The sequence below is a fragment of the Glycomyces sp. NPDC046736 genome (assembly GCF_040645615.1).
In the GTDB taxonomy this organism is placed as follows: domain Bacteria; phylum Actinomycetota; class Actinomycetes; order Mycobacteriales; family Micromonosporaceae; genus Glycomyces.
Genome location: NZ_JBEYYO010000016.1, coordinates 74712 through 130760 on the forward strand (window position 1 = coordinate 74712; position 56049 = coordinate 130760).

General features: G+C 70.1%; 53 protein-coding genes and 1 pseudogene (1 of these 54 cut by a window edge). 22 read left to right on the forward strand and 32 right to left on the reverse strand.

All coding sequences use genetic code 11. The features are described 5' to 3' along the window. Nucleotides 1-1091 precede the first annotated feature (1091 nt). A complete protein-coding gene (locus AB0B28_RS16470) occupies nt 1092-1412 on the forward strand; it encodes a hypothetical protein (RefSeq protein ID WP_360121614.1) in 321 nt (106 codons plus the stop codon). 164 nt (nt 1413-1576) lie between these two features. Here the strand turns inward: AB0B28_RS16470 and AB0B28_RS16475 are convergent, their stop codons facing one another. Further along, the gene (locus tag AB0B28_RS16475) at nt 1577-4642 is read right to left on the reverse strand and encodes a glycoside hydrolase family 3 C-terminal domain-containing protein (RefSeq protein WP_360121616.1); all 3066 of its coding nucleotides are present in this window, start codon (nt 4640-4642) and stop codon (nt 1577-1579) included. A gap of 136 nt (nt 4643-4778) precedes the next feature. Here AB0B28_RS16475 and AB0B28_RS16480 point away from each other — a divergent pair, with 136 nt between their 5' ends. Continuing rightward, nucleotides 4779-7235, forward strand: a complete 2457-nt coding sequence (locus tag AB0B28_RS16480) for an Hsp70 family protein (RefSeq protein WP_360121618.1) — start codon at nt 4779-4781, stop codon at nt 7233-7235. Next, a complete protein-coding gene (locus AB0B28_RS16485) occupies nt 7232-7738 on the forward strand; it encodes an SRPBCC domain-containing protein (protein ID WP_360121620.1) in 507 nt (168 codons plus the stop codon). The genes AB0B28_RS16480 and AB0B28_RS16485 overlap by 4 nt, the downstream gene beginning before the upstream one ends. Before the next feature lie 70 nt (nt 7739-7808). On the opposite strand, the gene AB0B28_RS16490 is transcribed toward AB0B28_RS16485, so the two are convergent. The 3 genes from AB0B28_RS16490 to AB0B28_RS16500 form a co-directional block, all read right to left on the reverse strand. Further along, nucleotides 7809-8768 carry a chaplin family protein gene (locus AB0B28_RS16490; protein WP_360121622.1) on the reverse strand — a complete coding sequence of 320 codons (960 nt, stop codon included), beginning with the start codon at nt 8766-8768 and terminating at the stop codon, nt 7809-7811. A gap of 272 nt (nt 8769-9040) precedes the next feature. Then, nucleotides 9041-9469, reverse strand: a complete 429-nt coding sequence (locus AB0B28_RS16495) for a hypothetical protein (RefSeq protein ID WP_360121624.1) — start codon at nt 9467-9469, stop codon at nt 9041-9043. Nucleotides 9470-9925: 456 nt separating this feature from the next. After that, nucleotides 9926-10675, reverse strand: a complete 750-nt coding sequence (locus tag AB0B28_RS16500) for a DedA family protein (protein WP_360121626.1) — start codon at nt 10673-10675, stop codon at nt 9926-9928. 216 nt (nt 10676-10891) lie between these two features. Between AB0B28_RS16500 and AB0B28_RS16505 the strand changes: the two genes are divergently transcribed. Continuing rightward, nucleotides 10892-12058: a hypothetical protein gene (locus tag AB0B28_RS16505; protein WP_360121628.1), complete on the forward strand. Its 1167-nt coding sequence runs from the start codon at nt 10892-10894 to the stop codon at nt 12056-12058. Here the strand turns inward: AB0B28_RS16505 and AB0B28_RS16510 are convergent. The 4 genes from AB0B28_RS16510 to AB0B28_RS16525 all read right to left on the reverse strand — a co-directional run bounded on the left by AB0B28_RS16510 (nt 12055) and on the right by AB0B28_RS16525 (nt 15838). Then, nucleotides 12055-12888, reverse strand: a complete 834-nt coding sequence (locus AB0B28_RS16510) for a hypothetical protein (RefSeq protein WP_360121630.1) — start codon at nt 12886-12888, stop codon at nt 12055-12057. The genes AB0B28_RS16505 and AB0B28_RS16510 overlap by 4 nt on opposite strands. A 148-nt stretch (nt 12889-13036) precedes the next feature. Further along, on the reverse strand, nt 13037-13396 hold the full coding sequence (locus tag AB0B28_RS16515; protein ID WP_360121632.1) for a metalloregulator ArsR/SmtB family transcription factor: 360 nt from the start codon (nt 13394-13396) through the stop codon (nt 13037-13039). Nucleotides 13397-13917: 521 nt separating this feature from the next. Beyond that, a complete protein-coding gene (locus AB0B28_RS16520; protein WP_360121634.1) occupies nt 13918-14937 on the reverse strand; it encodes a LacI family DNA-binding transcriptional regulator in 1020 nt (339 codons plus the stop codon). 34 nt (nt 14938-14971) lie between these two features. Further along, a complete protein-coding gene (locus tag AB0B28_RS16525; protein ID WP_360121636.1) occupies nt 14972-15838 on the reverse strand; it encodes an HAD-IB family hydrolase in 867 nt (288 codons plus the stop codon). 291 nt (nt 15839-16129) lie between these two features. On the opposite strand from AB0B28_RS16525, the gene radA reads away from it, so the two are divergent. The 3 genes from radA to AB0B28_RS16540 are packed head-to-tail and all read left to right on the forward strand — an operon-like array spanning nt 16130 to nt 18386. Continuing rightward, nucleotides 16130-17533 (forward strand): DNA repair protein RadA, encoded by a 1404-nt coding sequence (gene radA / locus AB0B28_RS16530; protein ID WP_360121638.1) that lies wholly within the window; start codon nt 16130-16132, stop codon nt 17531-17533. A gap of 47 nt (nt 17534-17580) precedes the next feature. Further along, nucleotides 17581-18096 carry a GNAT family protein gene (locus AB0B28_RS16535; RefSeq protein ID WP_360121640.1) on the forward strand — a complete coding sequence of 172 codons (516 nt, stop codon included), beginning with the start codon at nt 17581-17583 and terminating at the stop codon, nt 18094-18096. Between the two features lie 35 nt (nt 18097-18131). Further along, on the forward strand, nt 18132-18386 hold the full coding sequence (locus AB0B28_RS16540) for a hypothetical protein (protein WP_360121642.1): 255 nt from the start codon (nt 18132-18134) through the stop codon (nt 18384-18386). 6 nt (nt 18387-18392) lie between these two features. Here the strand turns inward: AB0B28_RS16540 and AB0B28_RS16545 are convergent, their stop codons facing one another. Next, nucleotides 18393-18746: a MerR family transcriptional regulator gene (locus tag AB0B28_RS16545; RefSeq protein ID WP_360121716.1), complete on the reverse strand. Its 354-nt coding sequence runs from the start codon at nt 18744-18746 to the stop codon at nt 18393-18395. 60 nt (nt 18747-18806) lie between these two features. On the opposite strand from AB0B28_RS16545, the gene AB0B28_RS16550 reads away from it, so the two are divergent. Further along, nucleotides 18807-19559, forward strand: coding sequence for an alpha/beta hydrolase (locus AB0B28_RS16550; RefSeq protein ID WP_360121644.1), 753 nt, complete (start codon nt 18807-18809; stop codon nt 19557-19559). Here the strand turns inward: AB0B28_RS16550 and AB0B28_RS16555 are convergent. Then, nucleotides 19556-22300, reverse strand: coding sequence for an AAA family ATPase (locus AB0B28_RS16555; protein ID WP_360121646.1), 2745 nt, complete (start codon nt 22298-22300; stop codon nt 19556-19558). The genes AB0B28_RS16550 and AB0B28_RS16555 overlap by 4 nt on opposite strands. A 92-nt stretch (nt 22301-22392) precedes the next feature. Continuing rightward, nucleotides 22393-22995, reverse strand: a complete 603-nt coding sequence (locus AB0B28_RS16560; RefSeq protein ID WP_360121648.1) for an NAD(P)H-dependent oxidoreductase — start codon at nt 22993-22995, stop codon at nt 22393-22395. A 178-nt stretch (nt 22996-23173) separates the two neighbouring features. On the opposite strand from AB0B28_RS16560, the gene AB0B28_RS16565 reads away from it, so the two are divergent. After that, the gene (locus tag AB0B28_RS16565) at nt 23174-24547 is read left to right on the forward strand and encodes an MFS transporter (protein ID WP_360121650.1); all 1374 of its coding nucleotides are present in this window, start codon (nt 23174-23176) and stop codon (nt 24545-24547) included. Nucleotides 24548-25077: 530 nt separating this feature from the next. Here AB0B28_RS16565 and AB0B28_RS16570 read toward each other — a convergent pair. Beyond that, nucleotides 25078-27903, reverse strand: coding sequence for an AAA family ATPase (locus AB0B28_RS16570; RefSeq protein ID WP_360121652.1), 2826 nt, complete (start codon nt 27901-27903; stop codon nt 25078-25080). A gap of 410 nt (nt 27904-28313) precedes the next feature. On the opposite strand from AB0B28_RS16570, the gene AB0B28_RS16575 reads away from it, so the two are divergent. Further along, the gene (locus tag AB0B28_RS16575; RefSeq protein WP_360121654.1) at nt 28314-29066 is read left to right on the forward strand and encodes a hypothetical protein; all 753 of its coding nucleotides are present in this window, start codon (nt 28314-28316) and stop codon (nt 29064-29066) included. Nucleotides 29067-29227: 161 nt separating this feature from the next. On the opposite strand, the gene AB0B28_RS16580 is transcribed toward AB0B28_RS16575, so the two are convergent. Further along, nucleotides 29228-30136 carry a hydroxymethylglutaryl-CoA lyase gene (locus AB0B28_RS16580; protein WP_360121656.1) on the reverse strand — a complete coding sequence of 303 codons (909 nt, stop codon included), beginning with the start codon at nt 30134-30136 and terminating at the stop codon, nt 29228-29230. Between the two features lie 152 nt (nt 30137-30288). On the opposite strand from AB0B28_RS16580, the gene AB0B28_RS16585 reads away from it, so the two are divergent. Beyond that, entirely contained in the window at nt 30289-30687 is a 399-nt protein-coding gene (locus tag AB0B28_RS16585; RefSeq protein ID WP_360121658.1) for a hypothetical protein, read from the forward strand. Here the strand turns inward: AB0B28_RS16585 and AB0B28_RS16590 are convergent. After that, entirely contained in the window at nt 30684-31631 is a 948-nt protein-coding gene (locus AB0B28_RS16590) for a WYL domain-containing protein (protein ID WP_360121660.1), read from the reverse strand. The genes AB0B28_RS16585 and AB0B28_RS16590 overlap by 4 nt on opposite strands. Nucleotides 31632-31732: 101 nt before the next feature. Here AB0B28_RS16590 and AB0B28_RS16595 point away from each other — a divergent pair, with 101 nt between their 5' ends. Then, on the forward strand, nt 31733-32128 hold the full coding sequence (locus AB0B28_RS16595; protein ID WP_360121662.1) for a RidA family protein: 396 nt from the start codon (nt 31733-31735) through the stop codon (nt 32126-32128). Here AB0B28_RS16595 and AB0B28_RS16600 read toward each other — a convergent pair. From AB0B28_RS16600 to AB0B28_RS16615, 4 genes are all read right to left on the reverse strand, one after another. Next, nucleotides 32125-32715, reverse strand: a complete 591-nt coding sequence (locus tag AB0B28_RS16600; RefSeq protein ID WP_360121718.1) for a TetR/AcrR family transcriptional regulator — start codon at nt 32713-32715, stop codon at nt 32125-32127. The genes AB0B28_RS16595 and AB0B28_RS16600 overlap by 4 nt on opposite strands. Before the next feature lie 214 nt (nt 32716-32929). Beyond that, the gene (locus tag AB0B28_RS16605; RefSeq protein WP_360121664.1) at nt 32930-33748 is read right to left on the reverse strand and encodes a hypothetical protein; all 819 of its coding nucleotides are present in this window, start codon (nt 33746-33748) and stop codon (nt 32930-32932) included. A 110-nt stretch (nt 33749-33858) separates the two neighbouring features. Further along, nucleotides 33859-34434: a dCTP deaminase gene (gene dcd / locus AB0B28_RS16610; RefSeq protein WP_360121666.1), complete on the reverse strand. Its 576-nt coding sequence runs from the start codon at nt 34432-34434 to the stop codon at nt 33859-33861. Nucleotides 34435-34460: 26 nt separating this feature from the next. Beyond that, nucleotides 34461-36575, reverse strand: coding sequence for a hypothetical protein (locus tag AB0B28_RS16615; protein ID WP_360121668.1), 2115 nt, complete (start codon nt 36573-36575; stop codon nt 34461-34463). A 90-nt stretch (nt 36576-36665) separates the two neighbouring features. On the opposite strand from AB0B28_RS16615, the pseudogene AB0B28_RS16620 reads away from it, so the two are divergent. Beyond that, a pseudogene (locus tag AB0B28_RS16620) lies at nt 36666-37352 on the forward strand (glycosyltransferase family 2 protein); the annotation flags it as partial. A 3-nt stretch (nt 37353-37355) separates the two neighbouring features. Here the strand turns inward: AB0B28_RS16620 and AB0B28_RS16625 are convergent. The 4 genes from AB0B28_RS16625 to AB0B28_RS16640 are packed head-to-tail and all read right to left on the reverse strand — an operon-like array spanning nt 37356 to nt 40820. Continuing rightward, nucleotides 37356-37949: an LUD domain-containing protein gene (locus tag AB0B28_RS16625; protein ID WP_360121669.1), complete on the reverse strand. Its 594-nt coding sequence runs from the start codon at nt 37947-37949 to the stop codon at nt 37356-37358. After that, entirely contained in the window at nt 37946-39364 is a 1419-nt protein-coding gene (locus AB0B28_RS16630; RefSeq protein ID WP_360121670.1) for a lactate utilization protein B, read from the reverse strand. Before AB0B28_RS16630 ends, AB0B28_RS16625 begins: the two co-directional genes overlap by 4 nt. Next, nucleotides 39361-40056: a (Fe-S)-binding protein gene (locus AB0B28_RS16635; protein ID WP_360121720.1), complete on the reverse strand. Its 696-nt coding sequence runs from the start codon at nt 40054-40056 to the stop codon at nt 39361-39363. The genes AB0B28_RS16630 and AB0B28_RS16635 overlap by 4 nt, the downstream gene beginning before the upstream one ends. A 29-nt stretch (nt 40057-40085) precedes the next feature. Then, complete coding sequence (locus AB0B28_RS16640; protein WP_360121672.1) at nt 40086-40820, reverse strand: GntR family transcriptional regulator; 735 nt, start codon at nt 40818-40820, stop codon at nt 40086-40088. A gap of 92 nt (nt 40821-40912) precedes the next feature. Between AB0B28_RS16640 and AB0B28_RS16645 the strand changes: the two genes are divergently transcribed. The 8 genes from AB0B28_RS16645 (at nt 40913) to AB0B28_RS16680 (ending at nt 48408) form a co-directional block, all read left to right on the forward strand. Next, nucleotides 40913-41899, forward strand: coding sequence for an aldo/keto reductase (locus AB0B28_RS16645; RefSeq protein WP_360121674.1), 987 nt, complete (start codon nt 40913-40915; stop codon nt 41897-41899). Then, nucleotides 41896-42747, forward strand: coding sequence for an amidohydrolase family protein (locus AB0B28_RS16650; protein ID WP_360121676.1), 852 nt, complete (start codon nt 41896-41898; stop codon nt 42745-42747). Before AB0B28_RS16645 ends, AB0B28_RS16650 begins: the two co-directional genes overlap by 4 nt. After that, entirely contained in the window at nt 42744-43571 is an 828-nt protein-coding gene (locus tag AB0B28_RS16655) for a fumarylacetoacetate hydrolase family protein (protein ID WP_360121678.1), read from the forward strand. The genes AB0B28_RS16650 and AB0B28_RS16655 overlap by 4 nt, the downstream gene beginning before the upstream one ends. Continuing rightward, nucleotides 43568-44857: an enolase C-terminal domain-like protein gene (locus AB0B28_RS16660; protein ID WP_360121680.1), complete on the forward strand. Its 1290-nt coding sequence runs from the start codon at nt 43568-43570 to the stop codon at nt 44855-44857. Before AB0B28_RS16655 ends, AB0B28_RS16660 begins: the two co-directional genes overlap by 4 nt. Then, entirely contained in the window at nt 44857-45594 is a 738-nt protein-coding gene (locus tag AB0B28_RS16665) for an SDR family oxidoreductase (RefSeq protein WP_360121682.1), read from the forward strand. The genes AB0B28_RS16660 and AB0B28_RS16665 overlap by 1 nt, the downstream gene beginning before the upstream one ends. A gap of 82 nt (nt 45595-45676) precedes the next feature. Next, nucleotides 45677-46396 carry a maleylpyruvate isomerase family mycothiol-dependent enzyme gene (locus AB0B28_RS16670; protein WP_360121684.1) on the forward strand — a complete coding sequence of 240 codons (720 nt, stop codon included), beginning with the start codon at nt 45677-45679 and terminating at the stop codon, nt 46394-46396. Nucleotides 46397-46443: 47 nt separating this feature from the next. Then, entirely contained in the window at nt 46444-47370 is a 927-nt protein-coding gene (locus tag AB0B28_RS16675; RefSeq protein WP_360121686.1) for a hypothetical protein, read from the forward strand. Between the two features lie 87 nt (nt 47371-47457). Continuing rightward, entirely contained in the window at nt 47458-48408 is a 951-nt protein-coding gene (locus AB0B28_RS16680) for an NAD(P)-dependent alcohol dehydrogenase (protein WP_360121688.1), read from the forward strand. 27 nt (nt 48409-48435) lie between these two features. Here the strand turns inward: AB0B28_RS16680 and AB0B28_RS16685 are convergent, their stop codons facing one another. Next, the gene (locus AB0B28_RS16685) at nt 48436-49671 is read right to left on the reverse strand and encodes an MFS transporter (RefSeq protein WP_360121690.1); all 1236 of its coding nucleotides are present in this window, start codon (nt 49669-49671) and stop codon (nt 48436-48438) included. Nucleotides 49672-49750: 79 nt separating this feature from the next. On the opposite strand from AB0B28_RS16685, the gene AB0B28_RS16690 reads away from it, so the two are divergent. Continuing rightward, nucleotides 49751-50146 (forward strand): Rid family hydrolase, encoded by a 396-nt coding sequence (locus AB0B28_RS16690; RefSeq protein ID WP_360121692.1) that lies wholly within the window; start codon nt 49751-49753, stop codon nt 50144-50146. A 61-nt stretch (nt 50147-50207) separates the two neighbouring features. On the opposite strand, the gene AB0B28_RS16695 is transcribed toward AB0B28_RS16690, so the two are convergent. From AB0B28_RS16695 to purM, 9 genes are all read right to left on the reverse strand, one after another. Beyond that, nucleotides 50208-50810: a dihydrofolate reductase family protein gene (locus tag AB0B28_RS16695; RefSeq protein WP_360121694.1), complete on the reverse strand. Its 603-nt coding sequence runs from the start codon at nt 50808-50810 to the stop codon at nt 50208-50210. Next, nucleotides 50807-51637: a metalloregulator ArsR/SmtB family transcription factor gene (locus AB0B28_RS16700; protein ID WP_360121696.1), complete on the reverse strand. Its 831-nt coding sequence runs from the start codon at nt 51635-51637 to the stop codon at nt 50807-50809. Before AB0B28_RS16700 ends, AB0B28_RS16695 begins: the two co-directional genes overlap by 4 nt. A 596-nt stretch (nt 51638-52233) precedes the next feature. After that, entirely contained in the window at nt 52234-52566 is a 333-nt protein-coding gene (locus tag AB0B28_RS16705; protein ID WP_360121698.1) for a hypothetical protein, read from the reverse strand. Between the two features lie 2 nt (nt 52567-52568). Continuing rightward, nucleotides 52569-53012, reverse strand: a complete 444-nt coding sequence (locus AB0B28_RS16710) for a hypothetical protein (RefSeq protein WP_360121700.1) — start codon at nt 53010-53012, stop codon at nt 52569-52571. A gap of 194 nt (nt 53013-53206) precedes the next feature. Then, nucleotides 53207-53530 carry a YbaB/EbfC family nucleoid-associated protein gene (locus AB0B28_RS16715; RefSeq protein ID WP_360121702.1) on the reverse strand — a complete coding sequence of 108 codons (324 nt, stop codon included), beginning with the start codon at nt 53528-53530 and terminating at the stop codon, nt 53207-53209. Continuing rightward, entirely contained in the window at nt 53520-53813 is a 294-nt protein-coding gene (locus AB0B28_RS16720; protein ID WP_360121704.1) for a hypothetical protein, read from the reverse strand. The genes AB0B28_RS16715 and AB0B28_RS16720 overlap by 11 nt, the downstream gene beginning before the upstream one ends. A 9-nt stretch (nt 53814-53822) precedes the next feature. Next, nucleotides 53823-54767, reverse strand: coding sequence for a hypothetical protein (locus AB0B28_RS16725; RefSeq protein ID WP_360121706.1), 945 nt, complete (start codon nt 54765-54767; stop codon nt 53823-53825). Beyond that, entirely contained in the window at nt 54760-55098 is a 339-nt protein-coding gene (locus AB0B28_RS16730) for a hypothetical protein (protein WP_360121708.1), read from the reverse strand. The genes AB0B28_RS16725 and AB0B28_RS16730 overlap by 8 nt, the downstream gene beginning before the upstream one ends. 192 nt (nt 55099-55290) lie before the next feature. Further along, a protein-coding gene (gene purM / locus AB0B28_RS16735) for a phosphoribosylformylglycinamidine cyclo-ligase (protein WP_360121710.1) crosses the window boundary here: on the reverse strand, nt 55291-56049 show its 3' portion. 327 nt of this gene lie beyond the right edge of the window; 759 of the gene's 1086 nt are visible here — the last part of the coding sequence; its start codon lies off the right edge, out of view; its stop codon occupies nt 55291-55293.

Genomic DNA, 56049 nt, shown 5'->3' on the forward strand with positions numbered 1-56049 from the left:
AAGGCGGCAGCGACAGCGGGATGGGCGGCCGGTCGGGGCCGGTTGGTGGCTGCTGGGTGTGTGGTGGGTGAAGGTCAAAGGCGGCAGCGACAGCGGGATGGGCGGCCGGTCGGGGCCGGTTGGTGGCTGCTGGGTGTGTGGTGGGTGAAGGTCAAAGGCGGCAGCGACAGCGGGGTGAGTGGCTGGCCGGGGTCGGTTGGTGGCGGCGGGGTCCGGATGTGCTTGCGGTGCTTGGGGTTCGGGTCGGAATGTGATGGTTGTGTACCCCTGTGGGTGATGACAATGCCCGTGGTGGGTGGGATGATTGGTGTACGTACAGGGACATGGTTTTCGTACGGGTGGCGTGTTGGGTGCAAGCAGACTAAGCCAAGCCTCTGGCCCGCTCGTCACTTCGGCGAAGATCGAGCCGACCGTTCCGCGCTCCCGGTTTGTTTTCGGGGGTGGGTCGTGTTCAATCCTTCGTATGATCGGGTCTAGGTCGCTTCCGGCAGCTTGTCTCAGAGCGGGACATGGGATCAGGAAGGATCTAGAGATCACCTGGCCCGGATCACCCTGGCCAGGAGGCAGTGTCGGTAGAACGAGGCACACCGTATCGAGGCGGTCAGGACTGGCAAGGGAGCACGACACTCCCTCACCGGGTACCACCCCCGGGCCAGACCACTCGAGACGACCACGACGATGCCACGGGCAGTTGCTACGGCCTTGCCACGGAGACAAGGACACCGCACCACCCCACGCACGCCGTGCACCGGCCCACACCGAAAGGCGAGGGCCACCGAAGGCATGGGCACGAAACCGACAGGTCAGGGCCTGAGGAAGTGTGGGCGCGACGCCGGAAGGCCGAAGGTCCGACTCGGCATGGCTTGACACCGCGAAGGTGGAGAGCCGAAGCGGCATGGGCGCAACGCCAAGCAGGCGGAGGGCCGAAGCTATATGGGTCAGGGCCGGGAGGCACCGGGCCTGAGGAAGTGTGGGCGCGACGCCGAAAGGCCGAGGGCCGAGGCAGCATGGCCTCGAAAAGCCAAGGCCACCAGCGAAACCACCACCGGCCGAGGGGCCCAAAGGCAGGACACCGAAGGAGGTGAACACCGATGCAGCACACCACGACCATCAGCATGCCCGGCACGGGAACCGCGACCGGCACTTCCACCATGCCCACCGCCACCCCGACCGCAACGGCAACCGGCACGGTCGTCATGCCCGCCACCGCCACCGCCACCCTGACCGCCGCCGCCGGGCGAACCCACGCCCCCACCGGCCAGGCCACGGCAACCCACCTCGGGCCCTCTCCCACCGGCTCCCGTCGCCGCCGCCCGAACCCCAAACCGATCGGGCCCGGCAACGAAAACGGCCCGCACCAACCCCTCACCCCTTCGTCGCTGCCGCCTGAACCCCGCCCCAACCGGACCTAGCCCCGACAAACAGCCCGCAGCGCCCCCTCACCCCGTTGTCGCCGCCGCCTGAACCCCGAACCAGGTCAACCCGGCCCCGACCACGAGCCAGGCCACCCACTCACCCATTCATCGCCGCCGCCCGAACCCCGACCCACTCCGGCCGGGGCTCAACCGACTTGCTGTCAGTGGGTAAGACGGATGGTGTCGATGTAGATGCCCGCTCCCCGGAACACCAAGTACAGGTCCCGGACGCCTTCCACAGGCGCGAGCGAGGCCTCGACCGTGGTGAAGGATTGGAGCCCAGCGGTTTCCGGGATCTCGACTTCCGCGAGGAGCAGACCGTCGGGGGCGTCGGCTCGGACTTCGATCACCGGGTCGGACAGGTCGGCCCAGTCCGCTGTCGTGGTGGCCGTGCGCAGCTCCACTCCCGCAACACCATCTAGCTTGACCTTCGTGAAGCCCACATGGTCACCCGGGCGGCGCGATGCGGTCGAGTGGTAGCCGCCTTCACGCTCAAGCGTCCGCAAGCGCGAAACCTCCCAATAGGTGACGCCCTTGGCGATCGTGGCCTTCTCCCACACGTTCGCGCCCGCACTCAAATCGAGCGGAGCGATCACCTCCCCTTCGATGTGGGCGATCGCCTCAGGACCACCGTCCCCGACCGTGAGCCGGTAGCGCCCGGTCTCGGTGACCCTCTTGCCGCTCACCACGTCCCACACGAACAGCGCCGCCGGATCGACCGCGACCGAAACCCTGCGAGCCTCCCCGGGCGCGACGTCCCCCACCCGCGTGAACCCCACGAGCTGGCGGCTCGGCACCCGGTCCCCATAGACCGAGTCGAGCGAGGTCGCGTAGACCAAGGCCACTTCATCGCTGGTCACCGAACCGGTGTTGGTGAGCGTGAACCCCACCTCGAACGGCCCCGAGACCTCGGCCGGAACCGTGAAGTCCCCGTACGCGAACGAGGTGTAGCTCAACCCGTGCCCGAACCCGTAGACCGGTTCGGCCTTGGAGTACCGGTAGGTCAGGCCAGCGGCGATCACGTCGTATTCGAGCATGTCGACCTCGCTCACCCGCCAAGCCTCGCTCCGGGGCCCAGGCTTAGGAAGTGACGCGAGGTCGGCGAGCCAAGTCGAGGTCAACCGCCCCGCGGGCGAGAAGTCCCCGGCGATCGCCTCAGCGAGCGCGGTACCGGCGGCCTGGCCAGCGTGGGAGGTGTAGATGATCGCGGCGACGTTGGGGTCAGCGGCGATGTCGCCGATCGCGAGCGGATACGACGACACCACGACCACAGTGGTCCGCCCAGGATTCGCCGCGGCCACGGCCCGCACCAGCTCGGCCTGACGCGGCGCGAGGTCGAGGCCGGGGCGGTCGAAGCATTCGCGGGCGTTGATGAGCGGGTGGTTGCCCACGAACACGACGGCGTGATCGGCCTCGGCGGCCAGCGCGGCGGCCGCGGCGGGTCCGTCCTCGATCACGGTCTCGGTCAGGACGGTCTCGCCCGGGCCCTTGGTGAGCGGAAGCGTCCCGTCCGCGGCGAGTCCGACCCGGTAGGGCTCTGAGACCTCGGCGGGCACATGGTTCATCCCGAACAGCTCGACCGCACCGCCCGTACCGGCGGGGTGGTAGTGGAAGTTCTGGAACGTGAACCAGGCGTTGGCGTCCTCCATGAGCTCGTCGACGGCGGCGAGTGCGGGCCCGGTGCCGTCGGAACGCCCGTTCTGGTTCTCGAAGGTCTTGTCGTCGGCGGCGAATTCGAGGTAGTCGGCCTTGACAAAGCGTCCGGAGTCGGTGTGGCGGAACATGTACTGGTCATGGGCCCAGTCCCAGACCTCGAAGTGCGTGGCGCTGGTGAGCGTCTCGGCCGCGGCGGTGAGGGTGCCGTCCTCGGTCCGGTGCACGTACCGGCCCCCGGCGGTCCACGCGACAGTGTCGTTCCCGTTGTGGTGCAGCACCTCGAAGCGTTCACGCAAGGCCTGAAGCGGAGTGACGCGGCCTTCGGCGGGTACGAGCGGGCTGTAGTAGTCGCGCAGGTTGAGGTCGGCGAGCGGCCCGAGCACGGCGATGCGGGCGCCGGGCGCGAGCGGCAGCGCGGCCTCGTTCTTGAGGAGCACGAGTTGCTCGCGAGCGGCCTGGAGCGCGAGCGCCCGCGACTGCGGTTTGTCTTCGGGCGCAGAGGAAGCGGGTATCAGGTTGTAGGGGCAGGCGTCGCCGTCGAGCTTCCCCGATCGCACCAGGAACGTGAGCCAGTCGCGTACGACCTGGTCGACGTGGCTCATGTCGAGCCCGAACAACCCGCGCCGCACCGCCTCGGCGGCGGCCTCGCCGAGCGGGAGCTCCGAGCCGTCCCGGAAGTTGGTCTGCCCGGCTTTGAGCATGAGCGCGGCGGCCACGACGAGGGTCTCGTCCCGGTCCAGCTCCCCCAGGCCTGCGTCGGCGGCGAGCGCGGCTGGGTAGGACACGTCCCCTTCGGGCGCCTCCCAGGTGTCCCAGGGAGCGCCCTTGGTGGTGTGCAGGTTGACCGCGTCCCAGCCGTCGGGCAGGAACTGGAACGGCCCCCGCGCCCATTCGTCCCGAAGGAGGTCCATGAGCGGGCTCGCGACCGAGGGCACCCCGTTGACGAGGTTGTACGAGGTCATCGCGCCGAGCACGGCCCCGGCCTCGACGGGCTCGCGGTAAGGCACGGCCTGGTACTCATGAAGCGCCCGAACACCCATCGAGGACGAGCCGCGGTGGCGGTGCCATTCGTGGTTGTAGCCGAGGTAGTGCTTCATCTCGGGAAGGATGCGCACCCAGGAGGGATGGCGGCCGCGAAGGCCCCAGGCGAGGGCGGTGACCATGGCGGCGACGTGGTGCGGGTCCTCCCCGAAGCCTTCTTCGAAGCGCCCGGCGAGCGGGTTGGAGCGGATGTCGGCGACCGGCCCGAACCCGGCGAGCGCGTCCTGGTCCCTCTCGCGCATCTCGGTGGAGACGACCTCGCCGATGCGTTCGAGCAGCTCGGGATTCCAGGTGGCTCCGAGGCCGATGGCCTGGGGAAACATGGTGGCGTGCGCGAAGTGCCCGGAGCCGTGGAGTACCTCGGCGAAGCGGTTCTCGAGCTGAGGGAGGGTGTACCCGTCGGCGAGGACGAGGCCTTCGGGGATGCCGCCGAAGCAGGTGAGCTTCTGCTCCTCGCTCATGAGGGCGAGGAGGGCCTCGACGCGTTGGGCGACGGGTCGGTCGGGGTCGAGGTAGGCGGGTGCGCTCATGCCGGTCCGTTCGGTCGGGGTCGGGACCCTTCGACATTACGTCGCATGACCATACTAATTCAAGTGATTTGCGGACCGGGCCCGTCGGGCCGTCGCAGGCCGATGCCTCCCTATGCGGTTCGTTACGATTCCTCTCATGAGCCCCCGCACCTCCCTCGGCGTCGACTTCGGCACCTCCCACACGATCGCGGTCGTCCGCCGCGCCGACGGGAGCGTGCGGCCGCTGCTGTTCGACGGCGCGCCGCTCATGCCCTCGGCGGTGTGCGCCGACGCCGAAGGCGGGCTGCTGGTGGGCCGCGACGCGGTCCACGCCGGGCGCAGGCACCCCGAGCGCTTCGAGCCCAATCCGAAACGACTCATCGACCGCCCCTCCACATTGCTCGGTGAGCGCGAGTTCGCGGTCCCCGAGCTCATCGCGGCGGTCCTGGACGCGGTGTCAGCCGAAGCCCGGCGCGTGATCGGTGCGCCCGAGCAGGTCACGCTCACCGTCCCGGCCGAATGGGGCCCGGCCAGAAGGAAAGTGGTGGAGGACGCGGCGACGCGTTCAGGCCTCGGCCCGAAGGTCCGCCTCGTGCCCGAGCCGGTAGCGGCCGCGACGTACTACGCCGAGGCGCTCAAGCACCGCATGGCGATAGGTTCCTCCATTGTGGTCTACGACCTCGGAGCGGGCACGTTCGACGCGAGCGTGGTGCGCCGCGACGGGAACGGCTTCACCACCGTGGCCCTGGACGGCCGGGGCGACCTGGGCGGGCTCGACATCGACGCCGCGCTCATCGACCACCTCGGCACCACCTACGGGTCGCGCGAAGGCTGGAAGAACCTGGTGAACCCCACCACGATCGAGGAGCGGCGCCACTTCCGCGAGTTCCAAGAAGAGGTCCGCAGCGCCAAGGAGCGCCTGTCGCGCCACCAGCAGTCCGACATCGCGATCCCGCTGCTCAACCTCGAAGCGCACCTGACCCGCTCCGAACTCGAACGCCTCGCCGAACCGCACCTGGAGCAGACGATCCGCGTCACCCAGGCCGTGATCGCCGCGGCCGGGCTCGACCTCGCGCAGAGCGCGGGCGTGTTCCTCGTCGGCGGCGCGAGCCGGATGCCGTTGGTGGCGACCATGCTCCACCGCGCGCTCGGCATCGCCCCCACGGTGCTCGACCAGCCCGAGGTCGTGGTCGCCGAGGGCAGCGTGCTGTGGACGCAGGCCGACACGACCACCCTGCCGCTCCCGCCGCACACCCCCGCCGCGCCGCCCGCGCCCGTCCAGGCCGCGCCCACACCGCAGCTGCCACCCGCGTCGCCGCCGTACACCAGCCCGGCCCGCACCGCCCCGCACCCGGTCTACCAAGCGCCCCATACCGAACCGGTCCACCGCGACCTGCCGCCCCAGCGCGCCGAGACATTGCCCCTCTCGCCCCCGCAGTCCCCGCCCCGGCCCCAGACCGAGGCCGAACGCCAGAGGGCCAAGCGCTTCGGCCGCCGGTTCCTCGTCGCGTTCATCATGGTGGACGTGCTCATCATCGCCGGCCTCGTCTGGTACTTCGGCAGGCCCGACGAGGACCAGCAGCCACCGCAGAACACCAGCGGCGAGTTCGAACTCGACCTCCCGGACGCCGAACTCGGCGAACTCGTCCAGTCGTTCCCCGCACATGACGGCGCCGTGGTCTCCTTGACCAGCATCGAGACCGACGCGGGGCCGGAGCTGTTCTCGGCCGGCAGCGACCGCAAGGTCTACCGCTGGAGCGCCGACAGCGAGGATCCGGTCGACGACTACGACTTCGAGGACGGAATCCGTTCACTGTGGTCGGTAGACTGGGGCGGCGCCGAGACGGTCGTAGTCGTCGACAGCACCTACCGCCCGCACCTGCTCGACCCCGAAAGTCAGGAGTTCCTCGCACCAGGCGAACCGGTGATGCCCGCCGATGTCGAACCCCAGCGCGTCGCGGTCGGATCCTGGGACGGGGAACCGGTACTCGGCCTCATCTCCGAATCCGAGTGGGAGTTCTTCCAGATCACCACGGGCCTGTCCACGGGCGTCGTGGACCTCCCCTCAGGGCTCGGCTGGGCCAACTTCTTCTTCGCCGACGGGGGCGTGGGCCTTTCCGGCATCGACAACGAGAACCAGATGACCGTCCTGTGGCCGGTGTTCATGTTGACCGAGGGGGGCACCGGGGGCGGCGTCAGCTTCACCTCGGACGCGACCGCGCCCGATGCCGTCCCCGAAGGGGACTCGCCCAACGCTGTCAGCATCGTCTACGACGACGGCGCTCCTTACGCGATGGTCCGCACCACATACGGCGAACTGCGGGTCTGGGACTTGAACACGCTCGACTTCCAGGACGCGGGCCTGGCCGGTCTCATGCCCTCCGACCACGTCTGCGCCGAGATCGTGACGACCGACCGAGGAGAGGCGCTCTTGTACATCGGCGAGGGCGGCACCGGATACGTTTACATCGTCGAGGTCGACGAGCGCATCGAGCTCGGCGACGACACCACCGGCCCGATGACCAAGCAGGCACGAGTGGTCGCAGGCGGCCGCGACTTCGCGGTCACCGGCGACGCGAACGGCAATATTCAGATCTGGAGCCTGGGACAGTGATCACCCTGATCGTGGCGGCGGTCATCGTCGCCGCCGCAACCGCCTACGTCCTCTGGGCCATGAGCCAGGAGCGGCGCATCGAGACCACCGCACACCTCGACGCCCGCCCCAACGAGGTCTGGGCCGTCCTGTCGGACTTCCCCGCCTATGGCGAGTGGAACCCGTTCATCACCGAGATCTCGGGGCTCCTGGCCGAGGACGAGCGCCTCGACGTGGCCTTCACCCAGTCGAACGGGAAGGTCAGCCGCTTCCGCCCCAGAGTGATCCGCGTCTCCCCGGCCCGGCAGATCCGCTGGCTCGGCAAGCTCGGCCCCGGCGGCCTGTTCGACGGCGAGCACTACTTCGTGCTCGAACCCCAAAGCGACGGCACCACCGTCCTCACCCACGGCGAACGCTTCACCGGGATCCTGGTCCCGCTCATGAAAGGCCTCCTGGCCGACACCGAGCACTCCTTCGCCAAGATGAACGAGGCGCTCACCGAACGCGTGGCGTCCAGGGCATGAAAACGCGCCGCGGCCGAAGCCGCGGCGCGAGTGTGGTGACCTACCAGGGCCCGAAGGCCCTCGTCAATCGTTAGAGCACACCGGAACCGGCGAGCTCGGTGACACCGGAGACCGTGTCCGCAACACCTTCGGAGGCGGTGTTGCCGACCAGGCCGCCGACGACCGGGACGTTGCTCGCCACGCCGGTCACCGCGTCGAGAGGCAGCGGAAGCTGCTCCTCGGCGAGGTTCGTGTTCACCGACTCGGTGGTGGCGAGCTCCTTGTGGGACTTGTGCTTGTCGTGGCCGCCGGGGATCTCGGCGTCCGCGCCGCCGTCGCACGAGGCGGTGGCGATGCCGAGGATCGCGATGGCGTTGCCGCACACGTTGACCGGCACCTGGATCGGCGCGTACACCTGGTTGCCGTTGCCCAGGCCCACGTTGTCCTGCGTGGTCAGGTCGCCGCCGCCGGCGAAGTCGGCGCTGGCGCCGCCGTCGCAGCCGGCGCCGGAGACGCCGAGGATCGAGACCGCGTTGCCGCAGGCGTTGATCGGCGCCTGGACGGGGGCCAGGAGCTGGTTGCCCGAGAGCGCCCCGTAGTTGCGCTGGGTGGTGGTGTCGGATTCGGTGACGTGGCCGGACTCGGTGATGACGGCGTCCGAGCCGCCGTCGGACCAGGCGCCGGAGGTGCCGCCGACGGCCGCGGCGATGCCGCTGACGTCGACCGGGACCTGCACCGGCGCGTAGACCTGGTTGCCGTTGGCGAGGCCGACGTTGTCCTGGGTGGTCAGGTCGCCCGCGCCGGCGAAGTCGGCGCTGGAGCCGCCTTCGCAGCCCGCGTCGGCGGTCCCGAGGACCGCGGCAGCCACACCGCAGATGTTGATGGGCGCCTGGATCGGCGCGACCACCTGGTTGCCCGAGAGGGCCCCGACCTGGTCCTGCGTGGTGACGTCAGGGCCCCAGGCGTGGGCGGTTCCGGCGCCGGCGACGAGGACGGCCCCCGCAGCGACGAAGCCGGTCTGCGCGGTCTTGCGTGCCCATGAGTAGCTCAAGAGAAGTCTCACCTTTCAGGGAATTCGTTGTCGTTCTTCCATCACGTGTCCCCCGTGAAGCTCCTTGACTCCGATAGCTTGTGCGCGTTCGATACCGCGAGCTGGGTCTCGCTCGAACAGGGTGCATCGGGGTCGGGGAGAGTTGTCGGTCGGCGGGCCACCGGGGCGGCATCGGAGGGCTGCGGTGCACCGCTGCGCTCCTCGGGCCGTAGGGTCCGGGGCCCGTCGACCGTCCGACCACAGCGCGAACGCCGAGGCCGTCGATATTTGCCCTAGAAGGGCAGCGGGACCGGAAGGCCGCCGCCGAGATCGGAGAGCAGGTCGGTCAGCGGGTTGCCGACGTCGGCCGGCTTCTCCTGACCGGTCTGGCCCTTGACCTGGTCGGCGACCTGGCCGACGGGCGCTTCGGGCTTGGCCTCGGCGCTGGGTCCGGCGGGGACCACCGCGTCGAGTCCGGGGATCGCGTCGACCGGGATCGCGTTGAGCCCCGGCACTTTGCTCGTGACGCCGCCGGCGATGCCGGTGACCGCGTCAGGGGAGACCGGGAGCCCCCCGAGGGCTTCCGGAGTCGCCTGTACGAGGTCGGTGGCCGATTCCTCGGCACCGGTGTCGGCGGCCTGGGCCGCCCCTCCCGCGAGCAGCAGAGCCCCCGTGGCGAGGCCTCCGACGAGGCCCGCCGTACGCGCAGTGCGCATCTTCATCTGCTTTATCGCCTTTCTCCGCATCGCCCGGCTCTGGTCGGCGGCTGGGGAAGCAGCACGGATCGACCGCCGAGCGGTGCAAGATTGCTGAATTGTCAGTGCTTGACCAGCGGGCCCGGGCAGCGCGCGCCTTGACCGGCGCTCGATCTGCCGACTGCGGTTCTCAGCCGCGAACGAGGCGGCTGGATCGCCGCCGGTTCGAGAACCGCCCTCGCTGTCCTGGGGGCCGGTGACACTCCGGCCCGGCCGCTCCTTGCGCGACCACCCTGACTAACTGGAGAGACTGGGGAGCGGTTACGCCCAGACGCGAAGAAATTCGAAAAAATCGCGAAGTTGCGGGCCTGAAATATGCGGATGACTCATATGTCCGCGAGGAAACACGAAACGGCCCTCCACTCCCGCGAACGAATGAACGTCGCCGGAAATGAAGGGCCGCAACCCGAAAGAGTGAGCCGTCTAGCGGATCCGAGGCAGGATCACGGTGTCGTCGCGACGCTCGGAGCCGTCGCCCTCGCCGCCGTCGCGGCGCTTGCGGATCAACTTGATGGTGCGCGAGACCACGAACCACACGAACAGGCCGCCGATGACCACGAGCACGAGGTTGCTCAACAGATCCGAGTACTGCGAGATGATCGGCTGGATCGTCGGGCCGAACGCGAAACCGAGCCCGACCCAGATCGCGTTCCACACCACCGAACCGATCAGGGTGTAACCGGTGAACTTCCAGAACGGCATCTTCTCGATCCCGGCCGGGACCGAGATCGCACTGCGCACCAACGGGACGCAACGCCCCACCAGCACCGCGACCCCGCCCCATCTGGCGAACACCCGCTCGGAGCGCTCGAAGTCCTTGAGCTCCAGCAGCGGCAGCTTCTCGAACAGCCACCGGGTGCGCTCGCGCCCGAACGCGTACCCGACGTAATAGAGGACATAGGCCCCGATCATCGAACCGATCGCCGCGCACAGCATGACCAGCCAGAAGTTCAGCTTGCCGTCATAGGCGAGGTATCCGGCCACCGGCAGGATGAGTTCGGAGGGGATCGGAGGGAAGATCGACTCGATCGCGAGGGCGAGGCCCACGCCGACCTCGCCGAGCGTCGTCATGAGACTGAGCACCCACTCGACCAGGTTCCCCTGATCCTCATGCGGGGGAAGCTCGCCTGCGGCAGCGCTGACTGCGAGGGCCTGACTGAGGATGTTGGTCACGCGGCCAGCGTAACCGGGCCCGTTCATCCCCCGCCTCGGTCGTCGGACCGAACTTCGCACCCGAGGCCTCAATCGTTATACCGAGCAGGCACCGCCTGGTGTCGCACGCGTGCGGGCACACGCCATACTTAGTGGTAATTTCGCGCTTCCCAACGGCTCGCACGACCGGTGACGTCCCGTTCAGCGCTCACCGGATCGCAGTTCGAGGGGGCTTCGATGAGCCGCACGGTCGGGCCGTACAAAGACGTGGCCACCGCCCGCGTGGAGGGCGCCTACGAACTGTGCGAAGGCCTGGACTCCAGCGGCCGGCCCGTGCAGATCCTCACCCTCGGCTCCAGCTCCTCCAAGGACCCCGCCCGCCGCGGCCTCCTCTCCGACACCGTGGCCTGGGCCTACGCCACCGCCGGGCCCGAAGACGCGCCGATCCTCGTCGCCGACCTCGAAGCCGAGCAGCCCTACGTCGTCGTCCTCCACGACGCGCGCCTGCGCGGCGCCGACCGCATCATGGACCGCCTGCTCTCCCTCGGCCCGGCCACCGGCCCGCTCCCCGTCGGCCCCGCCGCCGCGGCCCAGAGAGCCGCCCACCAGCTCGCCGCCGCCCAGCGCTCCGCGGCCCCGGCCTCCCCCGCCGGGCCCTCCTCACCGCCCCCCGCGGGCCCGGGCCCGCTCCTGTCCCCGCCGGTCGTCATGATCGCCGCCCCCAAGAAGCGCTCGCAGCTCAAACCGATCCTCATCGGCATCGCCGCCGTCGTGGTCATCCTCGCGCTCGCCGTGGGCCTGTGGGCGCTGTGGACCGGCGGCGAGGACGACCCCGACGCGCCCGCCTCCGAGAACGGCGACACCGCCGCGGGCGAGACCACCGAACTGCCCACCGACGGCGGCGACGACGCCGGGCAGAGCGACCAAGTCCCGCAATGGGACGCCGAAGCGCCGCAAGAACGCGTCGCCGGAGAGCTCTTCGGCGAAGGCGACCAGACCCAGACCGTCGCGTACGAGAACTGGCCCTTCGCGTTCAAAGTCCCCGCCGACTACACCTGCGAGCAGCAGAACCAGGCCGTGGTCTGCACCGAAGACGACGGCGACTCGCAGATCACCGTCGGCTGGGAGGCCTGCCCCGCGAACTGCTCCGACGACGCCCGCAAGGCCCTGCGCGACGAACTGCCCTACAAGCCGCTCCAGGAACTCGGCAGCGGCGACATCGCCATCGCCGAACGCACCCAGGTCTACGGGCGCTGGCGCGGCTCCCTCAGCGTGTTCGTCACCACCGCCGAGACGACCTTCCACTCCTGGTCCCACGTCGATCTGGCCTCCGAGCGCGGCGGGGAGGGCTGGCAGGTCTTCAACGACGTGCTCAACCAGTCCACGGCCAAAGCTGAAAGCTAGCGCTCGTCCCAGGCCGCCAGCGCCGCGGCGATCACGTCCTCCGACGACGGGGCCGGCTGCGGATTCGCCGGGCCGAGCCCGTGCTGGCCGAGCAGCTCGGTGTAGTTCGCGCTCGCGTAGGAGCGCAACAGGTTCTGGGCGGCCTCGCGCTCATCGTCGCCCAGGCCCGCGCTGACCAGCATCGGGTACTCGAACTGCGCCACCTGGGCCGCGCCGATCGGGGGCTGGATCCCCTCGTCGCCGAGCGCGGCCACCTCGGGCCCGGACATGACCGGCAGGCCGTCCCCGCCCTCGGACGTGTGCTCGTCGACCCCGAACAGGATGATCCACATCAGACTCGCGGCGTGGGTGCGGGGATCCTGGAGCGCCACGTCGACGTCGTCGGGGTAGACCTGGTCGGCCCCCTCGCCCGCGGGGAGCGCCAGGCCGACCGGGGCGCTGGCGGTGGACTCCTGGAACACGTCCCAGTCCTCGGCCAGGTCGGAGCCGGGCATGTTGCGCCACAGGGCGGTCTCGGGGATCCACACGTCGGCGTCGGCGATGGCGGGGTCGCCGGGCAGGACGGCTTCGACGGTGATGTCGGCGCACACGTCGGAGCCGCGGGAGGGGGCGCCGCCGCCGGCGGCCACGAACGCTTCGAGCACGGCGGCCATCTCGGGGGCGGCCGCGACGTCGAGGGTGACCTCGGTGCCGCAGGACTGGACGTGCGCGATGGCGGCGTTGAGGGTGTAGGCGGTGACCGGCGCGAAGACGGCCAGCAGCGCGACGCCGCCGAGGAGGCGGCGGCCCTCTTTCGAGAGGCGCCCTCGTCTGCGGTGTATGCCGGCCATGTGACGAGTGTATGACCTGGGGCAAGCGCAGTCGAGCTCGCGTTTTTCAGTTATCGCCCAGGGACCGTGCGCTACCGTCGCCGCCCGCTGCGGCGTCCGCGCACCCGGGGAGTGCCCGGTGGGACGTCGAGCGGGCGGTGGCGGGCGCTCACCGGCGCCGCGAGCGGCGCTTGGGCGGGGTCAGAAGGTCGGCCACGATCCGCATCGTCTCGGGGACGAGGCGGAAGTAGGCCCACACGCCGCGCTTGTCGCGTTCGACGACCCCGGCCTCGGCCAGGATGCGCAGGTGGTGGCTGACGGTGGGCTGGGACAGGCCCAGCGGCTCGGTGAGTTCGGCGACGCAGGCCTCCTGCTCGGGCGCAGCCTGGATGAGGCTGATGAGCTGGAGGCGGTTCGGATCGGCGAGGGCCTTGAGGACACCCGCGATGCGCTCGGCGTCGGATTTGGAGAGCGTTTCGCCGCTCACCGGCGAGACTGGAGTCTCGGCTTCGACGGTGACTCGCACCATGATCGTGTTCCTTCCGGATTGGTTCCAGTCGGCTCTGGACTAGGCCGCACTGCCATTAATCCAGTTCCAACCCTGAATATGCCCTCGCGTTGTGGCCGGGCGGTAACGACGACGCTTCCGGCTCGCAAAGGGTTTCGGTTCCCGCGGATCGCGGTCGGGATGCACCAAGTCCCGCATCGGATCCACCGCCGAGATTACGCCCGCTGTGCCAGCGGGGCCACCGCTGTCACGGAATCGGTTTGCAGGCCACACGGCGAAGTTATTCGGTTATGGCCGCACTACCAGGAGTTATATCTAAATCTCCCTATGTTCAAGCGCTTGCCGATTCCCAAGTGAGAGTCGCATCACGCTCGGTCATCGAATCGAAGTCCCAAAATATAGAACAGCTCTGATAAGGAGATTAGCGCGCGGGCGCCCGCGGCGGGGCCGCCGAAGGTTTCGACGCGGTTACATCAGTTTGAGAATTCCCACAGAAAGCACGCCGGAGGACGGAACCGGAGGCTCCGTCGCGGGCGTATGGATCAGTGCTGGGGGCTCGCGGTGGAGGCGCGCTCGATCAGCTCGGCCTCGACGAGGAGCTCGTCGGGGTAGGCGGGGTCCTCGACGAGGGCCGCTTCGAGGGCCTTGACGCCCATGTCGTGCAGCGGCAGGGCCACGGTGGTGAGGGAGGGGGTGAGGTCGCGCACGATCGGGATGTCGTCGAATCCGGCCACCGAGACCTGCTCGGGGATGCTCACGCCCGCCTCCCGCAGCGCGGTGCACAGGCCGGTGGCCTGCACGTCCGAGGTCACGAACACGGCCGTGGGAAGGGAGGGAGCGTCGAGGAGCGTGCGCCCGGCCTGGTAGCCGCCGTCGCGGCTGAACGCGGCCGCCACGTGCGTGACCTGCGCGTCCTCGGGCAGCGCGGCGAGGAACCCTTCGCGGCGTTCGCGGACCACTTGCAACTGCTCGGGCCCGGCGACCACGGCGAAGCGGCGGTGGCCCAGCTCGGCGAGGTGTTTCGCCAGGGTCCCGGCGCCTTCGCGGTTGGCGGGCTTGACCACGCGTCCGGGCAGGCCCGGCTGGCCCACGCTGACGACGGTCGCGCCCAGTTCCAAGAGGTCGGCGAGGTGCTCGGCGAGCCGCTGCTCGGCGGCCTTGTCGGTGGTGCGCGAACCGGCCACGATCACCGCGCGCGGCCGGTAGCCGCGCAGCGAGTCCAGGTGCTGGATCTCGGAGTCGGGGTCGATGCCGGTGTCGGCGATGAGGACGCGCACGTTCCGCCGGGCCGCTTCGGCGAGCACGCCGCCGGCGATCTGCCCGAAGTAGGGGTCGGTCACGTCGTGCAGGAGCAGGGCCACGGTCTGGGAGGTCGCGCGGGCGAGGACCTGCGCTCCGACGTTGGGGGCGTAGCGCAACCGGCGGGCCGCTTCCCGGACGCGTTCGCTCAACTGGTCGCTCACCCGGTGCGGGGAGCCGTTGAGCACGCGTGAGGCGGTAGCGACCGAGACGCCTGCGGCTCGGGCGACATCGGCCAGTCGGGCCGGTTGTTTGCGTTCCATCCCGCTGAGGCTACCCACTTGAGGAAAGCGCTGCTCAAGCGGTCCTCAGGCGCCGGTCCCTCCACACTCGCCACACCACATACGCAACAGCGGCAACGCCGATGCCGGCGGCGGCGACCTTGAGCGGATTGGGTCCGGACAGCGGTTGGCGCAGGGCCACAGGGCGCCTGAACGTCAGCTGCGGCCAGCCTTCCTCTTGGGCGAGGCGGCGCAGGCCGCGGTCGGGGTTGACCGCCCTCGGGTAGCCGACGGTGCGCAGCATCGGCTCGTCGGTGATCGAGTCGGAGTAGGCGAAGGAGGTCTCCAGGTCCACGCCGCGCGCTTCGGCGAACTCGCGGATCGCGACGGCCTTGGCCGGACCGGCGGCGTAGAAGTCGACTTCGCCGGTGTAGCGGCCGTCCTCGCCGATGACCATGCGCGAGGCGATCACGTCGGTGGCACCGAGCATGCGTCCGATGGGCGCGACCATCTCCTCGCCGGAGGCGCTGACCAGGACCACGGCGCGCCCGGCGGAGCGGTGGGCCTCGATGAGGGCCGCGGCCTCGGCGTACACGGCGGGCGCGATGAGCTCGTCGAGGGTCTCCTCGACGATCGCGCGCACCTCGTCGGCGGGCCAGCCGCGCGAGAGTTCGGCGATGGAGTCGCGCGTGCGCGCCATCTGGACCTCGTCGGCCGAGCCGCCGAGGCGGAAGAGCAGGTGCGAGTAGGCGACCTTGAGCACGTCGCGGCGCGCGAGGAGGCCGCCTTGGTAGAGCGGCCGGGAGAAGGCGAGGCTGCTGGCCTTCGCGATGATGGTCTTGTCGAGGTCGAAGAAGACCGCGCCGGGCCGCGCCCTCGGGGGCGCCTGCGCGGTTCCGAGCGAGAGTGCCGGTGAGCCGGTGACGGGCTCCGCTGCGTTCATGCCGCCAGTCTAGACAGCACGGCAACCCCGTTTCGACCACTTGTCGCACGCCGCACTCGATGTCGCCGATTCGCCGGGGCAGGCCCCGGCGCGGGGCCCCGGACGGACCGGGTGCCCCGGGATACCCGCCCATTCCCACCTTCTCCACTACCAGTGAAATAGGAACACCCTCCCACCCGCCTACGACAATTCCGGGCCTGTCGCGGATTTGTTGTGACGGGGGTCATGGGCAGGGATTCGGTCGGGCGCGCTCGGGCCGTTCGTGTCGGGGGCTGGCCGTAGGCTGGCGCCATGTCGAAGAGCCAGCGAATCGCCTATGCCTGCGCGGCCTGCGGCGTGCGCGTCCCCAAGTGGGTCGGCCAGTGTCCGGACTGCGGCGAGTGGGGCTCGATGGAGGAGACCGCCGCTCCCCCGCGCCAGAGCGCCGGGCCCGCCGCGAAGAGCACCGGGGTGCGCCGCCCCGCCGCGCCCGCGCTGAAGATCGGCACCGTCTCCGCCGAGCAGGCCGCGAGCCTGCCCACCGGGATCGGCGAGTTCGACCGCGTCATGGGCGGCGGCCTGGTCCCCGGCGGCGTCACCCTCATCTCCGGAGAGCCCGGCGTCGGCAAGTCCACATTGCTGCTCGAAGTGGCCCATAGATTCGGCGAAGCGGGGTACGGCAAGGCGCTGGTCGCCACCGGCGAGGAGTCGGCCTCGCAGGTCCGCCGCCGCGCCGACCGCACCGGCTGCCTCTCCGAGGAGCTCTACCTCGCCGCCGAGACCGACCTGGGCGCGGTGCTCGGCCACGTCGAGGACGTGAAGCCCTCGCTGCTCGTCCTCGACTCGGTCCAGACGGTCCTGGCCCCCGACACCGACGGCGTCCCCGGCGGGGTCACCCAGGTCAAGGCCGTCGCCAGCGCGATCACCCAGGAGGCCAAGTCCCGCAACATGGCCGTGATCCTGGTCGGCCACGTCACCAAGGACGGCGGCATCGCGGGGCCGCGCGCGCTGGAGCACCTGGTCGACACGGTCGTGCACTTCGAGGGCGACCGGCATTCGATGCTGCGGCTGCTGCGCGGGGTCAAGAACCGGTTCGGGCCCTCCGACGAGGTCGGCTGCTTCGAGATGACCGAAGACGGCATCGTCTCGCTGGCCGACCCGTCGGGGCTGTTCCTCGACGACGCGCCGTCGGAGCCCACGCCGGGCACGTGCGTCACGGTCACGATGGAGGGCCGCCGCGCGGTGCCGGTGGAGGTCCAGGCGCTGGTGGGGAAGTCGGTGAAGGACGGCGCGATCCCGCGCCACACGGTCTCGGGGCTCGACCAGGCCCGGTTGAACATGGTGCTGGCGGTGCTCACCCGGCGCGGCGGCATGCGGCTGCTCGACCGCGAGGTGTACGCGACCACGATCGGCGGCATCCGGGTCCGCGAGCCCGCCTCGGATCTGGCGTTGGCGTTGGCGCTGGTGAGCGCGGAGCAGGAGATCGCGGTGAGCGCCGACCTGGTGGCGATCGGCGAGGTCAGCCTCACCGGTCAGGTGCGCCGCACGGTCAACGCCGACCGCAGGATCAGCGAGGCGGCCCGCCTGGGCTTCAAGACGGCGATCGTCCCCAAGGGATCGGTGTCGGAACGCCACCGCGGCATCGAGGTCATCGAGGTGGAGACCATCAACGACGCGAAGCAGGCGGCGGCGAGAACCTGGGCCCGCCGGGGCTGACGCAATCGAGGTTGCCTCGATCGTCCAACGCCGCTTAGGTTGGCGCGATGGTGTCGATTTCTGGTGACGGTGCGGCCGTTGAGGACTTGCGGACCGAGCGGTTGACGTTGCGGGTGTGGACGGCCGCTGAGGCCGCCGCGGTGGTCGAGGGCGGGCGCCGGGCCGATTGGGCCGAGGATTTTCCCGCCGAGGGCGATGCGACGATCGCGCCGCTGCTCGCGGCGAATCCGGGGTGGTCGGGACCGTTCGGGCACCGCTTGGTCGCCGAGCGGGAGAGTGGTCTCGTGGTGGGGTCGCTGGGGTTGTTCTGGCCGCCCGCGGCGGGCGTGGTCGAGCTGGGGTACGGGATCGTGGCGCCTCGGCGCGGGCGGGGGTATGCCCCCGAGGCGGTCGGTGCGCTTGTGGCGCAGGCGTTCACCTCGCCTGAGGTGAAGCAGGTGTTCGCGACGGTGAAGCCGGCGAATCCGGCTTCGGTTCGGGTGCTTGAGAAGTCGGGGTTCCGCCGGATCGGTCTGGACGCCTCCAGCGGCCTGATCCGTTACGAGGCAGCGCCTCTCGGCTGATCGCCTGGGTGGGCGGGTCTTCCTACGCTCAGGGCATGACCGAACCGTGGTTGTTCTCGCTCGTCGTGCTCGCCGGCGTGGTGGCGCTCGTCGCGTTGGTGCGCAAGTCGCGGTCCCGACGACCCGGCCGCTCCCGGCGGCGCGGCGGGGACTCCGGCGACGCCGGGTCGTATTACGGCGGCGATTCGCATTCGCGCGATGACGACCGCGGAGGCGGCTGGAGCTTCTGGGGCGGTGGCGATTCCGGCGGTGGTGACTCCGGGGGCGGCGACGGCGGCGGGGGCGATTGACCGCGATCAGACGCGGCGCGGGCCTTCCAGGCTCGCCTCGTGCAGCAGACGCTTGCGGCGGCGGGCGAGCGCGGCCATCTCCGCGTCGATCCTGTCGAGTCCTTCGCGCAGCAGCGACCGTGAACGCTCGCATGGTCCTTCACCGTCTTCGGCCACGCACGGCAGCAACTCCCGGATGACCTTAGTGGACAATCCGGCTTCGAGCAGGTCCCTGATCCGCTCCACCCGCGCCGGGGCGCTCTCGCTGTACCGGCGGTATCCGGCCCGGTCCCGTGCGGGTTCGAGCAGCTGCTGCTCCTCGTAGTAGCGCAGCAGGCGCGGGCTCACTCCGGTGCGGCGCGACAGCTCTCCGATCAGCAACATGACCTCCGGCACAATCGTTTGGGCTTCACATCGGTGTGAAGCCATAACGTCGCGGTCATGACCGATATTGCACTCGCGACCCAGATCACCGGCTCCGGCCCCGGCATCGTCCTCGCCCACGGCGCGGGCGGCGGTATCGAAGCGAACTTCGGGTCCCTCATCCCGCTGCTCGCCGAGGGCCACACGGTGACCGGTTCGGACTACCCCGCCGACGACACCCCGCTCGACCTCGACGCCCTCGCCGACGCACTGGTCGCCGAGGCCGCCACCGGGCATTTCACGATCATCGGCTACTCGCTGGGCGCCGCGGTCGCGGTGCGAGCCGCGGTCCGCCACCCCGACCGGGCCCGCGGCCTCGTGCTCGCGGCCGGGTTCGCGAAGGCCGACAACCGGCTGCGTCTGGCCCTCGAACTCTGGCGGCTGCTGCTGGCGGCCGGGGAGCGGAAGGCGTTCGCGCGGTTCGTACTCGGCTCGGCGTTCAGCCCCGAGTTCACCAACGACCTGTCGCCGCTCGCGCTCACCGGGTCGCTCGCCCAGATCGGGTCCGCGATCCCCGGGGGCACCGCCGCCCAGGCCGCGTTGGGCGCCTCGGTGGACACCACCGCGGACCTGGCGAAGATCGACGTGCCCACCCTGGTCGTCAGCGCCACCCGCGACCTGCTCGTGGACCCGGCGAACCACCGCTTCCTCGCCGAGCACATCAAGCACGCCGAATACGCCGAGCTCGACGCGGGCCACGTGTTCATGGCCGAGCGACCCGACGCCTGGCACGCCCTGGTCCTCGACTTCCTGGGTCGCCGAGGGCTTTAGAGCCCCAGTTTGGACAGTTCGGTCCGAGAGGCCACGCCGAGTTTCGGGTAGGCCTTGTAGAGGTGGTAGCCGGCGGTGCGCGGGCTCAGGTAGAGCTGTTCGCCGATCTCGCGGTTGCTCAGGCCCGCGGCGGCGAGTCTGACGACTTGCAGCTCTTGCGGAGTGAGCTTCTCGGCGAGGTCGGGGGCGGCCTCCACCGGGCCCGCGTCCCCGGCGGCCCGCAGTTCACGGCGCACCCGCTCGGCCCACGGTTCGGCGCCCAGGCGCTCGAACACCGCTGCGGCCGAACGCAACCGCTGCTTCGCCTCGTTGACCCGCCGGGCCCGGCGCAGCCATTCGCCGTACAGCAGGTCGGTGCGCGCGGCCTCGAACGGGACCCCGTCGCCGTCACCGCCCAACGCGGCCTGGTGGTGGAGCTCGACGGCCCGCTCGTAGTGGGCGCCGGCCTCGGCGTCGGCGGCCAGCAGGCCCCGGCAGCGCTCGGTGACCGCCTGAAGATGCGGCTGCTCGTCGGCGGCGGCCCATTCGGCGTACCACTCGAACGCGGCCGCGACCGGGGCCACGTCCCCGGTGCGCACGGCGGCCTCGACGGCCACCGGCACCAGCGTGAGCATCTCCCCCGGCGCGTTCGAGTTGAACTGGGTCATGAGCCGGTGCAGCGCTTCCTCGTTGCGGCCCAACGAGAAGTCGAGCAGCGCATAGGCGGTGTCGGCCACCACCACGGTGTCGGCGGGCGAGTCGGCCCGGGCCGCGTCCACGAGTTCCCGCACCCGCTCCTCCTGGCCGCGCCACGCGGCGATCGGCGCGAGCAGGTGGGCGCGGGCCTTGACGGGGCCGATGCGCTGGCCCAGTTCGACCGAGAGCTCGATCGCGTTGTCGGCCAGCGCTTCGGCGTCCTTCCAGCGGCCGCGCTGGAACTCGGTGAGTCCGTTGAGGATCAGGAGCCGGGGCAGGGGTCCGATCGCGCCACTTTGGCGGGCCTCGCGCATCGCGCCGGAGGCGAGCTGCTCGGCGGCGGCCACGTCGCCGACGAGGGTCTGCCACCACGCGACCATCGCGCGGTCTTCGATGGGCACCGATTCGCCGAAGCCGACGTGGATGGCGATGAGCCTGCGCAGCGCCTCGACGGCTTCGGTGATCGTGACGGTGCAGGAGCGGTTGAATCCGCCGGTGCCGATGGCCAGGTCGCGGACCCACGGGGAGTGGTCGATCCCGAGGCGTTCGGCGTGCTCGGCCGCGACTTCGGCGCGGGAGAAGTCCCCTGCCTGCCAGGCGAGTTCGACGGCGCGGAACAGCGGGTAGCCCGCGGACTCGGGTTCGGCGGCGATGAAGTGGTCGGCCGCTTCCATGTAGAGACGGTAGGCCTCGCGCACGTCGTTGTTCCACGCCGCGACCGTCCCGGCGATGATCGTGGCCCGGGCGTGGATCTTCCGGTCGCTCGTGGACCGTCCTATTTGGGCGCACAACTCCCATGCCTTGGGGCCGTTGCCTGCCGCGGCGGCCGCTTCGGCCGCCCTCAGGAGACGGCGGCCTCGTTCGGGCCCTTCGGGAGTGAAGGAGGCGGCGCGTTCGAACACGGCGAACTCGACGTTGTGCCCGCCGCACGTGGAGGCGCACACGGCGGTGGCCTCCAATGCCGCGGCCACGTCCTCGTCAGGGCCGGTCGCGGCGGCGGCCAGGTGGTGGGGCCTGCGGTAGTCCTCGGGGTCGAGCACGTCGGCGATGATCCGGTGGACTTCGATGCGGCGGAACATCGGCGCGCCCTGGTAGGCGGCGGTGCGGATGAGCGGGTGGCCGAACGCGAAGCGGCCCCCTTCGAAGCGCACCAGGTCGTCGGCTTCGGCGGGCGCGAGGTCGGTGAGCTGCGCGCCGAGTTTCGCGGCGGCGTCGAGGATGAGCGCGGTGTCGGCCGCGTCCTCGGCGGCGATCACCAACAGGAGCGTGCGGGTCAGCTCGGGGAGGCGTTCGATGCGGTCGCCGAAAACCTGCTTGAGGCGGCCGGTGGTGGTGCGCGGGCCGTGCCATTCGACGGCCAGGCGCGTGTCGGACTCTACTGTGGGCAGTTCCAGGAGTGCCAGCGGGTTCCCTTCGGCGGCACGCAGCAGGCGCGTTCGTGACGCGTACGAGACCCCGCTGAGGCGCTCGCCGAGCACCGCTGCGGCGGCCTCGTCGTCCAAGGGGCCCAAGCGGATCTCGTCGAGCCCGGGGGTCGGGAAGTGGGGAGCGTAGCCTTCGCGCACCGCGATGAGCACCGCCGCCGACTCGGCGGCGAGGCGCTTGGCGATGAACAGCAGGACGGCCGCCGAATCGGGGTCGAGCCAATGCGCGTCGTCCACGACGCACAGCACCGGCCGCTGCCCGGCGGCCTCGGTGAGCAGGCTCAACGCGGCCAGGCCCACGGTGAACCGCAGGTCGCCGGGCGGAGCGCCCTTGTCGGGGGCCGCCGCCAGGCCCAGGATCCGCGAGAGCACGCACGCGTGGTGCTCCGGTATCGCCTCCAGGTGGCCCGCGAGCGGCAGGAGCAGCGCCTGAAGGCCCGCGAACGACCACGTGGCCTCGGATTCGACGCCGGTGCAGCGCAGCACCGTGAAGTCCTCCGCGGTGGCGGCCGCGGCCGTCACCAGGCTCGACTTGCCGATGCCCGCCTCGCCGCGCAGCACCACCGCGCCGCCCCTTCCGCTTCGGGCGTCGGCGATCAGGCGGGCGAGGGCGGCGGTCTCGGTGTCGCGTCCGTACAGCACGCGTCCAACGGTACCGCCGCCGGGCCGATCCGCCAGGTCCCCGGACCCGGTCCCAGGACCAAAGGACCAGGCCACCTCGGGCCTCGTCACCGTTAGAACGGGGCGGGCATCGGGGTCGCCTCCCTGGCCTCGGACAGCGCGCGGCCCCACCATCCGAGCTCGTCAAGCATATTCTTGGCCGCGGGCTCCTCGTCGGCGAACTTGGTGAACTCGCCGTTCTCGTTGAAGTGCTGGTAGAACCGCGGGAACGCGATCGAGTTGCGGATGGTGAGGGTGCGCAGCTCGGGGAAGACCTGACGCAGGTGCTGCGCGGCGTGCTGCCCGCCGGTGATCTTCCCGCCGTAGGTGACCAGCGCCACGGGCTTGGCGGCCCATTCGTTCATGTAGTAGTCGATGGCGTGCTTGAGCGCCGCGGGGATCGACATGTTGTACTCGCCGGTGACCACCACGAACGCGTCGGCGCGGTGCAGCCGCTCCGAAAGCGCCGCGACCTGCGCGGACGGGTCGCCCTCGGTCGCCCACATGTCCTGCTCGGTGAGGTGCTGCGGCAGGTCGGCGTCGAGCAGGTCGATCAGGTCGACCTCGAACTCGCCGTGCTGCGCGGCGATCTCGGCGATCCACTTGGCGGGCACCGGACCCCAGCGGCCCTCGCGGGTGGTCCCGATGATGACGGCCAGCTTCAGTTTGTCGCTCATGATGTTCCGTTCCTTCGGACTCGTGCGGTTCGAACTCGAAGCTACGGACGAGGCGACGGGCGGGGCATCTGTCGCTCGACTGGACCCCGACTGGGACCGTCGACCTGCCCGGGCCGGTCGGCGCATTCGGTCGGTCGACGGATGCGGGCACGGTCGACTCCTTCTTAGCGTTGCGCCCATGACCACCACAGCAGCGGCCCCCGAAGCGGCCGCCACCACCAGATGGCCGGCGATCATCGCCGTCGGCTTCGCCCAACTCGTCGTCGCCGGAGGCATGTCCAGCCTCGCGGTCGCCCTGCCCGCGATCCGCACCGAATTCGGCGTCACCGAGGCCGCCACGGCCTGGGTGCTCCTGTCCTACGCGCTCCCGATGGGCGCCGTCGCGATCGGCGCGGGCCGCCTCGCCGACCGCGCCGACCTGCGCGCCGTGGCCGTCTTCGCCATGACGGCCCTCGCGGCCGGTTCGATCGCGGCCGCTCTCGCCCCCTCGTTCGCGCTGCTCATCGCCGCGCGTGCGCTCAGCGGCCTGCTCGGCGGGCTCCTGTTCGGGATGACCGGCCGCATCATCGTCACCTCGGCCACCGCCTCGCAGCGCGGCCGGGCCATGTCGGTGATCGCGCTGCTCATGACGATCGGCGGCATGGGCATGGTCGGCGCGGGCGGCTTCATCGTGGCCGCGTTCGACTGGCGCGGCCTGTTCTGGGTCTTCGCGATCCTCTCGGCCGCCGCCCTGGCCGCGCTCGCGGTCGCGGTGCCCAGCAACGGCACCGGCCTGCCCCGGCCCGACCGGACCCTGCTCGTGGAGGTCGCGACGTCGGGCGGCGCGATCACGGCGTTCCTGCTGGCGTTCGAGTACGTCGACTCCGACCCTTGGATCGCGTTGGGGGCCTTGGTTTCGAGCGTCGCGCTGGCGACGGTGTGGGTGCGAAGGCCCGCGTCGGCACCGACGGTCGCGCTGCTGCGCTCGCCGGTCATGGCCGGGGCGCTGCTGAGCCTGACGTTGCTGTCGTCGGTGACGGGCCTGCTGAACTTCAGCCTGCCGTTCCTGCTCACCGACGTACAGGGCGTGCGCCCCGAGCTGGTGTCGACGGTGATGCTCACCTTCATCGGCGGCGTCGCGGCGATGACGCCGCTCGCGGGCTGGCTGGCCGACAAGCTCGGCCCGGGCCGCGTCTCGCTGGCCGGAGCGGCACTCGTGGTCGCGGCGATCGTGCCGCTGCTGTTCGTGAACGCCGAGACCGGCCTGGTCGACCTCGGAGTGCGAATCGGCCTGGTGGGCTTGGCCTTCGGGATCTTCAACACCCCGATGAACACGCACCTGCTGGTCTCGGCCCCGCCCGAGCAACCGGGCACGGCCGGAGCATTCCTGGCCACGACACGCACCATCGGGACCTCACTGGGCCCGGTCGTCGCGGCGCTGGCCTGGGGCCTGGGCACGACGGCGGTCGACGGCTACCGCCTCTCGGCCTGGACGATAGCCCTGATCCTCGTGGCGGGAGCGGCCCTCCAGGCAACGACGAAGCCCTGGCGAACTCCGACCCCCGCGAATTGAGAGCAGCGCGGAGCGGGCATTTCGGCCGCACGACCCAACTGATTCTTGGGCCCCCGGTTCAAATACCGTGCCACAGGGGTACGACAAGAAAATAACGACCGCGCAGGTCCCACGCCACAAGGCGTGGGACCCGCGCGGCACTCACGTTTTGCGAGGCAAGGGAAGTGTCGGTGCCTCGCGCGATCATTGATTCGGGGGCGCTTGTGGCGCGACACGCCCGAGCGCGGGGGTTGGTCCCTGCGGTCGGGCGTGTCGGAACTCGATTGCCCCCGACTGCAATGATCGCGCGAAGGTACGACATCGCCCCGAAGCGAGCGACACTCGCACGCGAAAGCGAGGACCGGGGCGGTCGGCGGCGAGTGTCGGTGCCTCGCGCGATCATTGATTCGGGGGCGCCTGCGTGGCGACACGCCCGACCGCGTGTGCAGCACCCGTCATGCCGATGTCGTACCCATGCGGGATCGTTGTAACCGGGGGCTTTCGGATTCCGACACGCCCGAGCGCGGGGGTGGGCGTGTCGCCTGCTGCGCTTACAGGTCGAGCTTGGCGAGTTCCGTTCGCGAGGAGACGCCGAGCTTCGGGTAGGCGTTGTAGAGGTGGTAGCCGACCGTCCTCGGGCTGACGAACAGCTGCTCTCCGATTTGGCGGTTGGTGAGGCCGTCGGCGGCGAGGCGGACCACTTGGAGTTCTTGCGGGGTCAGCGATTCGGCGAGGTCGGGTTTGGCCTCGATCGCCGTCGAGTCGCCCGCGGCTCGCAGTTCGCCTTGGGCCCGTTGGGTCCACGGGACCGCACCGAGGCGTTCGAAGACCTCGGTGGCCTCCCGCAGGTGCGCCCGCGCCTCGTTGATGCGGCGGGCGCGGCGCAGCCATTCGCCGTAGACCAGCTCGGTGCGCGCCCGCTCGAACGGGTCGATGTCGTCGGCCCGGTGCAGCTCCACCGCCCGCGCGTAATGCGTGCCCGCCTCGGCCTCGATCGCCATCAGGCCGCGGCAGCGCTCGACGAGCGCCTCCCAGTACGACCGGCCCGTGGCGTCCGCCCAGTCGGCGAACCAGTCGAAGGCCTCCTTGACCTCCGCGATCCTCCCCGACCGGAACGCGGCCTCCACCAGCGTGGGCACCTGCGTGAGCACCTCCATCGGCGAAGTGCCCTCCGCGATGCGCTGCAACCGGTCGAACGCCGCCTCATGGCGGCCCAGGCCCAGCTCCAGCAGCCCCAGCGCGGTGTCGGCGGGGATCACCGAGTCCTCGGGCGCGTCCTCGATGGCGGCCGCGACCAGTTCGCGGCAGCGCCGCTCCTCGCCGCGGATCGCCGCGATCGGCAGCAGGACCCAGATGCGGCCCTGCATGAGGACGCGGCGGTCGTGCTGCTCGTGCGCGAGCTCGATCGCGCTGGTGGCCGAGGCTTGAGCGTCAGCGTAACGTCCATAGTGGAGTTGCGTCTGCGCGCGCACCAGCAGCGCGCACACCAAGGGCCCCATGGCACCTCGCACCCGGCAGTCGCGCACCTGCTCGGTGGCCGCCTGGTGCGCCGCGGGCACGTCTCCGGCCAGGAGTCGCCAGCGCGCGGCCAGGACCTGGTCGAAGGCTTTGAAGTCCTCGTGGAGCGGCTGGTAGTAGTCGTAGAGCGAGCGCAGCGCGTCGACCGCTTCCCCGGCGGTGTCGTCGGGCTGGCGGTTGAGGCCGGCGGCGGCGCGGGCGAGGCGGCGGACCCAGGCGTTGTTGGAGCCGCCGTACTTGGAGGCCAGGCCCGACGCGTACTTGACCTTCGCGAAATCGCCTGTCTCCCAGGCGTTCCAGACGCCGCGCAGGAGCGGGTAGCCGGTGTTCTCGTGGCCGGTGGCGGCGTAGTACTCGGCCGATTCCATCCACACGTCGAAGCCCTTGGAGTCCCCGGCCCAGGACAGGATCGTGGCCCGGATGAGGGCGGTGCGGGCCAGGAGCACGTGGTCGTCGGTGAGGCGCTCGGCCGCTTCGGCCAGTTCCACGGCTTTGCCGGTCATGCCTGCCGCGTAAGCGGTCTGGGCGGCGGCGACGAGGCGGCGGGCGCGGTGGTAGGGGTCGGGGGTGAAGCTGGCGGCGCGTTCGAGGGCTGCCATCTCGGCGACGCAGCCGCCGCGTTCGGCCTCATAGGACGCGATGGATTCGAGTGCGGCGGCGGCGTTCTCGTCGAGGCCGGTGGTGGCGGCGGCGAGGTGGCGGGCGGCGCGGATGTCGTCGTCGCCGAAGGCCTCGGACAGGGCCCGGTGGGCTTCGATGCGGCGGGCGCGCGGCGCGGAGTGGTATGCGGTGGAACGGATCAGCGGGTGCACGAACTCGATGCGGCCGCGGTGGTAGCGCACCAGATCGTCCACTTCGGCCGGTTCGAGGTCGCGGAGGCTGCAATTGAGCCGCACCGCGGCTTCGGCGATCACGGCGGTCTCGCCGGTCTCCTCGGCGGCGGCGAGCAGGATGATCGTGCGGGTGCAGTCGGGGAGGGCGATGATGCGTTCGGTGAACGCCTGTTTGATGCGCGAGGTGGTGGAGTAGCGGCTGTTGGAGGTGTCGGCCCGCAGCAGCGACTCCTCGTTGTCGGCGGCCGGGAGCTCCAGCAGCGCCAGCGGGTTGCCCTCGGCCATGCGCAGGATCCAGTCGCGGCTGGTGAACGGCAGGTCGTCGGTGCGGGTGTCGAGGATCGCCTGGGAGGCGGCGAGGTCGAGCGGGCCGAGGGTGAGTTCGGGGATGCCCGGCGCGGGGAAGTCGGGCGCGAACCCGTCGCGCACGACCAGGACCATGCCCAGCGATTCGGTGCCGAGGCGCCTGGCGGCGAACAGGAGTGCGTTGGTGGAGTCGCGGTCGAGCCAGTGGGCGTCGTCGATGACGACGTAGACCGGCTGCTTCGCCGAGGCGTCGACCAGGAGGTTCAGCAGCGCGAGCCCGACCTGGAGCGAGTGGGCGCGGCCGGTGCCGTCGCCCATGCCCAGGGCGGTGCGCAGGGCTTCGGCCTGGGCCGCGGGGAGGCGGTCGATGCGGTCGAGCAGCGGGTGGAGCAGCATTTGCAGCCCGGCGTACGACCAGGTGTGCTCGGCTTCGACGCCGAGGGTGCGCAGCACGGTGAAGCCTTCGGCGCGGCCGATGACGGCGTCGACGATCGCGGATTTGCCGATGCCGGGTTCGCCGCGCACGACCAGAGCGCCGCCGTGGCCGACGCGGGCGCCGTCGAGGAGCGCCTGGATCGCGTCCAGCTCCGAGTCGCGTCCATAGAGGACGGTTCGGTGCGAGGCGTCGCGGTCGACCGGATCGGCCTCGGCCAAAGCACCGCGGGACGGGTCACCGCTCGCGCGCGCGAAAGCGGGGGCGGGATTCGGCTTCGACCGCACGGCGACTCCATCCTCACGACGACCGGGGACCTTCCCAGCGTATCGGCGGTGCCCGCCGATCGCATCTGTCATTCGACTGGGGTGTACCGGGGCCGGTTTGACCTGGGCGAACGCGGTCGCCTACCGGGTTCGCGCACCAGTCGCCGACCCCGGTCGTTCGACTGGGGCGCACGGGCGCGGACGCTCGTAGCGTTCAGGCCATGACCGCTCCAGCAGACACCCACGGACGGCCGTCCACCAGGGCGACGCCGGACCCAGCGAAACCCGCCGCGAGGCGGAGCCGCACCACGCCGCCGACCGACACGCGTCGCGCCGTGAAGCGACGGCAGACGACGCTTCCGACCGCGCCTGTGCGCACCACCGATGCGGCGGAGGAGGCACGGACGACGAAGTCGCTCGCCTCGGAAGCCGTGTCTGCGCAAACGCACCCGCGCGCCGCCGATGCGGTGGCGGACGAGGGAGCGGGGACGACAGCACCAAGGCCTGCCGCAGCGATCGCCGAAGGGCCGCAGCCGAAGGCGTCGACCGGCAGTGCGGGAACCGCGGACGGGCGGTCCCGCGAAACCGAGCGCGCCGCCAGGTCGAAGACCCCGTCGCACCGGCGCGCTGTGGCGTTCACCGCCGCCGCCGCGCAGGCCGTCGCTTTCACCTCGGCCGCACTGCTCTTGTTCCTGTGCACGGACATCGCCGCGGAGTTCACCGCCTCGTCCGCGAGCCGGTGGTGGCCGCTGGGGGCGTTCGCGCTGGCGATGACCTTGGCCGCCAACGCGACCCGCCGCACCGGGGACCTCGGCCGGGCCAGGTACACCGGCGCGCTCGCCTTGGGCGGCTTGACGCTCGGCTCGCTCGCCCTGGCGCTCGCGCCGACGTTCTGGTTCGCCGTGGTCGCGGCCGGAGCGACCGGCGCGGCCGCGGGACTGGTCGTGGCGATCGCGGGCCGTGTGCTCGCGGCCGTCGAGTACGGCGACGGCTCGGCCTCGGTCGCGCTCTCGGCGGCGGCCCTGCTCACGGGCATCATCGCGGGAACCGGAGCGCTGTTCCTGCTGCCGCTGTACGGCTGGCGGGGCGTGTTCGGCCTCGTCGTGGTCGCCGGCGTCCTGGCGGGGTGGAAATTCGCCGAGCTTGTCCCGATACGTGCGCAGCGTAAGCGAACAGACACGTGAGCTTCAACTGAAACCCGTGTGGCGGACGGGACTTCAGTGGCACCATGGGCCGTCCGGGTATTCGGAGGTTTTACCCGGGACGCGGGCACCGGCAATCCTGTGGCGGTGTCCGGGCGAGGGCTCTGGGGAGGTTCGAGACCCCAGGGCCCTCGTCTTGTACTTCAGGCCGGCTTCGGCGCGAGCCTGGTGCGCGGCCCGGCCCGCAGCACCCCCGATTCGAGCGGCCGGTCCACGATCTCCTGCGCCAGCGCGGCCACCCCGAGCAGCGCGTCCAAGTCGACGCCGGTCTCGACGCCCATGTCGTGCAGCATGTGCACGACCTCCTCGGTGGCCACGTTCCCCGAGGCGCCGGGCGCGAACGGGCACCCGCCCAGGCCCCCCACGCTCGCGTCGAACTCGGTGATCCCCCGGTCGAGCGCGGTGAGCAGGTTGGCGAGCGCGGTGCCGCGGGTGTCGTGGAAGTGCATGAGCATCGGCAGGTCGGTGGCGACGGCGTCGAGCAGGTCGGTGACGCGCCGCGGCGTGCCCATCCCGGTGGTGTCCCCGAAGGCCACGCGCCCGGCCCCGGCGGCGTCGGCGGCCTCGACGATGCGGGCCACCTGGGCGGGGTCGATGTCGCCTTCGAAGGGGCAGCCGAAGCTGGTGGCGATGATGACCTCGACCGACGCGAGGCGCTCGCGGGCCAGGTCGCAGATGTCGGGCAGCTCGGCGAGGGACTCGGCGACGCTGCGGCCGATGTTGGCCCGGTTGTGGGTCTCCGAGGCGGAGACGACGACTTCGAGCGCGGTGACCCCGGCGTCGAGCGCGATCTGCACGCCGCGCCGGTTCGGCGCGAGCGCGGAATAGCGGATGCCCGGGTGCTGCTCCATCGCGGCCCACACCTCGGCCGCGTCGGCCATCTGCGGGACCGCTTTGGGGCTGACGAAGCTGACGGCCTCGATGCGCGAGAGCCCGGTGCGCGCGAGCGCGTCGATGAGGCGGATCTTGTCCCCGGTGGGCACGGGCGGCTCGTTCTGGAGGCCGTCGCGGGGGGCGACCTCGCGAAGGACGACCCGTTCGGGCTGGTGCATTGCGCCTCCCTGCATCACGCCCGGGCCACCCCCGGACCGCCTACGACCCCATGCTAACCCGCCTTCCCGCAATGCGAGACACCCGAACAACGACGAACCGGACGCGGTGGACGCACCACGGCCCGGTCGCCGCGCCCGCATACAGTCGCCCCGTGTTCCCGCTCTCCCTCATCCTCGCCGCCGCGGCGCTGACCGCATCCGCGATGACGGCGATGGCCGCGCGGCGCGATCGGCGGCACGCGAGGCCCTTCGTGCTCGGGTCGGTCGCGTTGGGGCTGCTCGGCCTGGCCATCGCCGTTCACGCGTACGGGCAGGCGACCATGTTCTACTTCATGATCGACGAGCAGTGCCCGGGACGCGGCGCCGGTGAGTTCGTCGCCTTCCGCGAACGCTTCCTGCCCGTGAGCGGCGCCCTCGAATGCACGGGCCGCACGATCCAACTCGTGCCTGCGTGGGTCAACCCCACGCTGATGCCGCTGCTGGCCGCCGCGGTGCTCGCCGGTCTCGCCGCTGGCTTCGCGCGGCGGCGGGGGCTTCGGGTTGGGGTCTAGCCGTAGCGTTCGACCAGGGCTGCGGCCTTGTTCTTCAGGGCCTCGCGCAGCGACTGCGGCGTCAGGGCCTCGGCGTCTTCGCCGAGTTGCCATAGTGCCCATTCCGCGTGGCGCGCATCCTGATAGGTCGCTTCCAGACGCAGCCAGCCGTCGGCCTCGGGTTCCTCGGCCCTGACCGCCACCGCGCCCGCGAACAGGTCCTCGCGGCGATCCGGGGCGACCCTCACCTGGACCGCGATGTGCCCCTCGGCTAGAAACCGGGCGCTGCGTTCGTGCCAGATCCGTTCGAGGTCGACCCCCTCGGGCCGCTCGGCCGCCTCTGCCAGCGTCTTTGCGGCCAGGACCCGCGAGAGCCGGTACGTGCGGTCCTCGCCCTCCCTCGTGGCGAGCAGGTAGCCCCGGCCTCGGACCGTGACCAGGCCTATCGGGTCCACCGTGCGCCACTGCGACTCCCCACCAGCGGCCGCGTAGTTGAGCCGCAGCCGCCTTCCGTCCAGGACCGCCCTGCGCACCTCCTCCATCGCCTCGCGCGGCACGTCCTCGGCATCGGCCCGTCTCGAAAGCAGGTCCGTCTCCGGTTCGACCAGGAACCGCCGAGCCGCGTCGCCTGCGACCGCCCGGTGGCTCTCCGGCAGCGCATCGACCACCTTCCGCGCCGCCGAAGCCAGCGCCGGACCGAGCCCGAACGCCCCGCCGGTCGTCAGCAGCGCGAGCGCCTCGTCGCGGCCCAAACCGGTGAGCTCGGTGCGGAAGCCCGGGAGCAGCGCGAAGCCGCCGTGGCGGCCGCGTTCGGCGTAGACCGGGACGCCCGCCGCCGAGAGCGCATCGATGTCGCGCAGCACCGTGCGCGTGGAGACCTCCAGTTCGCGGGCCAGCGCGGGCGCCGAGAGGCGGCCGTGCTGTCGCAGGAGCAGGACGAGGGAGACCAGGCGGTCGGCGCGCATTCGCGAACTCTATCGGAATACATGACACAAGATGTCGTGTATCGCTGGCAGGCTCATCTGCGCGGCGGCCACGAGGCCGCCCGCGACGAATGGAGACCGCTGTGGAACGTACCGCCGTCAACCCCGTGACCTGGTCGCTCGACCTGGGATTCAACCAAGGCGAGCTCGTCTCGGGTCAGTCCCGGACCCTGTACTGCTCGGGGCAGACCGCGATGAGCGCCGAAGGCAAGCCCGAGCACGAAGGCGACCTCGCCGCGCAGCTGGCGCTCAGCCTCGACAACCTGGAGGCCGTGCTCGCCGAGGCGGGCATGGGCCTGGCGAACCTGGTGCGGCTCAACGTCTACACCACCGACGTGGACCTGCTCTTCGCCCACTACGGCGGCCTGGCCGCGCGCCTGGGGAAGGCCGGAGCGAAACCGGCCACCACGATGCTCGGCGTCACCCGCCTGGCGATCCCGGGTCAGATGGTCGAGCTCGAAGGGACCGCCGTGGATTAACCGGGGTCGAGCGCTCGCAGGGCCGCCGCGCGCAGCAGCGCGGCGGTCTCCTGGGTGCTCACCTCGTCGCCGAGCGCGAGATAAGGGGTGGAGTTCATCAGGCCGAACGCGCCGTGCGCGAGTACCCGCGCCTGCTCGGGTTTGAGCCCCGGCCGCAGGCGGCACAGCACGCCCACCCACTCCTCGACGTACACCCTCTGGAGCTTGCGCACCTCGCGGCGCGGCTCCTCGGGGAGGCGGTCGAGTTCGTGCAGGTGGAGGATGACGATCTCGGGCGAGTCGATCACGACCTCCAGGTGGAAGTCGACGAGCGCCGCGAGCGCGGCCTGCGGGTCCTCCGAGTGCACCGACGCCCAGTGCCGCCCCCCGGCGAGCAGCCGCTCGGAGACCGGGATGAGCGCGTCGGCGAGCATCTGCTCCTTGCCGCCCTTGAAGTGGTGGTAGAGCGCGGGACCGGTGATGGAGGCGGCCGCGCCGATGTCGTCCATCGAGACGCCGTGGTAGCCGTGCTTGGCGAGCAGCTTCACCGCGAGGTCGAGGATCTCCCGGCGGCGCTTCGAGCCGCCGCGACTGTCCACCGCATTCATCTCCACCCAGATGAGGTTACTCGGGCGTACGGCCTGGAGGAGGGAGCAAAAGCCCACTTTTCACAGGCGCCCTTTCGGACCGGACGCGGACCGGCCGCCCCCCGCGAGACGGGGGACGGCCGGTGGTGCACTGCGGTCACGAGCTGCCGATCGCGCTGCGCAATGCGTGTCCGTCGCCGCGGGAGGCCAGACACAACGCCTCCCGCAGCGGACGTTATCCCTCGCCGGGACCGGCGCGGCGCTCGGCCTCGGCCTGGCTCATGGCCTCGGCCTGCGAACCGGGCTCGGCGACGGGGGCCTGCGTGTTCGCGGTGTCCCCGTACCGCTCGGACTTGTAGGTCTGCGACATCGAAGCGGTCGCGTCGCCGCCGCCGCGAGGCGCCTTGGCGACCTCGCTCTCGGCGGTGGTGAGCATCCGCTCCCAGCGCTCGCGCATCGGGGAGACCAGGCCGCCGCCGACGCCGACGATCGCCACGCCCGCGATGATCGCGAGCACCGTCCACATGATCGGCGTGGTCACCGTGGTGGCGATGCCGACCTGCCCGAACGCGGCCACCGCGCCGAAGAAGATGATCGCGACCTGGCAGATCCGCGCCACGGTCTTGCCGTAGCTGGTGCCCGAGAGCAGGCCGTTGACCAGCCCGAACACCGCGTTCGCGATCGCGAAGGCCACCACGACCAGGACAAGCGCGACGAACAGCAGCGGCAGCCATCCGACGAGCTGGTTGAGCAGGGTCGACACCGGGTTGTTCCCGAACGCCCCGAACGCCAGCTGCAACGTGAACAGCAGCAGCATGTAGTAGACGACCTTGCCGAGCAGTTCGCTCAGCTCGAACTTGCCGGTGAACCGGCGCAGCCCGGACCGTTCGCCGACCCTGTCGAGGCCGACCCGGTTGAGGAGTTTTCCGACGAGTTTGCCGATCCACTTGGCGACGAACCAGCCGATGACGAGGATCGCGACGAACGCCAGCGCCCGCGGAATGAACGCGATGACGCTGTCCATCATGTTCTGGAAGCTCTGCGTGATGTTCATGATCGGAGGGTAGGCCGCATATGGCCTCTATTCAGGTGATCTAGGGGATTACCCCTGACACCGGTGTAAGAGGAAACGACCAATCAGGACACCGACCCCGCGGCGGGACGTCACGTCGGCCAGGTGCGCCAGTTCATCCACGACTTGGACGGGGTCGGCCCGCGCTGGTCCTGGTAGCGGGAGAAGTTCGCGCCCGCGCCGTAGGGGTGCTCGGCCGGGCTGGTGAGCTGGAAGATGCACAGCTGCCCGATCTTCATGCCCGGCCACAGCGTGATCGGCAGGTTCGCGAGGTTCGACAGCTCCAGGGTCACGTGCCCGGAGAACCCGGGGTCGATGAACCCGGCCGTGGAGTGCGTGACGAGCCCGAGCCGCCCGAGGCTGGACTTGCCTTCGAGGCGCGCGGCCAGGTCGGCCGGGAGCGTGATCACTTCGAGCGTGGAGGCGAGCACGAACTCGCCGGGGTGGAGCACGAACGGGCGCTCGCCGGTGACCTCGACGGCGGTGGTCAGCTCGTCCTGCTGCTGCGCGGGGTCGATGTGCGTGTACTTCTGGTTGTTGAAGACCCGGAAGCGGCGGTCGAGGCGCACGTCGATCGAGGAGGGCTGCACGAGCTCGTCGTCGAAGGGCTCGATGCCGACCCGGCCGTTCTTGACGGCGTCGAGGATGTCGCGATCGCTAAGCAGCATGCGCCCAAGATAGAGGCCGCCCCGGCTCAGCCGCTCCCCGGGGGCAGCGCGTACGCCACGACCCCGACCTCGTGGAATTCCCAGCCCTCGGGAGTGAGGGCGCGGCATTCGTCGATGGCCTCGGCGCACACGATCGCGTCCATGGACGCGGGGTCGGCCGCTTCCAGGCCGGGCACGATCGATTGCAGCGCATGGATCTCGGTGCCTTCGGGGAGCAGGATCCACCACGGGTACTCCCACGAGTCGTTGCTCTGCACGAGCCCGACCAGTTCGGGTTCGACCGCCGCGACGGCCTCGGCGGCGGCCTCGTATTCGGGCAGCCATTCGAGGCGGCGCACGAACCGTTCCTCCATGTCGGTGAGGCTGAACACCGAGAACGAGCCGGTCAGGCGCCGCGGATACCCGTACGCGACGGTGAGGAGCCCGGCGACGGAGGCGAGCACGGCCACGACCGCGACGAGTGTGCAGGCGGCGCGGCGCTTGCGCCGGTCGGCGGCCGAGCGGGTGATGCTCTTGACCAGGCTCGCGGCCAAGAGTCCGGCGGCCGGGGCGGCGAGGACCACCAGGAACATGATGAGCCGGTTCGCCCACGGCTGCCACGAGATCGTGCACGCCACGGCGATGAAGGCGGCGGCTAGGGCGCCCGCGTAGGCCCGGCGCAGACCGGGTCCCTTGGCCGCGAACCAGACGAGCCCCGCGATCGAGGCGAGCCCGGTGATGGGGAACGCGGCGCGGTCCTCGTCGGGGTACCACGAGGCCACCGGGAACTCGGTGGTGCCGAACGTGATCCGCGGGTCGTTGACGTCGACGCCCATGAGGGACGCGAGGCCGCCGATCGCCGAGGCGACCGCGTCCGACAGCGCCGGGATCGGGGTGTCGAGCGCGGTCTGGCCGAGCCGGAGCGCGTTGATCAGCAGCAGGCGGGGGTCGGCGGTGCCGACGCCGATGGACTCGCGCAGCACCGGCGGCCCGAGCACGTTCCCGAACGCCTCGTGCATGCGCAGCAGGAACGGGCCCACGATCACCAGCGCCAGCGCCAGGATCGCGAACGAGGCCAGCACGGTCTTGCCGCCAGAGGCGAGCGCGTTCGAGGTGTCGGCCCTCGTGCAGTGGCTCGGCCGCCTCCCGCACAGGCACGCGCGGCGGCGGCGTCCGTCGCGCACCAGTCGTCCGATGCCCCACACCAAAAGGAGCGGTGCGGCGGCGAGGAGCCCGGTGGTCTTGGTGACGGCGATGAGGCCGAGCGCGAGCCCGAGGTAGAGCGCGTCGGAGTGCGGGGCCGCCGCGCGCGGGCCCGGGACCTCGCCCGGGCGGGTGAACTCGTCGAGCACGAGCGTGGCCAGGCACGCGGTCCAGGCCGCGACCACGAGGTCGACCTGGGTGCTGGAGGCCTGGAGCAGGAACTCAGGAGTCGTGGCGACGATGAAGACGGTGGCGAGCTGGGCGACCGGGCCGCCGCCGAGCTGCGCGCAGATGCGCGAGGCCGCGAGCGCGGCCCCGATCGCGGCGAAGAACTGGAGCAGGTGGTACGCGCCGTCCCCGCCCGAGATCAGCCGCAGATGGGTGAGCAGGTATTCGGAGCCGGGACCGAGGTCGAGTTGGCGGTGGATCCCGGTGGGGTACACCGCGACCGACGCGTTTTGGACCCAGTGCTCGATGCGCGGCAGGTGATAGGTCTGGGAGTCGAAGTTGTTGGGCGAGGAGCCGACCGCGAGCACGAACACGCTCACGGTCAGGATCGCGATGACGCAGGCGAGGACCCACTGCCAGGCCGGGGCGGCCGCGGCGGCGGACTTGGTGCGCCGCCAGGTGCGGCGGGTCGCGCCGCGGCGGTCCCGCAGTTCCTCCCTAAGAGCGTCGAGTGACTGGCCGCGTCCGGCGGGGGCCACGTCGCGGACGCTGCGGTACAGGACGGCACCGACGCAGGCGATCGTGGCACCGCTCCAGGCGATCACGATCGCCGGTGCCGCAAGCGCATTGAAAGCCGAGCTGACCTCGACTACTGCGATCGCGAACGCGCCCAACAGGATCGAGGCGCGCACCACGGCGAGCCTGGCGGGGGCGAGCACCGCGCCGTCTCGGGGCCGCACGGCGTAGGCCAGGCCGGGGAGCAGGACGAGGAGCCACACGATGAGCAGCACCGCTCCATTGAACACGACCGTCCCGCCCAGTGGCGCTTTGGCGGCAGCGCGTTATGGTTATGCAATCGTGTTCGGTGACGAGGAGCGGCCATGCTGTTGTCGGTGCTCGTCCCGGTCTTCAACGAGGAACGCCTCGCCACCGGGACGCTGAAGGAACTCCTCGCCGTGGACTTCCCCTGCGAGACCGAGATCGTGGCCGTCGACGACGGCTCGAGGGACCGGTCCTGGGAAGTACTCCAGTCCTTTGAGGACAATGAGCGGGTGCGACTGCTGCGCCACGACCGCAACCGCGGCAAGGGAGCGGCGATCCGCACCGCCGCGAAGGCCGCGCTCGGCGACTACGTGGTGGTCTTCGACGCCGACGGCGAGTACGACGCCGCCGACCTCCCCAGACTCCTCACCCCGGTGCTGGAGGGCAAGGCCGAGGTGGTCTACGGATCGCGCTCGTTCGGCTCCCACTCGGCGTACTCGTTCTGGTACGTCATGGGCAACAAGGGAATCACCCTCGCCGCGAACATCCTGTTCAACTCCTACATCTCCGACCTGGAGACCTGCTACAAGCTGCTGCCGCGCCAGATGTTCCTGGACCTGAACATCCGCTCGGGCGGCTTCGGCATGGAGGCCGAGCTGACCGCCAAGCTCCTGCGGCGCGGCATCCGGCCCTTCGAGGTCCCGATCTCCTACACCGCGCGCAGCCGCGAAGACGGCAAGAAGATCACCTGGACCGACGGCGTCCAGGCCCTGTGGCTCTTGAGCCGGGAACGCCTGCGCCGCAAGCGCTTAGAGGATCACTACGTCCAGGCGCCGGGGCCCGTGGACGCCCTCGACCCGCTGGAGTTCGATGTCGCTGGTCGCCGAGGGCCCCGAGATCCAGGTCTGCGGCGCGGCCCGCTCCAGCATCGGCAGCGCCTGGGCGAGATGGCCCACGATCTGGTCCCGCCTGACGACCACCACGTGATGGTCGGGCACCAGCGTGATCACCCGGCGGCCTTGAGCCGCACCGGCGTCGAGCATGATCGTGCCCGAGACCGCCACGGCCGCCGCGCAACCGGTGAGCACCGCGTCCATGCCGTCCAGCTCCTCAGTGGACAAGTTCGCGTCGGGCACGAACGCGGCCCCGATACGCCACTCCAGCGGCAGGTCCTCGGGCACCACGACCCGCTTCGCGCCGCCGAGCGCTTCGGGGATCGCCTCGATGCCGTGGTGCACGTTGGCCTTGTAGTCGATCAGCCGGTCGATGAGCATCGCGACCACGTCGACTTCGGCGTCGAGCGCCGTGCGGTAGTCGCGCGGCGGTTCGGGGACCTCGCCCGCATCCCCCAGCGCCAGCCGCATCCGGGCCAGGATCGCCTCGCGCGCACCGTTGTCGCTCATCGCCGCTCCCACCAGTCTCGGAAATGCTCCTTCGGCGGCACCGGCAGGTCCCGGCTCACCGTCCACTTCGAACCGATCCACGGCAGTCGCCGCACGAACCCCTTGCGCCGCCACGGAAGCGACCCGGCCCGGGCCGCCCGCAGCGCAGTCCGCCACCATCGCGGACGCGACATGACCGCGCGCACCGCGCCCATCGCGGCGCGCTCGGCAGCCGGATGCGGGCCCCGCTGACGCAGGTGCACGAGCACTTCAGGGATGTTGATCTTGACCGGGCAGACCTCGTAGCAGGCCCCGCACAGGCTTGAGGCGTAAGGCAAGTCGTCATGGCGGCCCGGCTCCAGCTGCGGCGCGAGGATCGCGCCGATCGGGCCGGGGTAGACGTGCCCGTAGGCGTGCCCGCCGGTGCGCTCGTACACCGGGCACACGTTCAGGCAGGCCGAGCAACGGATGCACGAGAGCGCCTGGCGTCCGACCTCGTCGGCCAGCACGTCGGTGCGGCCGTTGTCGAGCAGGATGATGTGCACATCCTGGGGACCGTCGCCTTCGCGCGCACCGGTCCACACCGAGGTGTACGGGTTCATACGCTCCCCAGTGGACGAACGCGGCAGCAGCTGCATGAACACTTCGAGGTCTGAGAACCTCGGCAGCAGCTTCTCGATCCCCACGATGCTGACCAGCGTCTGCGGCATCGTCAAGCACATGCGGCCGTTGCCCTCGGACTCGACCACCACCAGCGAACCGGTCTCGGCCACCGCGAAGTTCGCGCCCGAAACGGCGACCTGCGCCGAGAGGAACCGCCGCCGCAGATGCAGCCGCGCGGCCTCGGCCAGCGCCGCCGGATCGTCGTTGAGCCCGGTCGGGGCGTCACCCATGCGCTCGGCGAAGATCTTCCGGATCTCGGTGCGGTTGTAGTGGATCGCCGGAACCAGGATGTGGCTCGGCTTGTCCTCGGCGAGCTGCACGATGAGCTCGGCCAGGTCGGTCTCGAAGGCCCGCAGGCCTACTGATGCGAAGTGCTCGTTGAGCTCGATCTCCTGGGTCGCCATCGACTTGACCTTGACGACCTCCTCGGCCCCGGCCGCTCGCACGATGGCCGCCGCGATCTCGTTGGCCTCCTTCGCGTCCCGGGCCCAGTGCACGGTGGCCCCGGCGGCGGTGGCGTTGCGCTCGAACTCGATCGCGAGTTCGGGCAGGCGGCGCTGCACGTCGGCCTTGATCGCGGCGGCGGCCTCGCGCAGGCGTTCCCAGTCGTCGAGCTCCCCCACCACGCCCGCGCGCTTGCCGCGGATCGTGCCGGTCGCGTGGGCGAGGTTGCGGCGCAGCTGCGGCATCCCCAGGGCCACCTTGGCGGCCTTGGGGAACGGTGCGTTGGCAGGGATGAGCGAGGCGGCGGAGACGAAACGATCGGTGCTCATGCGGCGCTCGCGAGGATCTCGGCGTAGTGGATCGGGCGGGGCCCTCCGGCCCGGCTGATGCCCCCGCCGATGTGCGTCAGACACGAGTTGTCAGCGGCCGCAAGGTATTCGGCCCCGGTCGCGGCGGCGTGGCGGCACTTGTCGGCGAGCATCGCCGAGGACACCTCCGAGTTCTTCAGCGCGAAGGTCCCGCCGAACCCGCAGCACTGGTCGGCCTCGGGCAGGTCGACCAGCTCGATGTCCTCCACCGCCCTGAGCAGCCGGAGCGGCTTGTCCCCCAGGCCGAGTGCACGGGTGCCGTGGCAGGTCGGGTGGTAGGTCACGCGGTGGGGGAAGCGCGCCCCCACGTCCTCGACTCCGGCCACGTCCACCAGGAACTCCGACAGCTCGAAGACCCGCTGCCCGATGTCGGAGCCGGTCAGGTGCGGGTACTGGTCGCGGGCCATCGCGGCGCACGAGCCCGAGGGAGTGACGACGGCGTCGTAGTCGCCGAACACCCCCTCGAAGTCCCGCGCGAGCTTCGTGGCGTCCTTCTTGTAGCCGGAGTTGGCGTGCATCTGCCCGCAGCAGGTCTGGGCCGCGGGGAAGTCGACCTCGTAGCCGAGGCGTTCGAGGATGCGGACGACGGCTTTGGGCGCCTCGGGGTAGAGGGCGTCGTTGACGCATGTGATGAACAGGCCCACACGCGGCATGTCGGGCACCTCTTTCCTTCGGCGGCTCGTTACTTCACCTTCTTGCCCCTGCCGCGCACCGGTTTCGCGGCGGCCTCGCGGGCCGCGTCGGTGAACGCGGCGGCGTGCCGCTCGCGGGAGCGGGCGAGGTGGACCTGCATCGCCTCCTCGGCGGCAAGCGGTTGCTGAGCAATGATAGCCTCCGCGATGGCGAGGTGCTCGGCCTCGGTCTCCTCGATCGCCACCGGGTCGAGATACGCGCGGTGGAGGTGGATGTGGGCGTCGAGGCCGCTGATCGCCTTGGCCAGGACGGGGCTGCCGCTGTGCTCGGCGACCGCCGCGTGGAACTTGATGTCGTTCTCGGTGAACGCGAGCTGGTCCAGCTTCGCGTCGCCCACGGTGGCCTCGGGCGGGCCCGCCAGGCGAGTCAGCGTGGTGCCGTCGCCGACCCCGTTGTGCGAGATGCCGACGAAGACCGCCGCGCGCTTGGCGGCCAGGGGCTCCATGAGCAGCCGCAGCTCGAACAGGTCGTTGAAGTCGCTCTTGGTCAGCAGCGGCGTGACGGTGTACCCGCTCAAGGGCCGACGCTCGACGAGCCCCTCGGCCTCCAAGCGCGCCAACGCTTCCCGGATCGGCGTCTGCGAGACGGTCATCTGCTTCGTGAGCCCGTCGATGCTGAGCTTCGCCCCCGGCTCCAAGAGGCTCTGCATGATCCTCGACTTGAGCTCGATGTAAGTCTTGTCGGCGAGCGTGTGCCGCGCGGGCAGTACCAGTATCTCTCCCATAGGATATATCCTATAGGATATCCGATCGGGGCGCGCGGACAGTTGACGCGAGTCGCCCTGAAAGCACCGGGAACCGACGCAGTGGAGGCCATGTGAACGCTCGCCAAGCCGCGCTGCCGTTGCGGCGGCTCGGTGCCACCGATGTCGAGGTCTCAGCGGTCGGCCTCGGGTGCGCGCCGCTGGCCGGGCTCTATACGCCCGTCGAAGAAGCGGTCGCGACCGCCACGGTCGACGCGGCCTGGGACGGCGGCGTCCGGCACTTCGACACCGCGCCCCACTACGGCGCCGGGCTCTCCGAGGAACGCCTCGGGCAGGCCCTCGCGGCGAAGCCACGCGAAGCGGTCACGTTGTCCACCAAGCTGGGCCGCGTCCTGGTCGACCACGAAGGCCAGTGGGACCTCTGGTCCGAACCCAACGGCAAGGCCGCCGTCTTCGACTTCTCCTACCGGGCCGCGTTCGCGTCCCACCTGGGCAGCCTCGAACGCCTCGGCACCGACCGCGTGGAGATCGGCCTCGTGCACGACCCCGACGACCACCCCGGCGCCGCGCTCGAAGGCACCTACCGGGCGCTCGCCGAACTCAAGGCCGCCGGGCGCGTGGGCGCGATCGGCATCGGGATGAACTCGACCGACGCCGCCGCCGATCTCGTCTCCCGCGCCGACTTCGACGTGGCCCTCATCGCGGGTCGATACACGCTGCTCGACCAATCGGCTCTCGACAAGCTGTACCCCCTCTGCCTCGAACGCGGCGTCTCGGTGATCGCCGCGGGCGTGTTCAACTCCGGCATCCTCGCCGACCCGAGCCCCGGAGCGCGGTTCGATTATGCGGGAGCGGACCGACAAGTTCTGGCCCGAGCACAGGCGATCAGCACGATCTGTGACCGATACGACACCCCATTGCGAGCCGCCGCGCTCCAGTTCACCGCGGCCCACCCGGCCGTCGCGTCGATCCTGGTCGGCGCCCGAAACCCCGCAGAGGTCGACGATGCCCTCGCCATGTACGCCCACCCGATTCCCGGCGCGCTGTGGCACGACCTCAAGCGAGCCGGGCTCCTGACCGAGGAGGCCCCCGTACCATGACGACGCCGCTCGTCATCGACGCCCACCACCACGTGTGGACCGCCGATTACCCTTGGCTCGCTTCGAAACCGGAGTTCGCGCCGATCCGCCGCGACTACGGCGTGGCCGACCTGAGGGCCAACCTCAAGGCCGCCGGAGTCGACCGCACCGTCCTGGTCGAGGCCGCCTGGGGCCACCCGTCGGAGACCGTGGAGTTCCTGCACCTGGCCGGTGCCGTGGACGAGATCGCCGGGGTCGTGGGGTTCGTCGACCTCCTCGACCCGAACCTCGCGCACACCTTGGCGCGCTATGCGAACCACCCCCGCGCGAGGTACCTCGTGGGGCTGCGCGACCAGGTCCAGGCCCGAGGCGAGGCCGACTTCCTGGCCCGGCCCGACGTGATCGCCGCGTTCAAACTCATCGCCACCGCCGTCCCCACGTTCGACCTGGTGGTGCGCCCCGACCAACTCCCGGCCGCCGCCGAAGCCGCCGCGGCCGTGCCCGAGCTGCGCTTCGTGCTCGACCACCTCGGCAAGCCCGAGATCCGCCTCGGCAGTGCGGGACTGCGCGCCTGGTGGGACGCGGTCGCCCCGTTCGCGAAGCAGCCCAACGCGTTCGCGAAGCTCTCCGGCCTGGTCACCGAGGCCGACTGGAAGCAGTGGACTCCGAACGACCTGCGGCCCTTCGTCCAGGCCGCGCTCGAACTGTTCGGGCCCGACCGGCTCATGTTCGGATCCGACTGGCCCGTATGCGAACTGGCCGCCACCTACACCCGCGTCAAGGACGCCCTCGCCGAGACCCTCGGCGGCGGCGACCGTGACGTGTTCGGCGGCACCGCCGCCCGCGTCTACCAGCTAGGAGAGCTATGAAGTACATGCGCATCGGCCGGCCCGGCTACGAGACCCCTGTGGCGCTCCACGAGGGCAGGTACTACGACCTCTCCGGGCCCATCGGCGACATCGACGGCGAGTTCCTCAAGCGCGGCATCGCGACCGTGGCCGGGTTCCCCGAGATCGACATCGCGGGCGAGCGCGTCGCGCCGCCGATCGCCAGGCCCGGCGCGATCGTGTGCATCGGCATGAACTACGCCGCGCACTGCGCCGAGTCGGGCGCCGAGCCGCCCGCCGAACCCGTCGTGTTCTACAAGCACCCCAACACGATCGTGGGCCCGGCCGACGAGGTGGAGATCCCCCGGACCTCCGTCAAGACCGACTGGGAGGTCGAACTCGGCGTGGTCTTCAAAAGCCGTGCGTCCTATCTGGAGTCCGAAGCCGAAGCACTCGATTGCATCGCGGGGTTCGTGGTCGCCAACGACCTTTCCGAGCGCGACTTCCAGATCGAACGCTCGGGCGGCCAGTTCTCGAAGGGCAAGGCCTGCCCCACGTTCACGCCACTCGGGCCCTGGCTGGTCACCCCCGACGAGATCGCGGACGTGCAGAACCTCCGCATGTGGTCCAAAGTGAACGGTGAGGCCCGGCAGGGCTCGAACTCGAAGGACATGATCTTCTCGGTGGCGCGCATCATCCACCACATGTCGCAGTTCATGGCCTTCGACCCCGGCGACCTGCTCCTGACCGGTACCCCCGAAGGGGTCGCGCTCTCGGGCCGGTTCCCTTACCTCGCAGCCGGAGACGTGGTCGAGGTCGGCATCGAGGGCCTCGGCAGCACCGCGAACCCCACGGTCCAGGCGTGAGGATCACGGCGGTGGACGTGCGCGACGTCCGCTTCCCCACCTCGCGCAGCCTCGACGGCTCCGACGCGATGAACCCCGACCCCGACTACTCGGCCGCCTACGTGGTGCTGCACACCGAGGACGGCGAAGAGGGCCACGGGTTCACGTTCACCATCGGGCGCGGCAACGACATCTGCTGCGCCGCGATCGAGGCCTTGGGCGAGTATGTGATCGGCCGGGACCTCACCGGCCCGGCCGACCTCGCCGACCTCTACCGCGCCCTGACCCACGACTCCCAGATCCGTTGGCTCGGACCGGAGAAAGGTGTCATGCACCTCGCGGCCGGGGCCCTGGTGAACGCCGCGTGGGACCTCGTCTCGCGCCGCGCGGGCCTGCCGCTGTGGAAGTACCTCGCCACGCTCACGCCCGAAGAGATCGTGGCCAATGTGGACTGGCGCTACCTGACCGACGCGCTCACCCCCGATGAGGCCCTGGTGATGCTGCGTGAAGCCGAGCCCGGTAGGGCCGAGCGGATCGCCGAGATCGAGCGCGAGGGCTATCCGGCCTACACCACCTCCCCGGGCTGGCTGGGCTACGACGACGCGAAGGTCGTGCGCCTGGCCCGCGAGGCCGTGGCCGAGGGCTACACGCAGATCAAGCTCAAGGTCGGCGCCGATCTGGAGGACGACCGCCGCCGTTTCGCGGCCGCCCGCAGCGCGGTCGGCCCGGAGGTGCGAATCGCGGTGGACGCCAACCAGCGCTGGGACGTGGACGAGGCCGAACGCTGGATGGCCGCGCTCGCCGAGTTCGACCCGTGGTGGATCGAGGAGCCGACGAGTCCCGATGACGTGCTCGGCCACGCCGAGATCCGCAGGAGGGTCGCCCCGGTCAAGGTCGCCACCGGCGAGCACGTCCACAACCGCGTCATGTTCAAGCAGCTTCTCCAGGCCGGAGCGATCGACTTCCTTCAGCTCGACGCCGCCCGGGTGGCCGGGGTGAACGAGAACCTCGCGATCCTGCTGCTGGCCAACAAGTTCGGCGTCCCGGTCTGCCCGCACGCGGGCGGGGTGGGCCTGTGCGAGCTGGTCCGGCATCTGTCCATGTTCGACTATGTGGCGGTCAGCGCCTCGATGCAGGACAGGGTGATCGAGTACGTGGACCACCTGCACGAGCACTTCCTCGACCCTGCGATCACCGAGCGCGGGCGCTACCTGGCGCCCGCGAAACCGGGCTTCTCCGCCGAGATCAAGCGGGAGAGCCTGGAGCACTACGCCTACCCCGACGGTCCTGAATGGAGCGAAAACTGATGCATGCCTTCGAAGGCCTCACCGTGGTGATCTCCGGCGGCGCGTCCGGCATCGGCGCGGCGGCGGCCGACGCCTTCGCCGCGCGCGGCGCGAACGTGGCGGTCGTCGACCTCAACCCGAACGAGACGCACTGGTCGCACCGATGCGACGTGTCCGACGACCACCAGGTCCGCGGCGCGGTCGCGGCTGCCGCCGAGCACTTCGGCGGCATCGACATCCTGGTCAACAACGCCGGGATCGGCGCGGTCGGGACCGTGGAGGAGAACTCCGACAAGCAGTGGTTCCGGGTGCTGGACGTGAACCTCCTCGGCATGGTGCGCCTCGCGCGCGCCTGCCTGCCGCACCTGCGCGAGTCCGAACACGCCGCGATCGTGAACACCACCTCGATCGCGGCCACCGCCGGGCTGGTGGGTCGCGCGCTCTACTCGGCGTCCAAGGGCGCGGTGCACTCGCTGACCCTCGCGATGGCCGCCGACCATGTGGCCGAAGGCATCCGCGTCAACGCCGTCTCCCCCGGCACCGCCGACACCCCCTGGGTCCAGCGCCTCCTCGACCAGTCCGAGGACCCCGCGGCCGAACGCGCCCGCCTCGAAGCCCGCCAGCCCACCGGCCGCCTGGTGAGCGCCGAGGAGGTCGCCGCCGCGATCCTCTACCTGGCCGACCCGGCCAACAAGTCACTGACCGGCGCGAGCCTCGCCGTCGACGGCGGGGTGGGCGGCCTGCGCATCGTCCGCTGAGAAGCGTTGCACGCGTTCGCATACGGTGTCGGACCGGCCGCAGACTGTACCGTGACCTCGGATCCGACTAGGATTGGTCGGCATGGACCCCGCTTCGTACTTGCGCTGCTTCAAGCGCGAGCTCGACGCCTTTCGCGTCTGCGTCGCCACCGGTGACCTCTCCGCGCCGATCGAGTTCCAGGAGGACCCCGACGACCCCGTCGACCTCGCCGGACTCGCCGCCGCGGTGGGCGCCGCGAACCTGTTCGCGGCCGCGTGCGTGACCGAGTGGAAGGGCACCGACCACCCGCCGGACGGCGCCCCGCCGAAGGCCCCCGACGACCGCGCCGAACTCGTGCGCTGGATCGAGGGCACCGGCGAGGTGCTCGTCATGGGCCTGGACACCGACCCCGCGACGCCCGCGTGGGGTTACTACACCCCGCCGAACGCCGCGTACTGGCAGCGGTCGATCGCGGTGTCCACAATGCTCGCCCGCTGGGACGCCCAACTCGCCCTCGGCGACCCCGAACCCCTCGACCCGCACCTGTGCGGCGAGGGCATCACCGAGGTCTTCGAAGTGCTGGCCCCCAGGCAGATCGGCCGCGGCCGCGCCTGGCCCCCGGACGACTGCATCCGCCTGGACGCGACCGACTCCGACGACTGGTGGATCTTCGGCCCCGGCGACCCGGTGGCCGAGATCCACGCCCCCGTAGCGGATCTGCTACTCCTGCTGCGAGGCCGCAAGACCACCAGCGACTCGGCCTACACCTGGATCGGCGACAAGCCGGCGGCCCTCTCCATTCTCAAGGGCCCCCTGACGTGAACGCGTAGGGTCGCACCTGCCGTCGACCCCGAAAGGCAGTGATGCCGATGCGCCGCATCGCGATCCCTCTCCTCGTCTGCACACTCGCTCTGACCGCCTGCGGCGGGGACGAGGATCCCGAGGTCATTCCCACCGTCGAGCAGGCTGAGAAGTTCGCGTTCGCGGCGTGGCTGTTCTACACCGACACCCCCGAAGCCGCCGAGATGCGCGACGACCCCGATTACCTCCTGTCCGTCGCCGACGACAACGGCTGGTTCGACCCGGCGGAGGAAGACGCCTACGAGGTGTGGAGCGCCCAGGACCCGGAGTACCAGGACGCGTGGATGGAAGCGTTCAAGGGGACCGATCGCTTCGACTACGACCGCGAGATGCGCGACGCGTACGAGGAGGACTTCGACGCGGCCTCAGAGCGCGACTTCGGCCCGCAGCCGCCGTTCGGGGGGTGCGAGCTGGAAACGCTCGACGCGGTCTACGGCGGGCCCGGCAAGAGCGAGTCCGACGGCGAGGAGTTCTGGTACCGCCCGCTGCCGGAGACGCCGCTGACCTGGGTGGGCGAGGGCAAGCTCTACGACGAGCTGTCGGTGCGGTACGTCGACGAGGAATCCGACTTCCTGTTCTGCGTCGAGGAGCGCGGCTACGGCCAGTGGGAGTTCGACGACCTCGGATGGCTGCCGACCGAGCTCCACCTGGAGCAGTTCTACTATCCCGGCGGCAACGAATACGGCGACGACGTGGTGATCCCGCCGCTGGCCGAGGCGGCCGAGGAGTTCGACGACCCCCTGGAGTACGAGTTCGCGATGGCCCTCGACTTCGCCGAGTGCGCCGAGGACTCGGGGCTGCGCGAGGGGACCGAGGAGGCCTGGGCCAAGCTGTACATCGAGCAGTTCAGCGGTCGGGAGGCCGAGGTCTTCGCGTGGGAGGAAGGCATCCGCGACGACCTCGCGAACGCGCAGGACTACCTCGCCGGGGCCTGAGCCCCGATTCAAGACCTTCGGCTGTTCCCTCGCGCCGACCTGTGGTTCTACACTTTGGACCATTAACGCCGCGAGACGGGAGCCCCGATGAGAGCCGTGCTGCAAGACCGTTACGGGACACCGGACCTCGTCCGGGTCGGGGACCGGGAGCGGCCGGTGCCGGGTGAAGGGCAAGTCCTCATCCGAGTCAAGGCCGCCTCGCTGAACGGCTCGGACCGCGAGAACCTGGCGGGGTCGCCGTTCTACGCCCGCAACAACGGGTTGCGGCGGCCCCGGCACCCGGTGCCCGGTTCCGATGTGGCCAGGATCGTGGAGGAGGCGGGCGCCTCGGTCACCGAGTTCGCGCCAGGGGACGAGGTCTTCGGGGAGCTCGCCGGCTACCGAGGCGGCCTCGCCGAATACGTGGCCACGCCACCGAAGCTGTTGTCCCGCAAGCCGAGCGAACTCACCTTCGCTGAAGCGGCGGCGCTGCCGCAGGCCGGGTGCATCGCCCTCCGGGCCACCGCCGGAGTGCAGGCCGGCGAGCGGGTCCTCGTCAACGGCGCGGGCGGCGCGGGCGGGTCCCTGGCGATCGGGTTCGCGAAGCACTTCGGGGCCGAGGTGATCGCGGCCGACCGCGGCGACAAGGCCGACTACCTGCGCTCGCTCGGAGCGGACGAGACGATCGACTTCGCGACCCGCGACTGGGCCGCGGGCCGCGCCGAGTACGACCGCGTGATCGACCTCATCGGACACCGTTCCCCGACCCGGGTCCACCGGGCACTGCGCCCCGGCGGCCAGTACCTCCTGGTCGGCGGCCACACCCGGATCCTGCTCGCTACGGCCGCCCTCGGCTGGGCCCTCGGCCGCGGCAAGCAGGTGCGGGTCCTGGTCGTGCCCCAAAGCCGCGCCGACCTCGAAGCGGTGACGGCGCTGGTCACCGGCGGAGCGACGAAACCCGTGATCGACCGCGTCTACCCGCTCGAAGCGGCCCCGGAAGCGTTCGAACGGCTCGCGGCCTGCGACAACCAGGGCAAGATCGTCATCGAGATTCCCTAGGCGGTGTTGACGAACCCCCGCCGGCCGCTATCGGGCCCGTTCGCCCGCTCGCTTCGTTGTCGGCCGCCCGAGCGAACAAATGGACTCGGATGCCGACTCGCCGCGAGTTCGTAAACACCCCCTGGCCGCCTCGCGTGCCCTGGGGCGCAAGGCGATCAGCGTGACCGCGACCAGGGCCGCGCCGATCCAGGGCGCGCTCGCGGTGGCGATGCGGTCGACGGCCAGGCCGCCGAGCAGCGCCCCGAGTGCGATCGAGAGGTTGAACATGGAGACGAACAGCGAGGTCGCGGCCTCGCTCGTCTCCGGTGCGGCCCTGAGGATCCACGTCTGCAACGTCACCGGCACGGCTCCATAGCCCAGGCCCCACAACGCGAGTACCGCGCCGGTGACGATCAAGCTGCCGTCCAGGAACGTCACCAACGCCATCGCCGCGGCCAGGATCGAAGCGATCCCGAGCACGGTCTGCTTGAGCCGCTTGGCGATCAACGCTCCGGCGATGAAGTTGCCGCAGATCCCCGCCGCGCCGAAGACGAGCAGCAATGCTCCTATGTGGCTGATCTCGATGCCGCCCGCGATCAGGTTCGGCCGCACGAATGTATAAGCCGTGAAGTGCCCGGTGATGACCAGGAACGTCAGGGCGATCCCGAGCCGCACACCCGTGTTGGTCCGCAGCACCTCGGGCAGGTCGCGCAGCGCGATCGAGCGCCGCGGTTCGAGCCTGGGCAGCAGGAACACCATGCACGCCAACGAGATCAGGCCGAGCACCCCGACCGCCCCGAACGCGACGCGCCAGCCGCTGTGGTCGCCGATCATCGTCCCGGCCGGGACGCCGAGCACCGAGGCCGTCTGGACCCCGCCGAAGATCACCGCGGTCGCGCGTCCCACGTGGCGTTCGGGCACGAGTCGGACCGCGAGGCCGCCCGCGAGCGACCAGAATCCGCCCACCGCGATCCCGATGAGGAAGCGCGCCACCAGGACCAGTGCGAAGCTGGTCGCGAACGCCGAGGCCAGGTTCGCCGCGCCCATGACCCCGATGAGCGCGATCAGGACCACGCGCCGGTCGATCCTGCCGGTCGCCACGGTCACCAGCGGCGCGGCCACCGCCGCGACCAGGCCGGGGACCGTGACCATCAGCCCGGCCGCGCCTTCGGACACGCCGAGCCCCGCCCCGAGCGGGGTCAGCAGCCCGACCGGCAGCAGCTCCGAGGTCATCAGCGCGAAGATCCCCAAGGTCACCGCGAACACCGCCAGCCATCCGCGCATCGTTTGCTCCTTCTTAATCTGGACATGTAATATCCAGATAATAGCGCCGGGGTCGCCGGTGCGAACAGAGGGAGACACCATGAGCATCGAGATCTCGAACCCCGCCGAGCTCCACGACCCGGTCGGCTTCGGCTACAGCCACGTCGCCCGCGTCTCGGGCGAGCTGGTCCTCATCGCGGGCCAGTACGACTCGGACGCCGAGGGCCACACCACCACCGACGACTTCGCGCAGCAGGTCGAGAACGCCTTCGCCAACCTCGGCAAGGCCCTGCACTCGGTCGGCCTCGACTACCCCGACGTGGCCCAGCTCCGCACCTTCATCGTCGACCACGACCTCGCGAGACTCGAAGCGATCGGCGCCGCGATCGCCGAGCTCTGGGGAGACAAGCCTCCGGTCCAGACCCTCACCGGCGTCGCGGCTCTGGCCCTGCCGGGCATGCTCTTCGAGGTCGACGCGGTCGCGGTCCGCAGCTGACATGCGAAGGGTCCGGTCGCGGCGGTTCACGAACCGCCGCGACCGGACCCTCGGTGCGCGTCTATCGGATCCGGTCGTAGACCAGGGAGATCGCCCCATTCTCGCTGGTGGCCTGGCTGGTCAGGGACCATTCGGCGGACGGGAGGCCGTCCTCGAAGAGCCGGGGGCCGCCGCCGAGGAAGACCGGGAAGATCATCATGCTGAGGGTGTCGACCGCGTCGGCTTCCAAGAGGGCCTTGATGATCGAGGCGCTGGAGAGGACGACGATGTCGCCGCCGTCGGTCTGCTTGAGTTCGGCGATCGCCTCGCCGGCGGCCCGGTTTTCGATGGTCGTGCGGTCCCATGCCGGTTCGGTGAGGGTCGAGGAGAACACCACCTTCTCGACGTCGACCAGCCATTGCGCGAAGGCCTCGTCCCGCGGGTCGACGCCTTCGGCGCCGATCATCGTGGGCCAGAAGCCCAGAAACCCTTCGGCGTTGACGCGGCCGAGGACGGCGGTGGTGGCGTTCTTCCAGAAGTTCGTCATGTGGTCGCGGCCGACGTCGGTCGTGGCGTACGGGATCACCCAGCTCATGTCGATCGGGTTCTCCGGCGCGGCGTAGCGGCCGTCGATGGAAATGTTGATGTTGGCGATGACCTTGCGGCCGTTGGTGTGCTGGCTCATTTCGTGCTCCTTGAGGTCTGGTCGTGCGCGGCGAGGTTCGCCGCGAGGTGGTCGAGGCTCTGGCCGAAGCCGACCTCGATGCCCGCCACGAAGTCGGCGGACTCGACCACGCTGTCGGTGATTCGGAAGCGCACTTCGAGTTCGGTGCCGGACTCGACGGCGCGGAGGTCGTATCGCAGGTGGCTGGTGAAGGCGACGCCGCCGTCCGGCAGCAGCGGCGAGAGCCGGTAGGCCAGCCGCTCGCCCGGGACCACCTCCTCGACCTCGCCTTCGGCGCGGCCGACCACGAGGTCGGTGCCCTTGGTGTCGTCGGCGTCCCGGTACTCGTGCACGATCCGCGCGCCGACGCGCGGCTCGAACACCAACTCGGAGACGCGCAGGTCGTCGGGCGTCCACCAATCCGCGAGCAGCGCCGCGTCGGTGAGGTAGTGCCACACCAGCTCCGGGTCGGCCGGGAGGGTCCGGGTGAAGCGGAACGTGCGCGTGTCGGCCCAACCCTCGGACTCGGCGGCGAGGCGCTCGGCTTCGAGGCTGACCCCGATGCGGTCGAAGGCCTCGCGAGATGCGCCCGCGGATTCGGCCAGCCCCTGAAGCACCGAGGCGAGGTCTTGCAGCGGCCCGGGCTGCAACGCGTAGATGCGGCGCTGCCCGTTGCGCTGCGAGGTGACCACCCCGGCGCGTTCGAGGTGCTGAAGGTGCTTGGTGGTCTGCGGCTGCCGAGCCTCGGCGAGCTCAGCGAGCACCCCGACCGCCCGAGGCCGCTCGGCCAAAAGCTGCACGAGCCGCCAACGAACCGGATCGGCCAGCGCGGCGAGTAGATCTTCCATGCAGACAAGTATTCCTCACAAGGAATATTCTTGTCAAGGAATATCTTAGATTTTCTGCGGCGACGCCGGTGGCGGCCCTAAGGCAGAATGGGAGGCATGACGATCAGCAACAGAAAGGGCGATGCCGCGTAGGCCGCCCGCGCGAGTCCGCGCAGACCTCCGAGCCCGCCGCCGAACCCCCGGGCTCCAGAAGATCCCCGACATCCCCGGCGCTTCAGCCTCGCTCATCGCGGCGATTCGCCGCTTCGAACGACGGGCGCGCATTTCCCCGCCCCGGAGTGTCGCCGATGCGTTCGAGTCCTGGCGGCGTCTGGCCTTCGGCCCAGTTCGGCTCTTGACGGACACGGCCCCGGATTGCCCCTGCTGCTGCACCGGTCCTTCGGCCCGAACGGTCCTGGACCTGGCGATCCGCAGGCTCCCCCCACGCCAGTCCCGCGAACTGCGAAGACTGATCGACCCCATCGACAACGTCATCCTCAACCGAACCCACCAGAACCCGCAAGCACCCCCGGGCCCCTGGTGGACCCGCCGCTGCTGACAACAAAGGGCCCGGATCGAAAGCCGATCCGGGCCCGAATGTCGTTGTGGTTCTGGGACTAAAGGCGGAAGCAGGTCGAGCTCTCGGCCCCGGGTCCATCGCTGGGGTCACAGTCACCAACGCCGAGAAGAAGCGGGGCAGCGACCAGGAACGTCAAAAGCAGCGCGACGATTCCCGCGTAGTAGAGGAACAGGGCCAAGGGAGCGTAGTGCGCCATGATGATGTTGCGGCGCATCCAGTACGACATCCGCCGGTCGCCTACCCGAATCCTGACACCGGGATTCACGATCAAATTCGGCACCGGATGCAGGCGGAAGCCATTGTGGATCGGATGGCGTGGGTCTCGCAGCCACGCGGCCTCAGCGGGAGTGAGGCCATGCGGATCCGGCACACTCACTCAGCACCGCCCGCGAATCGCACCAGCAGTAGCACCGCAAGGAAGAACAGTACGGCGCCCCAGATCAGGCCGGCGGCGATCCACCCCGTCGGCCGGTAGTAGCGCCGCGCTTCCTCAGGGGTCACCACCACGCCGTACAGCTCGGCGAGCTGCTTCCAGGTCGGTTCTTTCGGTGGTTTCATCGGTCTCCAATCCAATGCGATCGAACCGGACCGCAGGAGAAATCGCTGTATGGGGGTGTAGTGGGCCAGAATGACGTTGTCGCGTACCCAGCGCGTGACGACATACCTGTTTCTCTCGACTATTGAGAAATGGCGAGGATTGGGGATGATGAGGTTCGGGACCGGATGCAGTTGGAAACCGTTGTTCACCGGATGCCGTGGGTCCCTCAGCCAAGCCGCCTCGGCCGGTGTGAGCGCGTTCGGATCGTGCATGCTCACATCGCCACTCTGAATGCCACGAGGATGCCCACCCAGATGAACACGCTCACCCAGATCGCGATGATGCCCTTCCAAGCCAAGCGGCGATAATGCCGCTGCGCCTCTTCGGGGGGGCACCACTTGACCGTAGAGCCCGGCGAGCTGCTTCCAAGTCGGGGGTTGCGGCTGCTCCGTTGCGATCCGGTCCCGCTTCTTCATCGCGGACGGAGTTCTTCCACCTGCTGAGCAAGCTCTTCATTCGCCTGCGCGAGCGTCGCGATGATGGCCGGGCCGAGCGCACGGTACCCCTGGGGTGACACCCAAGGGGCGATCTCCAGTTCGGTGATGTCTCCGCCTGAGCCGACGGTGACCGAGACCCGCCCTTCGGGGTCGGTGCAGGTCACCGAGATCGCGTCCAGCTGCGCCTTCAACGCCTCGAACTCCGCGAGCTGCTCTTCAGCCTGTGCTTTCATCGCTTCGAGGCTCTGGATCATCTCTTCAGGGTCCATGCCCCGCAACGAGTTGAAGTCAAGCGCCACTTTGATTTCCTCCGAACTGCGGCATCGCGGCCGCGATCTGGGCTTGGGCCTGTCGCTGATACTCGGCGTCGGCCTCGGACTGCGCGGTACGGAGCACCGCCAGGATCTCGGTCGCGGCAGTGGCGGCTCCGAGATCGTGCAGACCGGGTTCGAGTTGCAGCTCCTCGATCACCCCGTTCGGACGGCACACGGCCTTCACCAGGCCCTCTTCGTGCACCGCCGTCGCGGAGACGGTCTCACCGAGCGCCGCAAGAGCGGCCATATCAAGATTGAATTCCGTCATCGGGACCTCCTAGACCCTGACCGTGGTGTTGTAGCCCGCGAGCTTTTCGAGGACCTCCATGGCCTGCTCGAAGCAGTCTTTGATGGTGTTGAGCAACTGTTTCCCGGCAATGATGAACCAGGCCTCTTGAATCGCGATGCCGATGAACCGCAACGTGTAGCGCACCACCAAAATCGCGATGTCGATGCCGGCCATGATGACCTCGGCCGGTCCCTTCATCGCGATGCCGATGGCTCGGTTGATGACAAAGCTGACCAAGTCGGCGATGGCCTGACGGACCGTGTCATTGATCCGCTCAGCCATGTCCGCATAGATGTTCAGCAGGTCCTTAAGGCCATCTGCGCTCTGACTCGCAAAGTCGGCCGTGTCGAGCAAGTCCCCGCCACGGACGGCGGCGGCGCAACCAGCTTCACTGTCCCAGCACTCGGTGAGAGTCTTGCCGAGATCAGTCCCGAGCGCATCATAAAGAGAGGTGAGGTTCTCTGAAACCGCACCCCACATAGCGGCTGAGTTTTGAATCTTCCCGGGATTACCCAGCAGAACGCCAGCGGCATCTTGCAGAGGCTGGAATGAGCTCCAGAGGAAGTCGAGCAATCCCTTACATACAGCGGCAGCGAGGGCACCGATGATGTCGGCCGGGTCGAATGATAGGGCTGCCTTGGCGTAGTCGAATGCGTCGACGATCTGGACCCCAAGGTCGGCGAGCGCTTGTATTGAGTTGAGTAGTGTTTCCCACCACTCGCCCTTGAAATACGACTGCGGCGGATTGAAGGCCTTGTCGACCGCATCAAATCCACCCTTGATCTGCGCGTAGAACGGGATGTTTCCTTCGAGAGCCTTCTTGCCGTTTCCGAAGGGGTCGTTGATGAAGCCTCCGTCGGCATTCCTGCCGTATACCGAAGACTTGGGAGCATCTGAGAAGTCGACGACCTCCCCTTTTTGGTTGTCAGACAAGGTGGATCTCCCCGCTCTGGTCGTCGAATTCCCTGCCGCTCTCCTCATCGGAGTCTGTATAGTCCTTTGCGCAGTCGATGAACCGCTGCCCGAGGCCTGAGGCAGCTGGAGCAAACTGCTTGAGGATCTCGTGAATGCGATCGGCGCTCTCGAAGTAGTACTGGGCCAACGCAATGCCGGGGACGCCCCACATGTGCCAGTCGGGGTCGGCGTCTTGGGCGTAGTCGGCGACGATGCTGAAGTCGCCTGCCAGAGACTTGAGGCGTTCGCCCTCTGCCGCAATGGCGGTGGGGTTGACGTCTATGTCTGAGTTCGTCGCGTACGAGGTCATCCGGTTCCAGACTCGTAGGGGGCAGGTTTGCGACGCCGGGGGCGCGCTTGCCTGAACATGGTAGCCAATTGATTCCAGTGTGTCAGTACACGGACTCTGCGACTGGTGCGAATCTTCTGGGCCCCAAACGAAAACAGCGCTCCGGCCTTCCACCTGGGTGGAGGGCCGGAGCGCTGGTGGTTCCGGGCGGGGCTACTTCTGGTAGCCGCCGGTGAGTTTGACGCCCGCGTCGCCTGTGGTCACCTCGCCGATCGTCCAGGCTTCGATGTGGCGGGCGGTGAGGACGGCGAGGGAGCGGTCGACCTGGTCGGGGGCCACGATGGCGACCATGCCGATGCCCATGTTGAAGGTGCGCTCCATTTCCTCTTCGCCGATGCCGCCGACGTTTTGGATCACGTCGAACACCGGGTTCGGGGTCCAGGTGCCGCGGTCGACCTCGATCTGGAGGCCTTCGGGGACGGAGCGGACGAGGTTGCCGGCGATGCCGCCGCCGGTGATGTGCGCGAAGGCGTGCACGTCGCATTCCTTCGCCAGCTCAAGGCAGTCCTTGGCGTAGATGTGGGTCGGGGTGAGGAGCTCTTCCCCGAGGGTGCGCTGCGAGCGGTCGGCGGTGGCGAACTCGGGCACGACCTGGCCGAGGTCCATCTTGCCCACCCCGAAGAGCGCTTCGCGGACCAGCGAGAAGCCGTTCGAGTGGACGCCGGAGGCGCGCATGGCGATCGCGACGTCGCCGGGCTTGACCCGTTCGGGACCCAGGAGCTGGTCGGCCTCGACGACGCCGACGCCGGTGGCGGAGATGTCGTAGTCGTCGGGCTTCATGACGCCCGGGTGCTCGGCGATCTCGCCGCCGATGAGGGAGCAGCCGGCCCAGCGGCAGCCGTCGGCGATCCCGGCGCCGATGTCGGCGATCTTCTCGGGCACGACCTGGCCGGTGGCGATGTAGTCCAGGAG

What these genes read in the sequence shown, in the direction of transcription:
- AB0B28_RS16470 (WP_360121614.1), top strand. Translation starts at nt 1,092, where the DNA reads ATGCAGCACACCACGACCATCAGCATGCCCGGCACGGGAACCGCGACC.
- AB0B28_RS16475 (WP_360121616.1), bottom strand. Translation starts at nt 4,642, where the DNA reads ATGAGCGCACCCGCCTACCTCGACCCCGACCGACCCGTCGCCCAACGC.
- AB0B28_RS16480 (WP_360121618.1), top strand. Translation starts at nt 4,779, where the DNA reads ATGAGCCCCCGCACCTCCCTCGGCGTCGACTTCGGCACCTCCCACACG.
- AB0B28_RS16495 (WP_360121624.1), bottom strand. Translation starts at nt 9,469, where the DNA reads ATGAAGATGCGCACTGCGCGTACGGCGGGCCTCGTCGGAGGCCTCGCC.
- AB0B28_RS16505 (WP_360121628.1), top strand. Translation starts at nt 10,892, where the DNA reads ATGAGCCGCACGGTCGGGCCGTACAAAGACGTGGCCACCGCCCGCGTG.
- AB0B28_RS16510 (WP_360121630.1), bottom strand. Translation starts at nt 12,888, where the DNA reads ATGGCCGGCATACACCGCAGACGAGGGCGCCTCTCGAAAGAGGGCCGC.
- AB0B28_RS16515 (WP_360121632.1), bottom strand. Translation starts at nt 13,396, where the DNA reads ATGGTGCGAGTCACCGTCGAAGCCGAGACTCCAGTCTCGCCGGTGAGC.
- AB0B28_RS16520 (WP_360121634.1), bottom strand. Translation starts at nt 14,937, where the DNA reads ATGGAACGCAAACAACCGGCCCGACTGGCCGATGTCGCCCGAGCCGCA.
- AB0B28_RS16525 (WP_360121636.1), bottom strand. Translation starts at nt 15,838, where the DNA reads ATGAACGCAGCGGAGCCCGTCACCGGCTCACCGGCACTCTCGCTCGGA.
- radA (WP_360121638.1), top strand. Translation starts at nt 16,130, where the DNA reads ATGTCGAAGAGCCAGCGAATCGCCTATGCCTGCGCGGCCTGCGGCGTG.
- AB0B28_RS16535 (WP_360121640.1), top strand. Translation starts at nt 17,581, where the DNA reads ATGGTGTCGATTTCTGGTGACGGTGCGGCCGTTGAGGACTTGCGGACC.
- AB0B28_RS16540 (WP_360121642.1), top strand. Translation starts at nt 18,132, where the DNA reads ATGACCGAACCGTGGTTGTTCTCGCTCGTCGTGCTCGCCGGCGTGGTG.
- AB0B28_RS16550 (WP_360121644.1), top strand. Translation starts at nt 18,807, where the DNA reads ATGACCGATATTGCACTCGCGACCCAGATCACCGGCTCCGGCCCCGGC.
- AB0B28_RS16560 (WP_360121648.1), bottom strand. Translation starts at nt 22,995, where the DNA reads ATGAGCGACAAACTGAAGCTGGCCGTCATCATCGGGACCACCCGCGAG.
- AB0B28_RS16565 (WP_360121650.1), top strand. Translation starts at nt 23,174, where the DNA reads ATGACCACCACAGCAGCGGCCCCCGAAGCGGCCGCCACCACCAGATGG.
- AB0B28_RS16580 (WP_360121656.1), bottom strand. Translation starts at nt 30,136, where the DNA reads ATGCACCAGCCCGAACGGGTCGTCCTTCGCGAGGTCGCCCCCCGCGAC.
- AB0B28_RS16590 (WP_360121660.1), bottom strand. Translation starts at nt 31,631, where the DNA reads ATGCGCGCCGACCGCCTGGTCTCCCTCGTCCTGCTCCTGCGACAGCAC.
- AB0B28_RS16600 (WP_360121718.1), bottom strand. Translation starts at nt 32,715, where the DNA reads ATGAATGCGGTGGACAGTCGCGGCGGCTCGAAGCGCCGCCGGGAGATC.
- AB0B28_RS16605 (WP_360121664.1), bottom strand. Translation starts at nt 33,748, where the DNA reads ATGAACATCACGCAGAGCTTCCAGAACATGATGGACAGCGTCATCGCG.
- dcd (WP_360121666.1), bottom strand. Translation starts at nt 34,434, where the DNA reads ATGCTGCTTAGCGATCGCGACATCCTCGACGCCGTCAAGAACGGCCGG.
- AB0B28_RS16625 (WP_360121669.1), bottom strand. Translation starts at nt 37,949, where the DNA reads ATGAGCGACAACGGTGCGCGCGAGGCGATCCTGGCCCGGATGCGGCTG.
- AB0B28_RS16630 (WP_360121670.1), bottom strand. Translation starts at nt 39,364, where the DNA reads ATGAGCACCGATCGTTTCGTCTCCGCCGCCTCGCTCATCCCTGCCAAC.
- AB0B28_RS16635 (WP_360121720.1), bottom strand. Translation starts at nt 40,056, where the DNA reads ATGCCGCGTGTGGGCCTGTTCATCACATGCGTCAACGACGCCCTCTAC.
- AB0B28_RS16640 (WP_360121672.1), bottom strand. Translation starts at nt 40,820, where the DNA reads ATGGGAGAGATACTGGTACTGCCCGCGCGGCACACGCTCGCCGACAAG.
- AB0B28_RS16650 (WP_360121676.1), top strand. Translation starts at nt 41,896, where the DNA reads ATGACGACGCCGCTCGTCATCGACGCCCACCACCACGTGTGGACCGCC.
- AB0B28_RS16655 (WP_360121678.1), top strand. Translation starts at nt 42,744, where the DNA reads ATGAAGTACATGCGCATCGGCCGGCCCGGCTACGAGACCCCTGTGGCG.
- AB0B28_RS16665 (WP_360121682.1), top strand. Translation starts at nt 44,857, where the DNA reads ATGCATGCCTTCGAAGGCCTCACCGTGGTGATCTCCGGCGGCGCGTCC.
- AB0B28_RS16670 (WP_360121684.1), top strand. Translation starts at nt 45,677, where the DNA reads ATGGACCCCGCTTCGTACTTGCGCTGCTTCAAGCGCGAGCTCGACGCC.
- AB0B28_RS16675 (WP_360121686.1), top strand. Translation starts at nt 46,444, where the DNA reads ATGCGCCGCATCGCGATCCCTCTCCTCGTCTGCACACTCGCTCTGACC.
- AB0B28_RS16680 (WP_360121688.1), top strand. Translation starts at nt 47,458, where the DNA reads ATGAGAGCCGTGCTGCAAGACCGTTACGGGACACCGGACCTCGTCCGG.
- AB0B28_RS16685 (WP_360121690.1), bottom strand. Translation starts at nt 49,671, where the DNA reads ATGCGCGGATGGCTGGCGGTGTTCGCGGTGACCTTGGGGATCTTCGCG.
- AB0B28_RS16690 (WP_360121692.1), top strand. Translation starts at nt 49,751, where the DNA reads ATGAGCATCGAGATCTCGAACCCCGCCGAGCTCCACGACCCGGTCGGC.
- AB0B28_RS16695 (WP_360121694.1), bottom strand. Translation starts at nt 50,810, where the DNA reads ATGAGCCAGCACACCAACGGCCGCAAGGTCATCGCCAACATCAACATT.
- AB0B28_RS16700 (WP_360121696.1), bottom strand. Translation starts at nt 51,637, where the DNA reads ATGGAAGATCTACTCGCCGCGCTGGCCGATCCGGTTCGTTGGCGGCTC.
- AB0B28_RS16720 (WP_360121704.1), bottom strand. Translation starts at nt 53,813, where the DNA reads ATGACGGAATTCAATCTTGATATGGCCGCTCTTGCGGCGCTCGGTGAG.
- AB0B28_RS16730 (WP_360121708.1), bottom strand. Translation starts at nt 55,098, where the DNA reads ATGACCTCGTACGCGACGAACTCAGACATAGACGTCAACCCCACCGCC.